Source organism: Shewanella ulleungensis, from assembly GCF_014648315.1.
GTDB classification, from domain to species: domain Bacteria; phylum Pseudomonadota; class Gammaproteobacteria; order Enterobacterales; family Shewanellaceae; genus Shewanella; species Shewanella ulleungensis.
Genome location: NZ_BMQW01000011.1, coordinates 1 through 57,671, shown reverse-complemented (window position 1 = coordinate 57,671; position 57,671 = coordinate 1). Strand labels below are relative to the sequence as shown.

Genomic DNA, 57,671 nt, shown 5'->3' with positions numbered 1-57,671 from the left:
GCTTCCACCAAATTTTGACCTTTAGCATGTTGTTTGCCGAACCACTCTAAACCATCAAATTGATGCAATAATTCAACTGATTCAACTGCGCCACTGAACCGCAACACGTCATCTGCTTGCAACACCATTTGTGGTGGCACAGGGCAAATACGAATGCCGCTTCGCTCTAATTCAACTAAGTAGAGTTTTTTTAGTGCACGTAAACGGTTATGAATAACACTATTACCCACCAAAGTTGAGGTCTTAGCAACATGAGCCTCAAGTAAATAGGGCAATGCTTCATCTTCAGTTTCTTCACGTCGGTCAGGTAAAAAGTTAGCGAGAATGGTCAGTAAGGTTAAGCCGCCGACAACAACCAACACACCCACTTGCGAAAACTCAAAAAATCCCAGTGGTTTAAGACCTGCATTTTCCACAAAAGAGTTAACGATCAAATTAGTTGAGGTACCTATTAACGTTAAAGTGCCCCCGAGGATCGCGGCATAATTTAACGGCAGTAATAGCTTAGAAGGTGCATGAGTGGGATTACGACGCACAACACTAATCATAGATGCCACAACAGCGGTATTATTAGTGAATGAAGAGAGTAAAGCTGTTGATAAACCTAATTTAACCAAGGTTGGGAATAGAGAGCTTCTTCCGATAACATAACTTAACTTACCTAATAAAGAAGTCTTTTCTAATGCCGTTGCAGCAAGAACTAGCAAAACTAAAGTAATTAAACCATTGTTTATAAAACTACTTAAAATAACGTTTAAATCGGCTAACCCAAATAAATAACATGCTAAAGATGCAAAAAAAAATAATGCAACAGGAGAACTAACCCCTGCAATTAGCCCAATAACTAACCCTAACAATATGACCGATAACAACCAAATTTCGCCCATGTTTACACCCAATCAAGCTGATATTAAATGTATAAATACACCCTATTCTAACGCGCCAGATAATACATGTATTTACATCAGCCAGTATAAAAATATTGCAATTTATTTGGATAAAAAACAATCAAATGGCCTGCCTCTATCGTTCTCCATTACCTAATATGCTGTCTACACAGCGGGGTTAAATTTGTGACTATAGCGCTTTGGCTGCAGCCTCTAAATCGATTGTGTGTTTATCTGTGTTTGGCTCAAACCAGTGTAAGCTGTCTGCCAGTTCAACCACTTCACCAATAATCATTAATGCTGGCATCTGCAACGCTGGGTCTGCCGCTAACTGTGCTAACTCACCCAATGTCCCAAAAAAACGTTGTTGCGATGATGTAGTGGCTTTTGACACGATAGCCACTGGGGTGTCAGCGTTTCGGCCAGCACCAATAAGCCCCTCGCTAATAATGTTGGCATTTAAAATCCCCATATAAACCACTAAAGTGTTATTAGGATTGGCGTAACCTTGCCAATCCATTGGGCGACTGGCTAGCTGGCAATGTCCGGTAATAAACGTGACACCTTGCGCATAATCACGATGTGTTAACGGGATCCCTGCGTAAGCAGACGTGCCACTGGCAGCTGTAATCCCCGGAACCACCTCAAAGGCAATGCCTGATGCCACTAATGTTTGTAACTCTTCACCACCACGACCAAAAATAAAGGGGTCGCCACCTTTTAGACGTACTACGTTTTTACGGGTGTACGCTTTAGTCACTAATAGCTGATTAATTTCATCTTGAGCGGCACTGTGTTTGCCAGCGCGTTTGCCTACGGCAATTTTTTCAGCGCTATTTGGAATAAGATCTAAAATATCCTGGCTCACTAATGCATCATATAATACTGCATCTGCGTTTTTCAGAATGCGATAGGCTTTTAGGGTTAGCAGTTCAACGTCACCAGGACCTGCGCCAACTAACCATACTTTGCCTTTGGCCTTATGACCCGGCATCGATACTAATTCCATCACATCTACCTCAAGATAATTTACTATGTTCAAATATAGCGGTTTCTATATTCCATATACAATAGTAAAAAGTTAGTTTTTATAACCAAAAGGAATATGCAGTAAATTAATCAATTTACGACACCAAAACGTATAAGCTAACCCGATAAGTACACAATAACGAACTTTGTTCGACAAAAGCTGCACAATTGATAACAATGTGTATCAAGAGTTCATACTGACAATTTTGCTAATGGATAATGCAATGATAAAAAGCACTCAATACCTTGGAATATCACTGTTGCTTCTAGGCAGTATTAACACCGCATTTGCTGAAGACTCACTAGTAGAAGAACGCGTTAAAAGAGAGCTAGCCACCTCAGAAAAGCCTTTTGTACTGACGCCGCACAAAGCAAACTACCTATTACCGGCAACGTATCAAACCAGAACTAACCCTGGGCCATTCGAAGCGAAATATCCCGACGACGACATTAACATTGATAAGTTAGAGGCTAAGTTTCAAATCAGTTTTAAGTTTCCGGTTTGGTATAACGTGTTTGGCGATAACGGTCATTTGTTCTTTGCTTATACCAATCAATCCTATTGGCAAGTTTATAACCAAGATGCTTCGTCGCCGTTTCGTGAAACTAACCATGAACCTGAAGTGTTTATGTTGTTTAACAACGACTGGAAAATTGGCGGTTTTACTAATTCATTTTTAGGATTTGGTGCGGTCCATCAATCTAATGGGCAAACGACTGAATTATCACGCAGCTGGAACCGTATTTACGGCAGCGCCGTATTTGATAAAGGTCCATTCGCACTAGGATTAAAAGTATGGTGGCGTATTCCTGAAGATGAGAAAGAAATGCCTAATTCTGCGGATGGCGATGATAACCCCGATATTAACGATTATATGGGTAACTTTGAACTCACGGGTGTCTATGGTCTAGATGAGCATCGATTTACAATGTTATTGCGCAATAACTTTGAATCCCCAAATCGTGGTGCAGTAGAGTTAACCTGGAGTTACCCGATTATCGGTAATCTGCGCGTATATACTCAATACTTTAATGGTTACGGTGAAAGCCTTATCGACTACAACCACCATAATCAGCGTTTTGGTATTGGTATTGCGTTAAACGATATTTTGTAACTCGTACTCATTACATACTCAGGACTCTAGATAAATATAAAAAAGGTGACCAATTTGGTCACCTTTTTATTTACTTATTAAAACGAGTTTTGAACTACTTAGCGCTGGCTTTGCTGTTCACTTTAGAACCAATCACAATGCCTTTATCAGTAAAGTCGACAGACATGTTTAAACGCATGTCGTAATCTTTTAATACCGATAACTCTTCTGGCATTGGCTCGCCGCTCATTTCAATCATGTCCACTAACGGCATAAACATTTTTTGATAATCGACGGCAAAGTCAAAAAATCCATTCGCGTTTAATGTTTGTTTGTAAAGGCCATCAGCCAATTCGGTGCCTCTGTCGCCAGTGTAAACTACTAGATGATTACCTTTAATTGCCACTTTTGCACTGACACCATACTCAGGAGGTAGCATTAACATTGGCGTGATATCAACTGGGTCGCCATTGTCTTTCAGATCAATACTTGCCAACGGTGGGAAGAATGGCTTAGCCATATCAATTAACATCATTGGATTATCAGCCGAAATACTGATTAAGGCATCAAGCTTCTCAAAGCTTGGCTCACCATTGGTTTCCGCTAATTTGTAATCAGCTAGCGTAACACTCATACCTTTAACGCCGTTGGCCATACCGGTCATCATACCGACCATTGCAGGATTTAATTCATCTAGCTCACCCTGCATTTGTGCAAGAGCTTCACACTGATAACTTGGCGTTTGTAAGTCTTTCCATATTTCGTTCAATGCTGGCGCTAATTGATTAACATCAATGCCTAATCCAAGTGATAAAATATTCTCGTGGTCGCTATTATTAAACGATGGAATAAAGCCGCGCATTTTGTTCAATGCAGACAAAATGACTTGGTTATTACTTTCAACCACAACCGCAGCATCAATGGTGCTTTCTGCACGGCTAATAGAGTAACTGTTAAGCCCCATTACTGTGCGTGGCCAGTTAGCGGCAATAGCGGCAAACTCCGCTTGGCAAGTCGGTGTTTTCAGCTCGGCAAGTGGATCTTCACCTTGTGTTTCAGCCATTTTGCTAATTTGTTTAGCAAGCATGTTGCCGTCAGTGGTTGTTAAGCCTTTAACCAGTTCAACATGGTTAATAAAGCTGATACTGTCTTGCATAAAACCATGTGTTTTAGCAATGTCTTGCAACATCGTGGTGCCACTTAGTGGGTTATCTACTTTTTTCTCACTCAATGCAGTTTCAAGTAGTGCCACATCATTTACCGAGGTGTTTAACGTGACGGTTAACCAACCTTGCTTTTCAGAAAAGATAACACTGATTTGCTCTTTGTCATCTGCATCGGTTAACGCATAAGCGCGGTATTCACTTTCGCCAGCCTTACCCGTGGTATGCACTAAACCGCTGTCTTGCTCAGCACGGTCAAGCTCGGCCCAAAATGCAGCAGGATTACTTAACTGAGTTTTCATCACAGGCAAAGCACCCAGTGTATAAAAATAACTTTTTATCGAATCAGCTAAACCATAAGTGCTAAGCAATGCATCTGGTGTAGGTAGCAATGTCATGTATTGCTTATATAGGCTTACAAAAAAGCGCTCTTGTGGGCTTGAGCTATCATCAATTTGAAGTAACTCATCAATACCCTGAGCTTGGTAATTGCCCGCAATGCTATACAAATAGTCTTTTAGTGGAAATGGCGCTAACTGTCCTGAAAACGCTAATGTGTCTGCTGGGATATAATCAAGCATTGGATCACTTGTACCCACTGATGATCCTTGTTGTGTCAGTAAATATCCACCAGCACCGACGGCTAATACCACAGCAGCAATTGCCATTTTATTCATCTATAAACTCCAATTTATATGACTGTTAACTCTTCCATGAAATGAGTTAGCGTTAAATTTTATTTGAACTAAGTACGAATTATCAATTACATCGATAAACAGCGCATTAATTTAACATTAATTGAACCATTTGGCATCAGCTGAGGCTTAACAACAAAAAATAAACAAAAAAATAACAAAGAAGTTAGACGATAGCTGAGCAAAATAAATGATGACGTAGAGAGAGGAGATGTGATTTAACGATTAAGAGGCTACCCGATAACCCATGTACATCAGGGTTATCGGGGCTAACTCAAATGATTGCTTATACGCTAACAAGTCAATCAAAGTGCTCGAGGATGCGAGCGAAGCTTTTGAAGGTACGTGGATTGCAAAAACAATCCCAAAACGTCCACAAAAACCGTCTACGGGAACTTCTAAATCTAGACTATTATCGGCACTGATGCATGAAAATTTAAATAAAATTTACCCATTTTCATTTACCGCGGCAATTTCATCTAAACCATCATGAGGTATGTGGCGACTGTTACACCTGTTTACGCTTATTCACACTCGGTTTTATCCTATTAATTGAGCAAAAAATCGAACTAAAGCTCAGCAAAGCTGAGCTAATAATTCAAACTTTTGTATGACAAAATATAAATCGAAGAAAAAGAGGAAATTACTAAGCAGTCGAAATACGCACAAACATTTGATTATCATTCATCTGCGAGCTGCAGATGAATGATATAGCACGATAATTGTCTATCATGCATATGAAAGAAGATAAGCTAAATATCGAAGTGCAGACCACATTCGCGTTGCAAACCATTAAAACGAGTTTCTTCTTCGCTCATGCCAAGTTCAAGTGGCTTACTTGAATGCGTATCCCCTACCGACACATAACCTTGATCCCACAATGGGTGGTATGGCAAGTCATGTTCAGTCAAATACATGTGCACGTCTTTATTACTCCACTCAATGATGGGCAATAACTTAAACCGTTTGCCACTAATGGCTAAAATAGGTAACGCCTCACGCGTACTCGACTGGCTGCGACGCAAACCTGCAAACCAAGTATTTACGTTCAATTCAGCTAATGCACGCTGCATAGGTTCAACTTTATTGATGCGGTTATACTTTTCTAGGCCGTCAATCCCCTGCTCCCATAGCTTACCAAAGCGTGCTTCTTGCCACGCCTGGGTTTGACCCGCTTGGTACACTTTAAGGTTGAGGTTTAAACGTTCAGTTAACTTATCAATAAATTGGTAAGTCTCAGGAAACAAATAACCAGTGTCAGTTAAAATCACCGGGATATCACTTTGCGCTTGTGTGACCATATGCAACATCACCGCGCCTTGAATCCCAAAGCTTGACGATAACGCATGCTCACCTGGTAGGTAAGCTAAACCCCAAGCAACACGCTCTTGAGCCGTTAACCCCGCTAAAAACTGGTTAATGCTTTCGAGCGCGACCACTTGCTCAACTTTAGGCGCTGATAACAACGCCTGCAGTTGAGCGGGAGTGACACTATGATCGACGTCTGCATCTTTCGATGCAGTCGTTACCACTTCATTAGGCATGAAAATCCTTAGCGGCGTCATTAACCGCCTTCACAACGCCAATGCGCACTGTGAAGTTACCAAAGGTTTCGCCCGCATCGCGCTCTGTAGCGTAGCGGCCAAACAAGGCATCCAACTCAGCTAAAATTTCAGCTTCTTGAATGTTTTCTTTATGCATTTTGTTTAAACGCGTGCCTTCAAAGCTGGCGCCTAAATACAAGTTATAACGGCCAGGCGCTTTACCTACTAAACCAATTTCGGCGGCAAATGGACGGGCACAACCGTTTGGACAACCTGTCATACGCACCACAATTGATTGCTCGCTGATACCATGTTTAGCCTGTAGTGCATCAATGTGGTCGATAAATTCAGGGAAGTAACGCTCAGCTTCTGCCATGGCTAATGGGCATGTAGGTAACGCTACACAAGCAATTGAGTGCCCGCGAGTACCGCTTAATACTTGGCCTAATAATCCATGTTTACGTGCTAAACCTTCAATTTCAGCTTTGTCTTCTGCTGCGACACCGGCGATAATCATGTTCTGATTCGATGTCATGCGGAAATCACCTTTATGAATTTTGGCAATTTCACGTAAGCCTGTTTGCAAGGTTTGACCTGGCATATCTTTAATACGGCCACTTTCGATAAATAGCGTTAAGTGAAACTTATTGTCGATGCCTTCAACCCAACCATAACGATCGCCACGATCGCCTATGATGACGTCACGCTTTGGTTCAAATTTAACCCCTGCACGCTTTTCAACTTCTGCTTTAAATGCCTCATATCCATGGTCAACAATGGTGTACTTCAAACGCGCACGTTTACGAACAACACGGTTACCCCAATCACGCTGAACTGTCATGACTGCTTCTGCAAATTTAGTCACATCGTCAGTTTTAATAAAACCAAAGTCATCAGCTAAACGTGGGAAAGTTTCAACTTCACCGTGGGTAGAGCCCATGCCGCCGCCAGCAACTAAGTTAAAACCGACTAATTCACCGTCTTCTGCAACGGCAATAAAACCAAGGTCATTGGTATAAACATCGACATCGTTATCAGGCGGAACGGCAACAGCCATTTTAAATTTACGTGGTAAATAGGTTTTGCCGTACACAGGTTCAACGGTTTCGGTACCTAAGAGCTTTTCTTCATCTAACCAAATTTCAGCATAAGCGCGAGTATGTGGTAATAAATGATCAGATAAATGCTTAGCAACTGCGTAAGCCTGCGCATGTAACTTAGATTCGACCGGGTTTGGATTACACATCACGTTACGGTTTACGTCACCACAAGCAGCAATAGAATCTAGTGCTGCGCGATCAAGACCTTGGATCAAGGTTTTTAGATTACGCTTAGGAATGCCGTGGTATTGAAACGTTTGGCGCGTAGTTAAACGAATACTGTTTGAAGTGGTTAATGTTGATGAAATTTTATCAACTTCTAACCATTGAGCTGGAGTGCAGATACCGCCAGGTACACGAGCTCGCAGCATAAAGCTATGCAAAGGCTCTAGCTTTTGCTCTTTACGCTCATTACGTAAATCGCGATCGTCTTGCTGATAAAAACCGTGGAATTTAATTAACTGCTGATCGCCATCGCTAAACGAGCCGGTCACCTGGGTATCTAACCCACCTTGGATATCGCCGCGTAAGTAATCACTGTCGATTTTTAAATATTCGTTTACTGCTAACTTTTGCTCACTCATGGCCTGGGCCTCTCTTAATTCTGTTCAATTCATTAGTGCGATTGGGTATTGAAAACTAACCTAGACCGAATTTAATACACGTCTTTTTGGTAACGTTTTTCACTACGCAGTGTTTCAAGGTACGCTTCGGCGTCATCAGCGCTTAAGCCACCTTGTTCAACTGCTATATTCACTAATGCTTGATGTACGTCTTTGGCCATGCGTTCTGCATCACCACAAATATACACATGGGCGCCATCTTGTAGCCACTGCCATAAGGTTTCAGCTTGTTCAGCAATACGATGCTGCACATACACTTTATGGGCCTGATCGCGCGAGAACGCCACATCTAAACGTGATAAATCGCCGTTTTTAAGATACTGCTGCCACTCAACCTGATATAAAAAGTCTTGTTCAAAATGCGGGTTACCAAAGAATAGCCAACTGTTACCCGTTACACCGTCTGCCGCGCGTTGCTGCATAAAGGCGCGGAATGGCGCAACACCTGTACCAGGGCCAACCATAATGACTGGGGTCTCTGGATTTTCTGGTAAACGGAAATGGTTGTTAGGCTCAACATAAACGTTAACTTGTTGGCCCTCTTCTGCTGATGCTAAAAAGTGCGACGCTCCGCCAAAACGAGCGTGTCCTTGACGTTCATCTTCAACTAATGCAACCGTTAAATGCACTTCAGATTCTACTTCAGCCTGACTTGAGGCAATTGAATACAAGCGTGGTGTTAATGGACGCAACATATCAACTAGCTGTGTTGCACCGATCTTAGCAGGATAGGCTGCAATTAAGTCGGCTAACTGGTTTGATAATATAAATTGTCTAGTTTGCTCTTTGTCTTCACAAATTGCTGCAAGCTCTGCATTACCGCTCAACTCAGCCCAAGACTTAACAAGACCTGGGTATAACTGGGTTAATTCTTTCTTATCGGTTAACGCCGCTTTCAATGAATATGACTCTTTAGATACTGTGACGTTTTCGTCAGCCGCTAGGCCAAGGCCGTTAATCACTTCATCCACTAAGGCTTCGTTGTTACTAAACCATACGCCTAATGCGTCACCCACTTGGTACGTTAACCCTGACTCGCCCAAATCAATCTCAACATGGCGTACGTCACGGTCTGAATCACGACCAGTAATTTTTTGGCTTACTAGCACTTCAGCGCTGTATGGGTTTTGCTTAGTATATTGGCTTTCACCAATAGCAGCAGTTGCACCGATAGCGGTTACGCTGGCACCTGAGGTTTGAATGTGAGGCTTAGCAGCTTCGACTACACTGTCTTGCCATTGCGCAGCTGCATCTTCGTAATCAACATCACATTCAACGAGAGGCAGTAATGCTTTAGCACCAAGAGCACTTAGGCGAGCGTCAAAGTCTTTACCGGTTTGACAGAAGAACTCATAGCTTGAGTCGCCTAACGCCAAAACAGAGTAATGTAAGTTATCTAATTTAGGCGCACGTTTTGAGGCTAAAAACTTATGCAGCTCAATGGCATCATCCGGTGCTTCACCTTCACCGTGGGTACTCACAACAAGCAATAACACCGTTTCTTGCTTCAATTGGCGAACGTTATATTCGCCCATTGAAGTTAGATTAACAGCATAACCTTGTGCCTGTGCTTTAGCAGCTAATGCCTGCGCGACACCTCGGCCATTACCCGTTTGGCTACCATATAAAATGGTCACGGTTTGTGCTGCAGAAGTCTCTGCAACAGGCGTGCCTGCTGTTTGGCCCTGACTTGCACTTGCTGCCAAATAACCACTAACCCATGCAAGTTGCACAGACGATAATTCTGATGTGAATTGTTTTAGCTTGTCGACTTGCCCTTGAGACAATGGCGATGCTAGCGCTGAAAGTTCTTTTAACAACATAAGACGGCCTTATAACAGTGTAATGTGAGTTAGCTTACTACTAGGTTCGGAAACCAAAAAAGAATAAAAGATAATTTTTTATTCCATTTAGGAATATGCAAAGGTGTTTTTTTTAGGCTACAAAAGTGTGGCGGAGTTAAAAGTTTTTAAATTACCTCGATTTAAAACCAAGGAATTAGCCCTTAGGCACTTGTACCGAACACGCCTCATGTCGCAAGCTAGGAGGTCCAATTAACTAATGAAAAACTATCAGGTTGATTGTTCTCTGAGTAAAACGACATATGAATATGATATCGCGATGTCATAGCAATGCCATTGGTTAAATAGTTTACCCGACTTCAATGGTCATATGCTGCACTTTTTCTATCCTATAAGTGCCCATGTGAAGCAAGTAATACTCAAACACAATGGTCTATTGATGGGGACAGCAATAGACGGTCTTTTTATTAACCATCAGGAAACAGTCATGCAGATTGGAATACCGAGAGAAAGTATCGAAGGTGAAACTCGAGTCGCGGCGACTCCAGCCACTGTGGTACAGCTAAAAAAACTCGGCTTTAGTGTGGCAGTCGAAGCACAGGCAGGTGTAAAGTCGAGCTTTGATAATGCTGCATTTGAAGCCGCTGGGGCGGATGTAGTTGACGATGTGTATCAAGCAGACTTTATTTTTAAAGTGAATGCACCAACCGATAGCGAAATTGCAAAAATAAAACCGGGCACGACATTGGTCAGCTTTATTTGGCCAGCACAGAACCCTGAGTTAGTTGAAAAACTTTCAAGTCAAAATATTACCGTAATGGCAATGGACATGGTGCCGCGCATTTCACGCGCCCAATCACTAGACGCATTATCGTCAATGGCTAATATTGGTGGTTATCGTGCAGTCGTTGAGGCCGCACACGAGTTTGGCCGTTTCTTTACAGGACAAATTACCGCTGCAGGTAAAGTGCCACCAGCCAAGGTATTGGTTATTGGTGCAGGTGTAGCCGGTCTTGCCGCTATTGGCACAGCGGGCTCACTAGGGGCTATCGTTCGCGCATTTGATACTCGCTTAGAAGTAGCAGAGCAAATTGAGTCAATGGGCGGCAGTTTCTTAAAGCTTGAGTTCGAAAACAAAGAAGGCGGATCATCTGACGGCTACGCAAAAGTCATGAGCGATGAGTTTATTGCTGCTGAAATGGCATTATTTGCTGAGCAAGCCAAAGACGTCGACATTATTATTACCACCGCATTAATTCCCGGTCGCCCTGCGCCAAAACTGATCACCAAAGACATGGTAGACACCATGAAACCGGGTTCAGTGATTGTCGATTTAGCAGCAGCTACTGGCGGTAACTGTGAATATACCGTCACTGGTGAGCGCTTTATCACAGACAATGGCGTTAAAGTGCTAGGTTATACCGATCTACCAGGCCGTTTACCGGCGCAATCGTCACAACTTTATGGCACTAACTTAGTCAACTTGATGAAATTAATGTGTAAAGCAAAAGACGGTAACGCAATACTGGATTTTGATGATGTTGTAATGCGTAACATGACGGTAACCCGTGGCGGAGAAATAACTTTCCCACCTCCGGCTATTTCAGTGTCTGCAGCACCAGCAAAACCAGCAGCGAGTTCAGAGCCTAAAGCGGCTAAAGTTGAAAAAGCTCCGTCTAAACTCAAGTACATTTTAGGCGCCCTGGGGATTGCCGGTTTTGCTGCCGTAGCCTCTGTGGCACCAGCTGAGTTTTTATCACACTTTACCGTGTTTATTTTGTCGTGCGTAGTGGGTTATTACGTTGTATGGAACGTGTCTCATGCGTTACATACACCATTAATGTCAGTCACTAACGCCATTTCAGGCATTATTGTGGTCGGTGCGCTGTTGCAAATAGGTCAAGGCTCAGCACTTGTCACTGCACTTGCGTTTGTCGCGGTGCTTATCGCCAGTATTAACATCTTTGGCGGCTTTACCGTCACTCAGCGTATGCTGAAGATGTTCCGTAAAGATTAAGGGGTAATATCGTGTCTCAAGGACTGGTTACAGCATCTTATATCGTTGCCGCGGTATTTTTTATTCTCAGCTTAGCTGGGTTATCAAAACAAGAAACGGCTAAAAATGGTAATTTATTTGGCATTATTGGTATGGCGATTGCGCTTGCAGCTACCATACTCAATCCTGCTACGAGCGGCGTAGAATGGATCATTCTTGCCATGGTTATTGGTGGTTCAATTGGTATCCGCTTAGCATTGAAAGTCGAAATGACTGAAATGCCAGAGCTGGTCGCCATTTTGCACAGCTTTGTTGGTTTAGCTGCGGTATTGGTAGGCTTTAACAGCTTTATTGATATTCAGCCCCATGAAGTGTCTGAAGTCGTGTTGGTATTAGGGCAAGACCTCAATACCACGCTTGCAACGGCAAAAGCGGCATTTATCGAAGCCAATACAGTACAACAAGCCGAACACCTAACCGGTGCAATGTTAAACATTCACTTAGTTGAAGTGTTTTTAGGCGTGTTTATCGGTGCAGTGACCTTTACGGGTTCTATTGTGGCGTTTGCTAAATTACGCGGACTGATTTCATCAAAAGCATTAATGTTACCGCATCGCCACAAGCTTAATCTGCTTGCCGTAGTGGTTTCATTCATTTTGATGGTGATGTTTGTTCAAGCGGGCGGCGCAGTAACACCACTCATTTTGATGACCTTAATTGCCTTTGCATTTGGTTGGCATTTAGTCGCATCAATTGGTGGCGCAGATATGCCAGTTGTCGTGTCAATGCTCAACTCATATTCAGGTTGGGCAGCAGCGGCGGCAGGTTTCATGTTATCTAATGATTTACTGATTGTTGTCGGTGCCTTAGTGGGTTCGTCAGGTGCGATTCTGTCTTACATTATGTGTAAAGCCATGAACCGCTCGTTCATTTCAGTGATTGCCGGCGGCTTTGGTAACGACAGCGTGGCATCAACTGGTGATGACACTGTGGGCGAATACCGTGAAACAACCGCTGAAGATGTCGCTGATATGCTTAAAGCATCAGACTCAGTCATCATCACTCCAGGTTATGGTATGGCGGTTGCTCAAGCACAATATCCTGTGGCTGAAATCACCAAGAAATTGCGTGCTTTAGGCATTAAAGTTCGCTTTGGTATTCACCCTGTTGCAGGGCGCTTACCCGGTCACATGAACGTACTATTGGCTGAAGCTAAAGTCCCTTACGATATCGTGCTAGAAATGGACGAAATCAACGAAGACTTTAGCAGCACTGACACAGTATTGGTTATTGGCGCAAACGATACGGTTAACCCTGCTGCGATGGAAGATCCAAGTAGTCCAATCGCAGGTATGCCAGTACTCGAAGTGTGGAAAGCGCAAAATGTCATTGGATTTAAGCGTTCAATGAACACGGGCTATGCTGGCGTGCAAAATCCATTGTTCTTTAAAGACAATACCCAAATGTTATTTGGCGATGCCAAAGACAGCGTAGAAGCAATTCTAAAAGCGCTTTAACATCTAAGTTATTGATAAAATACCAGCTCATTAGCTGGTATTTTTTTATCTAAAAGTTAGCTAAACTATATTGCTATGACTTTAAAGGATTACCGGTTATCAATGGCATTGCAGGACAACATGACTCAGCTGCAGCTTGAACTTGAGCAATGTAAGCTCAAAATAAAGCAACTAGAGCGTGAGAATAGCCATCTTACCCTGGTGAACAAAAGGGTAAATGAGCAATTGAATGCTGCCCTTGATGGCACAGGGTTATGCCTGTGGGAACAACACATCCCTAGCGGAAACCTGACCATTTTCAACCAACAATGGGGGCACCTACTCGGTTTTACTCGTCAAGAACTTCCTGCCCATATCGACAGTTGGAAAAACAACTTACATCCAGAAGACAAAGACTGGGTAATAGCAGCATTTGAAAGTCATGTCGCAGGCAAAGCTGAAACCTATGAAGCAGTGCACCGCATGATCCACAAAGATGGCACAGTGGCATGGGTGTCGGACCGTGGAAGAATTATTGAACACGATATTAACGGCAACCCATTGCGCATTATGGGAACGCACATTGATGTCACCAAAGAAAAGCGCTACGAAGAAGATTTAGCCAAACTCGCTCACCGCGATCCGCTCACAAACTTACTCAATCGTACCGCGCTAGTGACCGCCTTTGAACAAGAAAAACAGCAAAAAGATAAACATCATCTCGGCGCATTATGCTTTATCGATCTTGACGGTTTTAAAATCATTAACGACCATTTAGGCCATCGTTATGGCGACAGTTTACTTATTCATATTGCCAAAGACCTCACCCACATATGCCAACAGATTTTTTCCCCACCCGATACAGCAAGTAAACAATATAGTTTTCATATTGCCCGCTTTGGTGGTGATGAATTTGTTATTTTAACTCAATGTTACGATATTGATTTATTAACTCTGCTGGCCAAAAAGCTACTGGACTTATATCGACAGCCACTCAAACTCGACGGAGAAACAGTAAGCATAGGGCTGAGTATAGGCATTAGTTTATTTGACGAACTCGATGAATTTGCTAACGTGTGTGAGCAAGCAGACAAAGCCATGTATAGCGTCAAAAAACACGGGAAACACAACTTTTTATTTTGGTGAAATTTGCCTTGCCCCCTCACATAAGACGATATTAATCGTCGACAAATCATTCCCGCCGACAGAATTTAGCATAATCAAATTGATGTTAATTTACTGTTCGACCTTACTGTTGTCAGCTTGAATTTTAATTAACATTATCAAAGTCAAAATCCAACTCGACAGTTTATATTCACGATAAATTCAATAACACACCCTGAATGTTCAAAACATATCCTTCGTTTTCAATACAAAATTAAGCAATTATTTTTGTTTCAACTACTTAATCATCGTAATTTTTTTGTTAAAAACACGTTAGGTTATAGTTAACGAAAATCAGAAAGCGATAATAATATTACAGGGGAAAGGTATGAGCAGATGTAAGCTTTTTTTTCAGACGACACTCGCACTCGCCATTGCAAATTCATTGGTTGTCACAAACCATGCTTATGCGCAGGAGGCAGAGAATGCCGAAATGGAAAAGATCGTTGTGACTTCTCGCGGGCGAGTGGAAACACTGCAACAAATCCCAGACTCAGTCACTGTCATAAATGCTTCTGAAGTTGCCCAAGCAAGAATAGAGACAATCAAAGATTTTGCCGCCCTGACACCTAATCTTGATGTATCTAAAAACTTTCGCTCTGGTTTAAATTTCATCACCGTTCGTGGCCTAATAACTCCTCAAGTAGGTGAAGCTCCAATTGCCTATGTGGTTGATGGAGTAACCGTACCCAATTTAGAATTTATAAACCAGGGATTGCATAACATTGAACGCATTGAAGTCCTAAGAGGCCCTCAAGGGGCACTCTATGGAAAAAATGCTATCGGTGGAGCGGTTAATATCATCACTAAAGCCCCAACCGATGAAACTGAAGGTTCAGTACAGGCATCATATGCCGAAGGGAATGAAGTTAAGCTAAATTCAGCCTTGAGTGGCGCTGTCATTGAAGACAAACTTTATTACCGTATATCTGCAAACTATCGCGACAGTGATGGGCAAATAGATAATGCTCACTTCAACGAAGATGTCGACTTTGTTGACAGCGCATATGGCTTCCAGGGAATGCTTCACTATTTGATGACTGACGATACAGATATCACTTTTCAAGGTAACTACTCCAACAGTAGACAGGGTAGTAATTATATGGCGAGGATTTCCGCTGACGAGTTAGAAGATTTTAGTATTGAAAACGATAGCAATGCAATCGGTGAAGATATTTCAGAAATGTGGTTTTTATCCTCTAAACTGGAAAGTCAATTTGACCTAGGTAAATTGGTGGTAGTGCTTTCTGCAAATGATTCAGATATTGAGTTTTTTGCTGATGGTGATTTTACTCACTCCGACGCAAGCGAGGAAAACTTTTATTTCCCAATAACACAAATCAACCCGATAAAAGAAAGTTCAGAGAATCTCGAAGTGAGATTTGTTTCAGAGAGCAACGATGGATTTAGTTGGGCCTTAGGCAGTTTTGCAGAAACAAAAGACAGGTATGTTTCATATAACCAGGTTATTGATGTCACACCAACAGAACTTGTGACCTACAATGATGTAAAAGCACTAATGGCTTCAGATCCTTCTCTGGTATTAGAAGGTGAAAAAACAGTCCTAGACAGTTACGCCTATGCCTTTTTTGGACAAGGTAATTATGATATTACCGATGATTTAGAGTTAACATTTGCATTAAGGTATGACTCAGAAACACGCGAAGCATATGATGAACGCGATAAAGCGGCATCAAAAGCCGAACAAACCTATAGCCAACTCCAACCTAAAGCCTCACTTGCTTGGCAATATACACCCGATGTTTTACTTTACACCACCTATTCAAAAGGCTTCAGAAGTGGTGGTTTTAATGAATACTCACCTACCGTCAATCGTCAATATGATAAAGAAGTGTCCGACACAATTGAAATTGGCTCTAAAACAACTTGGCTTGATGACACCATTTGGTTAAATCTAGCGGCCTTTAGAATTGTTCAGCAAGATGCTCAGTTTACGCGTTTAAACCCGTCTACTTTCACCCTAGAAAACTTAAATATCGATGAAGTGATCATTAATGGATTAGAACTAGAGTTATCAGCCAATGTGACTGAAGACATTAAAGTGTCTTTTGGGGCTGGCTATATTGATAACGAAATAACTGAAAATAAAGGAACTGACATCTTATCAGGACGTGATTTACAAGAAACTGAAGGTGGTACAATGCCTTACGTATCTAAGTTTAACTTTAATGGCTCTATTACTCATTACACTGAATTACATAAAGACTGGTTACTAAGCTCACGCTTAGCATTTAACACTGTCGGGCCAAGAAGCTTTGATATCTACAATGATGATACCGGAGAAACAGACTCTCACACCTACCTCAACGCTAATTTCACCGTCAATAATGAGTCGTGGTCAGTTTCATTGTTTGCCAACAATATCTTAGATGAGCAATCTCCAGAAACAGTATTCCTATACAACCCATTAATTCGTATGCAAAACAGCCCTCGACAAGTTGGGGTTCAAGCTAAGTATTCATTCTAGGTTTTAGGGTCGCCCATGTATATGGCGACCCTTTCTGATTTATTTAAAGAGATTATTATGACGATTAGAGTTGCGACTGATGTCGGTGGTACGTTTACTGATCTTGTTTACATTGAACAAGGCACAGTAAAAGCGGTTAAAAGTGATACTACCCCACCTAATTTTGAGCAAGGGGTGATCAATACTGTTGATAAAGCAAATATATCGTTAGCCGATGTCGACTTTTTTGCACACGGTTCAACCGTGGTTATCAACGCGATTACCGAGCGTAAAGGTGTGAAAACAGCGTTAATTACCACTCAAGGATTTCGCGATGTGTTAGAAATAGCCCGGGGTAACACCCCTGATATTTTTAACAATTGCTATCAAAAACCAACGCCTTTTGTTGAGCGCCATTTACGCAGAGAACTCCCCGGACGCTTAGACCATTTAGGCCGAGAAATAACGCCGCTTGATCTCTCATTATTACCAGAGATCTTAACGTACTTTAAATCCCTAGATATTCAGGCTATTGCGGTGTGTTTTTTACATTCTTATTTGAATAAAGAGCATGAAAAAGCAGCCGTAATAGCGATCCAACAATACTGGCCTGAAGTGGATGTTATTGCCTCTTATGAAATTTCATCGGAGTGGAGAGAATATGAGCGAACGAACACCACAGTATTATCAGCATATGTGCTCCCACCCGCTCAGCAATACTTAAATAAACTGAATGAAAAGCTCGCCGAAAAGGGATTAAAAAATGCACCTTACATCATGCAGTCAAATGGCGGTATTGCAACCTTAAAGGCCGCCTGTAAAAACCCTATTACACTTGTAGAGTCAGGCCCTGTAGGCGGGATTTTAGGCGCTGTAGCATACGGTAAAGTTATCGGTGACGAAAACCTGCTAGCTTTAGATATTGGAGGTACAACAGCAAAATGCTCACTCATTAACCAAGGTGAAACGCGGATCACCACCGAATACATGCTCGAGAAAACACAGAGCACAGCAGGTTATCCCATAAAAACCCCCGTAATTGATATCGTTGAAATAGGTAATGGTGGGGGCAGTATTGCCTGGATAGATGCTGCAGGTAGTTTACATGTAGGGCCAAAAAGTGCCGGTTCAACGCCAGGACCTGTGGCTTATGGTCGTAATGGTACAGAACCGACGACAACAGATGCCAATCTTTATACAGGACGAATTAATCCCGACAACTTTGCGGGTGGAGAAATCAAACCGGCTCAACAAGCTGTGCATAACGCCTTCAAAAAGCTCGGTGATACGCTTGGTGTCACCGCCATGGAAATTGCACATGGTGTATTGAAAATTGCAAATTCAAACATGGTTAATGCCCTTAAGCTTATTTCGGTAAACAGAGGTTTTGATCCACGCGACTTTTCACTGATGGCATTCGGCGGCGGCGGGGCTTTACACGCCACTGCGCTAGCAAAAGAACTTAATGTTCGAAAGGTCATTATTCCGCCCTTTGCTGGCGTGTTTTCAGCATGGGGAATGCTGATGCTTGATTTACGTCGAGATTATATTCACACCCATAAAATCAGTATTACCCATGATAGCAAAACAGACATTGGTAAAGCTTTTGATGGCGTGATAACCAATGCATTAGCAGACTACAAAGAAGATGGTTTTAGTGAAGATAAAGTGATGTTAGAGCTTTATGTTGATGCTCGTTATCATGGCCAAGAACATACCGTAAAAATACCTGTTCCTGGATTAACGCTCGAAAATAAAGAATTTATTGATACTTTATCCCAACGTTTTCATCAAGCTCATGAGCAAGAATATACCTTCAATCTTGAAGATTCAGCGATAGAAATTGTCAACATTCATTTGGTTGCATTTGGTCTATTAGATAAAGCTGAAATTACCCCAGTAGCAAAAAGCGAAAGTGCAGATGCCTCTACTGCGATTATTGGCCAACGCGATGTCGATTTCGATGAATTGGGAACCCACAACACCCCTCTTTATAATCGTGAATTATTGACTCACGGTATGAAATTCTCAGGGCCAGCCATTATTGAAGAACCAACGACTACGACAGTCATTCTGCCCGACAACAAAGTAGAAATAGATGCTTTTGGTGGCATACATATCCACTTAACGTATTAAGTTAAAGGACTTTAAACATGACAATAATTCAAGCCAACAAGGAACCTCAGCAGCCTAAATCTGTTGATATTTTTACTATAGAAATCATTAAAAATGCCTTAATCGCGATTGGCGAAGAAATGTTTTTAGCGTTGAAGCGCAGCAGTAAAAGCCCCATTATTTATGAATCATTAGATTATGGTATTGGGGTGACAGATGCCCATGGGCGATTAATATCACAAGGTAACGGTATTCCGGGTTTTATAGGAACACTCGACGCTGCAGTGCAGCGCATCATTGAAAAGTTTGATGCCAATAATATTTATGCCGATGATGTATTCATCTTAAATGACCCATACTCAGGCGGAGGCACTCATCTATCCGATGTGTGTATGATCCGTCCTATATTTTATCAGCATACATTGGTTGCATGGACAGCAAATAAAGCGCATTGGACTGAAGTTGGCGGCAAAGACCCTGGAAGCTACAGTGCTGATGCAACCTCTATTTACCAAGAAGGCCTTCAGTTTCCTGGTATCAAAGTGTATGAAAAAGGCATTGCAAATCAATCGCTGTTAGATTTGATTGAAGCAAATGTGCGCTTACCGGAAATGACCTTGGGTGATTTAAAAGCCTGTGCGGCATCATTAAAAGTCGGTGAGCAGCGCTTTTTATCTTTGATAGAAAAATATGGACAAGAAACAACATTAACAGCAATTGATAAACTATTAGATCACGGCGATACCATGGTGTTTGAAAAGTTTAAAACGTTACCCAAAGGCGACTTTTATGCTGAAGACATTATCGACGAAGATGGTATGGGACACGGCCCCTTTGTCATTAAAGTCAAAGTCACTATCACTGATGAAGAGTTTATTTGTGATTTTACAGGTTCGTCAAAACAAGCACTTGGGCCAATTAATTGCACTATGGGTGTGCTTATTTCGGCAGCGAGAGAAGTATTTATGGGCGTTGTAAAGCCCAATGCAGCGGCTACTGACGGTTGCTTTAGACGTCTTAGAGTAGAGTGTCCAGAGGGCACAATATTAACAGCCCAGCGCCCTGCTCCTGTTTCATCCTATTTTGAGTCGATGGTTTGTGCAGCGGATGTGATCCGTAAAGCACTCTCCTCTGCCATTCCAGATGTATTAACTGCAGGTCAATTTGGCTCTGTGTGCACAATAAGCTTATCGGGAATTAATCCTCTGACAAAAGAACCATTTTTGTTGGTTGAACCATTAGTCGGTGGTTGGGGAGCAAATATCATCAAAGATGGTGAGTCTGGTCAGTTCTGTGTTGGCAATGGCGAAACGAGCAATATACCCATAGAGATCACTGAAGAGCGTTATGGTGTTCGCGTTGAGCGCTATGAATTCAATCCAGATAGTGCTGGTTGTGGTGAATTTCGCGGTGGTAAAGGGGTTATTCTCGAGTATCGCGTATTAGGTGATGGAGCTGATATTTCGAGCTTTTTTGGTCGAGGGATCACACCAACATGGGGAACCAATGGTGGCCAGAACGGTTCTTGTAACTATATCGCGATTATTGATAGTGATGGCAATGAAAAAGCTAGATTCAGTCGAAAAAGCCGATATCCTTTAGAGAAAGGTGACTTAATACGCTTAGTCACTGGCAATGGTGGCGGTTGGGGAGACCCATTAAAACGTTCAGCACAATCTATCACTAAAGATATTGTTAATGGATTTATTTCCGAACAGGAAGCTATAGAAATATACCAATATAATCAGTAATTTTATTGAATGTTAAGACTTCTAAAAACAAAAGGATTATATGTCTACATTACCAATTCATAAAACCAAAGATTTTGCATTTGGTTTAGCAGGCTTATTAACCGCTCCAATTGGTTACTTAGTATTATTATTTTTGCCTGTATATTTAGAAGTTATTGCATTAACAATGAAGCTGACAAATGTGCAAGTGGGGTATTTAGCCGCTACCGATGCGATGGGTATCGTGGTGGCTACCCTCGTATTTTCAACATTTGTTGCAAAGCTTAATTTCAGGAATATCGTCATTGCCGGAGTATTACTGAGTTGCTGTGCAAATTTGGCATCAGCCTATACCGGTGATTTTTTGGTGTTGTGCCTCATTCGAGTTATAGCAGGCATTGGTGAAGGTTTACTCGTGGCCGTTGGCATCACTTCAATCGGGATGACGACTAACCCGAATCGTTGGTTTGGGTTTTATACCGCGGTGGTCGTTGCCGTTCAAGCACTCGGGCTGGTAGCTGTTACACCTATTTATCAATTTGCTGAGCTACAGGGAGTATTTGTCGCCATGGCAATATTTTATTTAACACCATTATTTGTCATCAACAACTTACCCAAAAACAGCCAAAGCTACAAAGATAAGCTTACAAATGATGACGTTATAAACACAATTCCCACGCGATACTTTCTTATTGCACTTGCTGGTTTATTTTGTTTTTACATCGGTATTGGCGGTACGTGGAGCTACATATCCTTTGTGGGTACGGATGCGGGATTGTCGTTAGATTATGTTTCTCAAGCTCTCGCCCTTGCTATGATAGCGGGCTTATTGGGGGCGCTATTTTTTGCTTGGTTAAATATTAAAGGCAAGAGCACTTTGCTGTTACTACTCTCTATTGTGTTGATGAGTGCTTGTTTGATTGTTGTGTCTTTTGACGTCAGTGAATTTAAATATTTAGCTTTGTTAAGTATATTCAGCTTCTTTTGGAGTATTGTTGGCGCAAGAACTTTTGCGATTATTTCTGATGCCGACCACTCAGGAAAATATATTACTGCAGCCCAAACTTGGGTTGGTGTTGGTTACATTGTTGGTCCGATTGTGGCAAGTGAAATTATGTTAGACTTTAGCTACTTAGGGGTAAATGTAATGGGATCTATCTGTTTTGTTGCGTGTTTTATATTAATGCTCCCTTTAGCTTACCAATCAAAATAAGGCTATCCCATAAACGAAATAGCCTTGAAATCAAATCAAGGCTATTGATTTTATAGTGATTTCGTTCTTAAGATATTCTTGTGGCTCTGCCTGTTCAAAAATACTTGTTAACGCGTCTATCCCGTCAGTAATTCGGCCAAAAGCAGCGAAACCAAGGCCGTCACTATAACGTTTACCACCATAATCAAGTTCTAATTGATCCCCAACACTGAAAAAGAAGCTACCATCTGCACTACCCGGTTCAAATCTCGCCATCGAGATGGTGCCATGAGTATGTGAAAGCCCAGAATCTTTTGTTGACTCATGGATTATCGGCGGTAAAAGTAATGGATGTTCGGGCGGTAATCCTGCTTGGATCACTTGAATTTTTGTATTGGCATCTTCAGGCTGCTCAGCATTACTTTCAGTGACAATTCGAAATATCGTCGAGTTATTGAATCGCTTTTGTTGGACATAATTTAAGAAGTTACTGACTGTTACGGGGGCTTTATCCGCGTATAGAGTAACGATGAGGTCGCCAATGTCAGTGTGTATTTTTACTTTTGGGTTATGTATCACCTATACTCTCCAGAGAATCATAATTTAATAATTATCATATATTTATTAAAAATTTTAATCGGAAACATGTTAACTATTTTGAGTTATTTGGTGAATAATGCCTACAAATCAGGTTATTCTTTTGCAAGGCATAAAAGGACAAGATGAATGATAAAAAAACCTGTCAAACTGGATAAAATAAATCGAAATATTCTTATTGAACTACAGAATAACTCTCGAATTAGTAATAACGAATTATCTGAACGGGTAGGTTTGTCACCCAGTGCATGCCTACAACGAGTAAAAGCGATGGAAGATTGCGGCTATATATTACAGTATGTTATGGCGTTAGATATCAATAAACTCTGCGTTAATGTAAAAGCCTATATCAATATCAAGCTAAAGAGTAACACCTATCAAAACTGCTCTATTTTCGAGCGTTCTGCAAAAAAATACCCTCAAATTGTCGACTGCTTAAGAGTGAATGGTGGAATTGATTATATCGCTTTTGTCATTTGCACTTCTATTGAAGAATTTAATGACTTTTGTGATGAGCTTTTACAAGCAGATTTAGGCATCGAAAATATCGCCTCTCATTTCGTACTCGATGAGCCAAAATGGTTTGGTGGATACCCGTTGAATAATTTGCAATGGAAAGATATGTAATTAGAGTCTAGGTCTGTTGTGCTTTGCTGATTAATTTTGCTCCAATCAAACACGCTTAAATTGAAGCGAAAGGTGTACAGCCTAGTCATCGGGTGAGTTTATTTGATGTTTTAAAGTACACTCTGGCTCAATTAACTATTTTATTAATATATTGTTGCCCATAAGCATGTTTATTGCTGCATAATCAGTAACAAACCGCTGCGGTGCGATAGCAGACAACTGACCAATAAGAATTATTCTTTATGTTTTTATCACCTTATTTTACTAAGCAAGATCAAAGTGTGTTTATCTCTGCACAGCAAGCAAGTGACTTTGCCAAAAAAGTGGCTGAAGACTTTAACCCTATTCATGACGTTGGTGCCAAACGTTTTTGTGTACCTGGTGACTTACTGTTTGCATTAGTATTAACAGAATACGGTTTAAGCGCGAACATGAAGTTTAAGTTTGCAGGTATGGTGGGTGATAATGTCGAACTTCATCTTGATAAAAGCGTCACTGAAAAATTCAGTATTTGTGATACCAAAGGCAAAGAGTATCTGCATATTGAACGCCAGGGTGAGGTATGTAAATGCGATGTGCAAACCGCGGCATTCATTAAAAGTTATGTCGCGTTTTCAGGGCTTAACTTCATCCATGTGTTAATGCCAATGATGAAGCAACATCAAGTGATGATTAACCCAGACCGCCCATTGGTTATTTACGAGAGCATGTCGTTCCATCTTGATCATTTTGATTTTACAACAATGAGTTTGCACTTAGTTGATCAGGCCCTAGTCATTAATGGCAAACGTGGCGATGTCACCTTAACATTTGAACTGCAAAGCGAAGGTAAAGTGATTGGTAGCGGGATGAAAACCTTGGTGTTAAGTGGTTTACGTGAATATGACGATGAAAAAGCACAACTGCTGTGTGACGCCTATGAAAGTAGAAAACAGCGTTAACTGTTTTTTATTCATACGCAAAATAAAAACGCGAGCGACACGTTGTGTTTAGCTCGCGTTTTTGACCATTTAGCTATCCTGTTTTACGCTCAATTTAACTTTTAAATTGCCGCACTTCAGGTAATGGTATCGTTGTTTTATTGATCATAACGTCAATTTAAACACCGATGTGTTACTTACAGGTAAAATGACTACTTAGCCAAATTTTTTACTACACTCAATAGCTTTATTGCGCAGTTTGTCCATCATTTAATAGTGCTAATGCACTGTGTCCAACTAGTTGCTCAACACATTGGCTACCTGCCTCAGCAAAATGACTGATTGCAGTCTCTTTTGCCATGTTAAGCGATTTAAGCGTTTTTACATTGTCATCAACACTGCCGCACAAACTAAAAAATAGTTGTAATACGGCTTTGCGCTCGGATTGTTGCATCAATGCATACCAAGATTGCTGTAATGACTCAATTGAAGAAAAATCTAATCCCTCAATGAAAAACTGCCCTATGCGTTCATCTAAACGCACTAAAAATTCCGTTTTACGTGGAAAATGATGGCTAATACCAGTTCGACTTACCCCAGTGGCTGCAGATAAAGTGGTATATGACATTGCTTCAAAACCAATCGTGAGGATTTGTTTAAAGGCTTCGTCTAAAATTTGGTTAACGGTTAACTCAGTTTCAACGCGTGAACGCTTGGCCATAAACGTGGTCTCTCTAATTATTTTGGTGCAAGAGCTTACCAGACCATACTAGAAAATTCTGCTAAGAATTAGCAAGTTTACAACATATTTAACCGTACAATATCCAGAAAGAACGTGCAAAACAGAACATTATCGCGATAACTAATGGTTTACCCCTTTAAAATCAAAGGTTATAGAAATTGTCTGACAAATGATTTGCGTACGGTAAAATATGATGTGTTTTTTTTGAGTCACAAAGAGTTACAAATTATTGAATTGTACTGAATTGATTTTGTAGCCATCGCTGCGCCGAGTCTTTGCCCATCAGCTGTTCAAGTGTTGGCGATAGGACTTCAACTAACTTAGGTTGACGCCAAAACATATATCCAGGTAAAGGTTGAACAACGCCAGCACCAAATGTTCGTTGCACTAAACTCGAAAACTCCCCCATGTCGCGTGACGACCATATAGGCATCAATGGATACACCTCAGCAATAAAATCATCGTACCGAATAAAATGCTGTAATTGCTCAATAGTGTAGTGAGTTAGTACTATTTGAAGTTGTGGCGCACTCCAGTGAGATAAATTACCGCTATCGTTAATTAACGCCAGATTGCGACGGTGAAATTGTTGCCACGCAAGATCAAGCTGAGAATAGTGCTGGGCAATACGCCACAGTAAATATAAGTCGGCTAGCCATTCATGTTGATATTCGGTTAATGAGTTCGGTAATATTTTGTTTTGTAGGCGTATATTGTGTAGATGCCCAATCTCATGCCACAGCGTTAATTGCGCTTGTTGAGGTAAAGGCAATTGATAAGTCGTTAGCCCTATCGAACCACTTTGCTCGGCAATATCTTTGGTCGGATTAACGACAATGATACCGGCAATGTGCTCATCAATAGCCGATAACACCATGGCACTTTTATACCCCATGGCAGCACGGATCGCTTTCGACGAAAATACTTGCTGCTTTTGAAGGGGTATCGGCAATCGCTTTAGGCAAGCTGTTAATTGAGATAAATGACAAATTAATGCACGCTTGTTACCTATATCTGTAAATTCCCCCTGAGAATGAGGGGATCCTTTGACTGCATCGATTTGCCATGACGCCGTTACAGGGTATTTAAGTTCAATAGAAGCTGCTGTTTGAGTCGATAAGGTTTCACTGGCAACGCTAGTGCAGTTACCGATAAGGCCGATGAATAACCATTGCCAGTGTTTAACCATCAATTATTTTTTCGACATAATATTTTGGATAATTGCGGTCGTTGATACACCTTCTTCAAAACCAAGCACCTCGACTTTGCCGCCGGCAGCAATTACTTCAGCGCCACCAGCAATATCTTCTACTTTATAGTCGCCACCTTTGACGAGTGCATCAGGTAATAAGCGGGCAATCACGCGTTGCGGGGTATCTTCAGCAAACGGCACAACCCAATCCACAGAAGCTAATCCTGCTAATACAGCCATACGGCGATCGACAGGGTTAACAGGACGACCAGGGCCTTTTAAACGCGTTACGGAATCATCGCTATTTACAGCCACAATTAAGCGATCGCCCAAGGCTTTAGCTTGTTGTAAATAGCTCACATGACCGGCATGTAAAATATCAAAACAGCCATTAGTCATCACAATACGTTCCCCACGTAAACGGGCCTGCTCCATTGCGTACGCTAATTGATCTTCCGTCATCACACCAAAACCAGATTCGCCATGATTCAGCGCTAATGCTTGAATAAGCTCAATGCGACTCACTGTCGAGGTGCCAAGTTTGCCCACAACCACACCTGCTGCGGTATTAGCGATGGCACATGCTTGCGCTAAAGTCGCACCAGCAGCAATCGATGTGGCTAATGCAGAAATCACAGTATCACCTGCCCCTGTCACGTCATACACTTCACGGGCAACGGTTGGGATATGCAGTTCAGGTTGGTCTTTAGACACCAAGGTCATGCCCTTTTCTGAACGTGTCACTAAAATGGCTTTAAAATCATGTAACTTTATAAGCGCTTGAGCTTTTTCAATCAGATCATTTTCACCCGTTACGGTACCGACCACAGCTTCAAACTCACTCATATTAGGTGTAATGAGTGACGCACCGTGATAGCGCGCAAAATCATGACCTTTAGGATCGACCAATACGGTCACGCCTTTCGCGCGAGCTTTGGCAATAAAATCTTTCGGCTCGTGAATCGCGCCTTTGGCGTAATCAGATAGCACTAATACATCAACGTTATCTAAAATCGTTTCACTTTGGTCAAACAGCGCTTGGCTGCTGGCCTTATCAAACGACTCTTCAAAATCCAAACGTATTAATTGCTGGTTACGAGACAAAACACGTAATTTTGTAATCGTTGGCTTATCGGCAACACTTAACCATTGCGGCTCAACCCCAAATACTTTGACTCCTTGAGTTAGAGCTTCGGCGGTTTCGTCTTGACCAACAAGGCCGGCTAAATGAACATGCCCGCCCAGAGCGGCAATATTTAATGCCACGTTAGCAGCTCCGCCGGGCCTATCTTCAATCTGATTAATTTTAACAACAGGCACAGGCGCTTCGGGTGAAATGCGTCCAGTTGGACCTACCCAATAGCGATCCAACATTACATCCCCAATCACTAAAATACGCGCATTTTCAAACGCTGGGAGAGAAACCTTCATTGTGTATTCACTGTGTTGCAAAAATTTAACCGTAATTGTACCTAATTTTCATCAGAATAATGAGTTAGAATAACAAATAATTTTTGTGAACAAGACGAGTCATCTGTGGTAGAAAAAGCCGAATTTTCTTCTGATTTATATCATCCTAAACATTGGCCTATGTGGTTTGGCGTTTTATTAATGCGCACCACCTTATTACTGCCCTTGCGTTGGCAAATGAAAATGGGCAGCGCCATTGGTCGCCTAGTTAAAAAATTCGCTAAAAGTCGTGCTCATACCGCTCGTCGAAATATTGATTTGTGTTTTCCTGACATGAGCGAAACAGACAAGCAGCAGCTCCTCGATAGTACCTTTGAAGAAACTGGCAAAGCATTATTCGACACTATTAATGCTTGGTGGTGGTCAAATGAGCGTATTCAACAGCACATGACGATAAAAGGCACAGAGCATGTCAGCAATAGCTTAGACAATGGTAAAGGGGTGATTTTATTTGCAGTGCATTGTTTACCACTTGAAATGGGCGCGCGTATCTTTGGTCAATTTGCTCCCGGAATTGGAGTATATCGTCCGCATAACAACCCGGTGATGGAGTATTTACAAGTTAAAGGTCGTTTGCGCTCAAATAAAGGTTTAGTCCCTAAGCGTGATGTACGCCAAATGATCCGCAGTTTGCGCGCTCCAGATGTCATCTGGTACACCGCTGATCAAGATTTTGGCCGCTCAAGTGCGGTTTTTATCCCATTTTTTGCCGTACCAAATGCCGCGACAATTACCGGTGCAACCTCGCTTGCTCGATTAGGTAAAGCCAACGTATTACCTTTTTTTGTTGAACGTAACGCTGATGACACCGGCTATAATCTCGAGATCATGCCGGCACTCGACAACTTTCCTGGCGACAACGAAACCGATGATGCCATTCGCGGTAATCAAATTGTTGAGCAATTAATTAATCGCAACAGAAGCCAATACATGTGGCTCCATCGACGATTTAAAACCAGACCAGTTAAAGGCTCACCTTCATTGTATAAATAATGCCAATCACCATAAAGATAAAGCGCCTCTGAGCGCTTTTTCTTTATGCTTAATAAGCTAAGCTGCATTGATGACTTAAGTTTTTTTAGTTGTAAACTCAAAATCTTGCGAGATATTTACCGCTTTAAATCCAGCCGGATTTTGCATCAAATTGGTGGCAATAAAATCTGCGGCCATACCAAATGGTTTGGTATTAATTTGACGCAGAAACATCACTCCTTCGGCAGATTTAGCACTGAGATAGGCATAAGCCAAGCGATTGCATTCAACAACCCAATCTGCACTCACACCTGCTGCCTCTGTTTTCGGCAAACAGCTTAATCCAATTGAGTCATCATTAAGTTTAATCGACAGCTCAACCAAATTGCCTTGTGTTGATTGGGGAGCTTGATTGTCAGCTTCTGCCAACATAGACATCATGCCACCTAAAGCAAATGTCAGTACCGCGCTTGATAATTTCATATTAACTCCATTTAATACACTTCAAATTTGCATACCGTGAAACCGTTCACGATTGCAATAGTACCTCAAGCTAAAGCAGAGCGTTATCCCCTCAGCCCATATACAATCATAAACAACTTATTAACCATCAAAAGTATGAATGATGATGCTTAGTGATAATACCGCTATATAAAATCACAAATCTCATTCAATGACTTTTTATCTATGGCGTGTTGTGGAACCGTAGCATTATCTGCAGGATAACCGGCAATAATTAACATATAAGGTCGTTCGTTATCATTGTCTCGGCCACACACTTTGCTCAAAAAGCTCATTGGTTTAGGGGTATGTGTTAATGTACCTAGCCCAGCATGATGCAATGCTTGAATTAAAAAACCGGTCGCGATGCCTACAGACTCATGCACATAATAATTTGTTTTTTGCTCGCCCTCATCTTCACTGCGTTTTTTGCTAAAGACCGCAATAAGCCAGGGCGCATGTTCTAAATAAGGTTTATTCGCGTCGGTGCCCAATGGCTTTAACGCATCTAACCATTCTTCTCCTGCTCGTCCAGCATAAAAAGCCTGCTCTAACGCTTCAGCTTGTTGCCGAATTTGTGCTTTTATCTCAGGGCTATTAATCGCCACAAAATGCCAAGGTTGATGATTCGCGCCATTTGGTGCTGTGCCTGCGGCTAATATGCATTGCTCAATAATGGCTTGCGGTACAACCCTGTCGGAAAAAGCCCTAATAGAGTGACGACGCTTAACTTGCTGGTAGTTATCTTGGGCACGTTTGAGCATTTCATCTTGCGGGTATTCTATAAAATCGGTAAGCGGCATATGAGCTGTCATAACATGTCCTTAAAGTAAGCCGATTGAGATAATGCTATAAGCTAACAAACATAACTTAAAATGCTATACAAATATTCTTATTGAATCCCTATCGCCGACAGATTACAGTCAATAGCAACAGTTCAACGTTTTAGCTTATGCTTAATAAAGGATTATATGATTGCTGCGATAATGGGCGCGACTGGCCTAGTAGGTAATGCATTACTGAGCCAATTAATTGAAAGTGAACAGTACAGCAAAGTTATCGTAATTGGCCGCTCAACCCCGGCCTTAGTTGAGCATCAGTTTGGTGCAGAAAAAGTGCAATTTATTGCCTGCCAAATAGATGAGTTACGTGAGTTAACTTTACCTGAAAAAATCGACCATGCGTTTTGTTGTCTTGGCACAACCATTAAGGAAGCCGGCAGCGAGGAAGCTTTTATTCAGGTTGATAAACTTGCCGTATTAGCCTTTGCCAAATTATGCCAAGCCCAAAATAGTCCCACACTCAAATTTATGGTAGTCACCGCTCAAGGGGCCAGCGCCAAATCAACTGTGTTTTATAATCGGATTAAAGGCGAACTAGAACAAGGGCTAAGTGCAATGGAATTGCCCGTGCTAAATATTTTCCAACCCAGCTTATTGCTAGGTGAGCGCGCTCAAGGGCGTTTTTTAGAAGGCATAGGACAAATATTATTTAGTGTCCTTGGCTGGCTATTTATTGGGCCACTGCGTAAATACCAACCGATTGATGCAAACACTGTTGCAGAGGCTATGTACCACGTTGCGCTCAAACCCCAAACGGCACCAACTACCAGAATAATCACCAATGTGATGATGCATAACAGTCAGCATTAAGCCTATACTTATCTCAAATAACCTGATCTCAGGACAAGCTATACGAAGTCAATAGATTAACGATGTAATGACGATTTTAGACTATAAGCAACCGATAAGGATGGAGAAGAATATGAGTGACAATGATTATTTAACTTTAGAAGAAGTCTGCAAAATACTCGATAAAAGTCCTACAACGATTAAACGCTACGCTCGAGAGAATCTTTTATCGAGTGAGCAAAATGGCCAGGAGCTGAGTTTTAATAAAGAGGAAGTCATGCGTTATTTAACTTTTTCAGAACGCTTAGGTTAGTGTTATTAGCACCGTCAAACAAAAAATCCCCAAGCGCTTAACTCGCTTAGGGATTTTTGTTATCTCACCGCATCATTGAATCTATTACCCCCACGAAAACCGTGGCACTAATCACCAAAGTCATCGAGTAAGATATTCTCAGATTCAACCCCCAGACTTTCCAGCATAGCGATAACTGATGCATTCATGATTGGCGGGCCACACATATAAAACTCACAATCTTCTGGCGCTTTATGCTGCTTTAAGTAGTTCTCAAACAACACATTATGAATAAAGCCAGTGTATCCCGTCCAGTTATCTTCTGGCAGCGGATCAGACAGTGCTACATGCCAAACAAAGTTATCGTTTTCGGCAGCCAGCTGATCAAAATCTTGTTGATAAAACACTTCACGGGTTGAGCGAGCGCCATACCAAAAGCTCATTTTACGCTTGGTTTTAACACTTTTTAATTGATTAAAAATGTGCGAACGCATAGGCGCCATACCAGCACCACCGCCAACAAACACCATTTCAGCATCGGTCTCCTTCACAAAGAACTCACCAAATGGCCCAGAAATTGTTACCTTGTCACCGGCTTTTAAATTAAAGATGTACGACGACATTTTGCCTGGTGGTAACCCTTCTTTTGGTGGGGTCGCAATACGCACGTTAAGCATAATACGGCCCTTTTCATCAGGGTAATTTGCCATTGAGTAAGCACGTAATACGTCTTCATCAACCTTAGACACTAAGTCGAATAAACCGTATTTAACCCAGTCACCACGATACTCTTCAGGGATATCAAAATCGGCATAACGCACTTCATGCGCAGGGGCTTCAATTTGAATATAACCACCGGCTTTAAATAGTACTTCTTCGCCATCTGGAATTTTTAACAGCAACTCTTTAATAAAAGTCGCCTGGTTATCATTTGAAATAACCTCACATTGCCATTTTTTAACCCCAAAGATCTCTTCGTCTACTTCAAGTTCCATGTCAGTTCGCACTGCAACCTGACACGCTAAACGACAACCTTCTTTGGCTTCTTTCTTGGTAATATGGTCAAGCTCTGTTGCTAAAATATCACCACCGCCCGACTTCACTTTAACTCGACATTGGCCACAGGTTCCGCCACCGCCACAAGCCGATGGAATAAAAATTTGTTGCCCTGCTAATGCGCCAAGTAACTTGTCGCCAGCAGGCGTACGTACCGTTTTATCAGCATCACCGTTAATACTAATAGTGACATCTTCGGTACTAACTAACTTACGTTTGGCGAGTAAAATCACCATTACTAGGATGCATACCACAATGGTAAACATGCCTATACCAATTGCCATTTCCATTACATAGCCCTTCTTATCAATGCGTTATAACGTGATGCCAGCAAAAGACATAAACCCAAGCGCCATCAACCCTGTGGTAATAAAGGTAATCCCGATACCCTGTAAACCATCAGGTATGGCATGAAACTTCATCCGCTCACGTAAGCCTGCAAGTAATACAATCGCCACAGCCCAACCCACTGCCGAACCCGATGCAAATACCACAGATTCAGTTAAGTCGTAGTCACGGTTAGCCATAAAAATAACCCCAGCAAAAATGGCGCAGTTTACAGTTAGTAATGGTAAAAAGATCCCCAATGACTGATACAAAGTAGGAATGTAACGATCTAAAAACATTTCTAAAATTTGCACTAATGCAGCGATCACCCCAATAAAGGTAATCAGCTGCAAGTAGCTTAAATTGAGTTCAGCAAAACCTGCCCAAGCTAATGCACCTGGCGCAAGAATATTAACGTAAATGATTTGATTTAATGGCACAGCAAGTACCATTACCACAATCACTGCAATCCCTAAACCAAACGCAGTAGAGACCTTTTTAGACACGGCAAGAAACGTACACATACCCAAGAAAAATGACAGGGCCATGTTGTCGATAAATGCAGCTTGGATAAATAAATTAATATAGTGTTCCATGATGCTTCCTTATCTGCGCTTACGCTGAACGACTTTAATGGCCCAAATCATCACGCCAATTAAAAAGAATGCACTCGGCGGTAACGTGAACATTTCGTTAGCGAGGTACCAGCCACCGTTTTCAATGGTGGTGAGTATGTCGTGACCAAACAAACTGCCACGGCCTAACAATTCACGAACAAAAGCAACGCCCAGTAAAATTAAGCCATACCCCATTGCATTACCTAATGCATCAACCACAGCTAAATGTGGCGGGTGCTTCATGGCAAAGGCTTCTGCACGGCCCATGATGATACAGTTAGTAATAATCAAACTGACAAATACAGATAACTGCTTCGACAATTCATACGCCACATCTTGCAGCACCATATCGACAATAATCACCAATGAGGCTATCACTGTCATTTGCGCAATAATGCGTACGCTATTAGGAATAAAGTGGCGAATACTGGAAATGATTAAGTTCGAAAACACCAGTACAAAGGTCACGGCTAAGGTCATCACTAATGCTGTTTGCATTGAGTTACTCACCGCCAACGCTGAACATACACCCAGCACCTGCATGGCAACGGGGTTATTTTCAAATATTGGCGATGTTAAAATCTCGCGAGTAGAAGTGTTATTACTCATTTACTTACCCTCCGCAGCAATAGCGTGTAGATAGGTTTGATATCCCTCAACGCCAAACCAAAACTCAACTAAACGTTGGATCCCAACACCTGTTCGGGTTGCACCGCTGACACCATCGATACCGTGAATATCACCGTCTTTGGCGCCGCCTTTAATGACTTTAATTGCCATTTTGCCTTTTTCATCAAACAGTTTTTTACCCTGCCACAAGGCTAACCATTGTGGATCAGTCACAAAATCAGCAATACCTGGGGTTTCACCGTGTTCGTAAAATACAATATTCTCAATAGTGTTAAGGTCTGGTTTAATCGCCATATAGCCATAAATAATTGACCACAGGCCTTTACCGTAAATCGGCATAACAATGCTAGACAGTTGATTATTGGTATCGTAAACCTCAAAAATACGCACATCATTTGCCATGCTTTTGATCTTGGCGATGTCTTTTTTAGGCTTAGTCGATGTCTCAGGATTAATGGCCGCCATACGTTCATCAAAGTCGAGTAAATTAGCTTTTTCGGTTACTTGTCCACTGGCTAAATTAACCATTTTAGGCTTAACACGCTGCTCAAACAGATCGCTAAAATCACCTTGGCTGATATCAATACCCGCGGCTTTTAATACAAACTGCTTCACTTCATCACGCTTTTTGGCTAGCTTTCGCTCTTTTAAAATCTCGGCGGTACCGGTGATCATAAATGAACAAATTAAGCTTAAAACGATGATAAAAATCATTGTTCCAGTAACGGTATCTTTTTTAAAGGCCATGACGTTTTAGTCTCCGTTTGATATTGGCTTGAGCGACTAAGTAGTCGAATAACGGTGCCCATAAATTGGTAAACAAAATGGCTAACATAATGCCTTCAGGCATTTTTGCATTGAGTAAACGGATAACTATGGTCATCAAACCAATCATAAAACCATAAGCAAACTTGGCTTTGCGGGTGTATGAGGCGGTAACCGGATCAGTTGCCATAAACATCATCCCTAAAGCAAAACCGCCAGTCACCAAATGCCATGTCCACGGCATTGCTGTCATTGGGTTTCTACTTGAGCCAAAGTAGTTAAACAACAATACGGTTAATATCATCCCAAACATCACACCAGCCACAACGCGCCAATCAGCTACGCGGGTCAGCAACAAAATACCACCGCCGATTAAAATGGCTAACGTACTGGTTTCGCCTACAGCGCCCGGCGTAAAGCCTAAAAAGGCATTCCACCAAGTGCTGTCGCTAAACACACTAAACCAACTTACATCAACAAAGCTGAGTTTTTTCGCCACTGTCAACGTTAGCGTAGTTGCGCCAGAATACCCATCAACAGCAACAAACTGGCCTAATGCGACAACTTCCGTTGGATAAGCAAAATAAATAAATGCATAACCCGCAAGCGCAGGGTTTAAAAAGTTATACCCCATGCCACCAAACATCTCTTTTGCCACCACAACACCAAAACTTAGGCCTAGTGCCACAATCCATAATGGTGTCGAAATGGGTAAAATAAGCGAGAACAACAACGCAGTAACAAAGAAGCCTTCGTGTAATTCTTGACGGCGAACTTTGGCAAATACCACCTCCCATACTAGGCTTACGACCAAGGCGGTGAGGTAAAATGGCACATAAAAACTGGCACCATACGCAAACAAACTAATTAAACCTGAGCTTTCCGTTAACGGGCCAAACATTAAATTATAAATGGCCAGTTGCCATGCTTCAGGTTGCGTAGCTCCGGCCATAATGGCGACCTGAGCTTGCAGGCCCAAGTTGTACATGCCAAATAACATCGCCGGAAATAAACACATGCCCACAATGTGCATAGTGCGTTTAACATCAATCGCATCACGAATATGCACATGGCCTTTAGTGCTGCGGCCATTGGCTATCCATAACGAACGTAAGAAGCTACGCATCGAGTCGCCATGAGCGTAATAGCTATCTTGGCTGGGCTTTTTCTGTTGCTGACTCATTAACCTTCCCTCTCGATAATATCTAGGCAAGCACGAAGTTCTTTACCAAAGTCATACTTTCCTGGGCATACAAATGTACATAAGGCTAAATCTTCTTCATCTAGCTCTAATGCGCCCAGAAGTTGTGCCTCATCGGTATCTCGTACCACTAAATCGCGCACCAATAAAATGGGGAGAATATCCAATGGCATCACGTGGTCTAGTTGACCAAATGCCATCATGGCGCGAGGAGAACCGCCAGCATGAGTTGTAAAATCGAATAATTTTTTACTGCGACTAAAACCAGACATCATGATGCCCGTTAACGAAAACTTATTACTATCATGACGCACCCAAGGTAAAACCTCTTGGCGATCATTTTCAGTTAGCACACTGACTTGATTATGGAAACGACCAAGGTAATCATAAACCCCTGCCGCTGTATGACCTGACAGTAAAGACCCAGATACAATACGCGACTGACGTTGATCAATTTCGCCATTAACCCATTCGCTTAACTTGGCGCCTAGCTGAGTACGCACTAAACGAGGTTTTAATACCGTTGGCCCACCCAGTGCAACGATACGGTCGGTATACAACTCGCCAGTTAAAAACAGTTTGCCAAAAGCAATCACGTCTTGATAACCCAGGTGCCATACTTGGCGTTCGATACTGGCAGGCAATAAATAATGGATATGCGTACCGACTAAACCCGCTGGGTGCACACCATTAAAATGTTGAACGCTAATCTCTGATAAGTCATATTCATTTGCTTGCTTAATCAGTGACTCACCCTCGTCCTGACACAAGTACACTTTGCCAGAGGTTAATATGCTCAACACATATAACCCGGCCTCAAATGCTGCCACTTGAGTGGCGATAACAACTCGGGGATCTGCTGCCAAAGGATTAGTATCAATGGCGGTGACAAATATACCTGCTGGAGTGGCGTCTAGTTGTGGTACACGCGAAAAAGGACGGGTTCTAAATGCAGTCCATAAACCACTGTCGACCAAGCCTTGCTTAACGCTTTCAAGGCTTAAACTGCTAAGCACCTGTGGTTGCAAAACCTTTGTGGTCGTTTGCTCAGTATCGCAATCAATCACCACAGACTGTAAAACTCGACGATCACCACGGTTAATAGCAGAGACAACACCACTCGCTGGCGCGGTAAATCGCACGCCAGGCGTTTTTTTGTCTTCAAATAAAGTTTGGCCTTTATTTACATGGTCGCCAACCTTAACCATCATGGTTGGTTTTAGGCCTACATATTCTTCGCCAATCAACGCCACTTGCGTAGTTTTAGGCATGCCATCTATTTGCTGTAGTGGTTCACCAGCAATCGGGATATCAAGCCCCCGTTTAATGGTTATCACTGGATTTGCAACACCAGCCATGTCATTCACCATCTATAAAAAATTTCGATAGCTTATGGTATATGTTTGCAACTGCTAATATATGAACAAAGATCACACTCCCAGCGCAGGCTGTAATTTTGGAACATAACCTAATTGCAAATTTGTGAGGCAGATCAATTTATCGCAATAAGCGAAATCGCTTTATGTAATTTTTGTATCAGAAAGGTTGTTACATTTCTGTGCATTTATGCCTACTTGCTAATAAAGCAAGCAGGCATAAATGTCAGTATTGACGGGGACTTTAACAGGTTATATCGCAGAATTTGTGAGATGTAACATGCCTTTCTCAATGGTATAAACCGCATCCATTTTATCTAAGGCTGTTGTGCGATGGCTAATCATTAATAAGGTTTTATCTTCTGCAAAATTCAATAATAACGATAATATTTCGCGCTCAGTGCGTTTGTCGAGCCCTTCGGTAGGTTCATCTAATAACAACAGTGGAGCGTCACGCAGTAACGCTCTAGCAACACCAATTCGGCGTTGTTCACCACCAGATAATTGTCGACCACCTTCGCCGATCCATATGTCTAAAGGTTTATCGTCCTGTAACAATGCCCCCAAACCCACTTGTTGTAATACATTTATAAAGCGCTCATCGTGAGCCTTTTTCGGCTGGCCTTGAATAAAAGGTAATGCCAGCGCTAAATTGTCACGCAACGTGCCCGCAAATAAATAAATACGTTGGCTAACCACCGTCATTGCTGCGCGCAGTTCAGCCTCATTGTAATCGGCAATGGGGTGACCATCGAGGGTAATACTGCCTTGTTGCGATAACCATTCTCGGGTAATCAGCCCAAATAAACTCGACTTACCGCAGCCTGTTGGACCTAAAATAGCCACCTTTTCACCAACATTAAGAGTTAAATTAACACCCTGTAAAATCGGCGAATTTGGCTGATAAGCAAAATGCACCTGATGCAATTGCAGTGCACCTGAATGTGCTTTAAGCATGCTTTGGGCATTAAAGCTCACCGCTGGGGTTTGTTCGGTCACATCAGTGACACGTTGTGCGGCCAATAGAGTGCTAGATAAATGTTGGAATGCGCCAGCAATAGGCATCATCATTTCGAGGCTGGCCATGGTAGCAAACACCATCAATGCCATTAAAGGGCCTGGCGGCACTTTATCTCCCACACCTTGACTGGCCAAATATAACATCACCAGCACAGCACTGCCGTTAACCAAAATCAGCATGGTTTGGCTTAAGCCAGTAATATTGGCCATAGCCGTTTGTTGGCTAAAAAATCGTGTTTGCGCTTGCTCAAGTTTGGCCAAATAGCGCCGGTTAGCAGCAAATAGACTTAACTCCGCCTGCCCCTGAATCACATCCAGTAACATCACTCGGTATTGTTGTTTCGCATCAATTAATGCCCGACCAGGCGCTTTACCGAGAGCATAAAACACCATGGGTAGTAAGCACCAGGCTAACAATAAAATACTGCATAAACTCAAAGCTAAGCTGAGATCAAACCAAGCTAAAAAAGCAAAAAGTCCTGCAATCATCAGTAACGACGCAACTAAAGGCGTAAGCAAGCGTAAATATAAATGATCTAAGGTATCGATATCTGCAACTAGGCGATTTAATAAATCACCTTTACGCAGGCCTTGCAGATTGGCAGCACTAAGTGGTAAAAGTTTTTGCCATGCCCAAATACGTAATTGAGTAAGTAGCTTAAATGTCGCTTCGTGGGTTGCTAAACGCTCACCATACCGGCTGGCAGTGCGGGCAATAGAGAAAAAACGAACCCCACCGGCAGGGGTAAAAAAGTTAAACATTTGCGCTGTGACAATCGATAATCCCGCGATTGCCGTAGCCGATAAAAACCAGCCTGATAACGACAACAAACCAATACCGGTTAATAAAGTGATAAAGGTGAGTATTAAGCCGGTCAACATCATTAACCATTGGCGACGAAACAATTTTAAAAACGGCACTAATACTCGCAAGGGTGTACTTTGCGATAATGTACTTTGCGATAATGTGCTTTGCGTTGATGTACTTTGCGCAGATATCGTTTGAGGTGATGTTTGCTCAGTAGGTTGAGTCATTAGTACACCTCCTGCTGCTGATTAATCATTTGCGCTAGCAATCCATCATTGTGTTGTAATTGACTCACATGACCTTGTTGCACAATAACGCCTTTATCTATCACCAAAACCTTGTCCATCGCGCTTAAATCATCTAACCGATGAGTAACCGTTAACCCACTCGCACCTTGCATCGCTTGTTGCAATGACGCTAACACAAACTTCTCGCTTTGAGCGTCTAAACTTGCGGTGGGCTCATCGAGTAAAAACAACTTGGCGGGTTGGGCGAGCGCCCGCGCTAAAGCAAATCGCTGCGCTTGCCCTACAGAAATTCCCGCACTTTGATCGCTTATCATCAAATCTAACCCTTGGGTGTGCTGTGTGACAAAATCGCTAATATTGGCTTGATCAAGTAGCGTCATAATTTGCGGGTCGGTTAATTGTGGATTTGCCAGTGCCACGTTGTCACGCACAGTGCCATGAAATAATTGTGGGTCTTGGCCAAGCCAAGCTAAATGCCGTCGCCAGTCCGCTAATTGAATACTCGACAGTGGTTGCTGATTGATTTTCAAGCTGCCTTTGTAAGGTAAAAAACCAAGTAAAGCATTGAGTAAACTGGTTTTGCCTGCGCCACTTGGGCCAACAACAGCCCATTGTTCTCCCGCGGGCAGCGTAAATGAAATGGGCCCTAATAAACGCTGACCATCAACACTAAACACCTCAAGATCAACCGCTTCAATACTGATAGCGTCGGCTGAAAATGGCGCTTTAGGTTGGCTATTATCAGTTATTTCAGTGCCTTGGACCTGATAATTGAGTAGTTCTACTAACGTCTCTGCGGCACCAATCGCTTGTGCTTTGGCATGGTAATGTGTGCCTAAATCGCGCAGTGGTTGAAAAAACTCTGGCGCTAAAATGAGGACAAACATACCGGTAAATAAACTTATACTTGCACCGTAATGGCCAAAGTCTAAATGGTCGAGATAACTAAAGCCAAAATACACCGCCAACACAGCAATCGACACTGCAGCAAAAAACTCTAATACCGCAGAGCTTAAAAAGGCTAAACGTAAAACCGACATAGTGCGACTACGAAAATCTTCTGAAGCAGTTTCGATATTGACTAACTCAGCATCACCACGATGGAATAACTTAACAGTTTGTAAGCCTTTTAAACGGTCCATAAAATGGCCACTTAAACGTGATAGCGCCTTAACATTTTTACGGTTAGCATCGGCAGCCCCCATGCCCACTAAAATCATAAACATAGGTATCAAGGGCGCTGTGGCTAGCAAGATAATCCCAGCAGCCCAGTTCAGTGGAAACACACACACCAAAATAAGCAAAGGAATAAAACCGGCTAACATCATTTGTGGTACATATTTGGCGTAATAATCATGGAGATCTTCAACCTGCTCAAACACGAGGCTAGCCCATGAACCAGATGGCTTACCTTTAATAAAAACAGGCCCTAACTCAACAAGCTTAGCTAATACAGCTTGACGAATATCACTGCGCAAGCGCTTACCAGCCTCAAAACTCACTCGCTCACGCACTTGCGCTAATCCTGCACGCACAAGCAATAAAATCATTAAGCTAATAAATTCAATATTCGATACTTGCACAGGCATATTTTGCATAATCACTTGCTGCAAAATACGTGCGACACAATAAGCCTGCCCAACAATAGCAACGCCGTTGAGCCAACCACATAAAATAGACAACTTAAGGAAAATACCACAGGCAGACTGTTGGCTTTTAAGCCACTGAGTTAATGACTTTTCTAACGACTTATCCATAACGCTCCAGCTGTGTTGGTTCTCGTCCCAAATTCGCATGCAGTATCGCAGCACTGGGTCAGAGATAACACCTTAAACGGTGTAAATGTTAACTGATTCACATTTTGCTAATAGACTCTTAGTTAAAGCTTAAATCAAGCTGAAACTACAACAGAAAAGGTTCACTAGAGGGGGTGTGGCCGTATTTAACCAATACATGCCATAACAATTTTAAATCTTGTAGCTTTTTTGTATGCGCTCCGCGTTCACTCCAAGATGTGGGTTGTTTTTGCAGTTGATATGCCGCTCGGCCAATAATGTCGGCATTAATGATTTCATCTTCTGCAATGCTTTTTGCCAGTGTTGGCATACCAGCCCCCCGAAAATCATCAGGCACATCGGCAATGTGCATTTGCCTGCCATTGTGCCAATGCAGTTCGATGTCGTATTCGTCACACAATGCCACTAATGAATCGCCAATTTTGCTGCCATTAAACGACGGGTCAGCCACCAGCATAGCAATGTCTCTATCTAACAACACATCTCCGTGAATTTGTGCTTCGATATAATGATCTAAATTACCACTTGTAATAGCGTCAAAACGCGACGTCACAGGATCGGTTAAATGCTGGCTAAAGTGAGAAATTAACTTACTCGGTTTAAGGCCAGCGCAGCCCAAGGCATATTGACGTTCAAAACTTTCACTCATTAGTGCAGCTAAGATGGCATCAAAACATTTTATAGTTCCCTTTTCTTTGGGTAACCGATAAGAGTCCATATAGCTGAAAGTACAACGAGATAATATTTGCGAGTGAGTGATTAAATAACAACTACCAAAGCGCGGTGCAGGTCCCAAAGGGCATAACCCAAAATCGAGGGCGCCGTATTTGGGTCGATGCTTAATCCCAGCATAGCTATTGCCAAACAATTGATTTTCCCAATGATCGCGAGAGCCCCCTAGCTCTGGAGATAAATGGCCATTAGACACATGGGTCTCAAATTGGCTTTTATAGACGCCGTCACGCAATAGGCCGTCAATAACACTCAGGCCACGGTTATCAATTCTGTCGGGATGAAAATGCAATGCAACACGGCTATGGCTGGATAATTGGCGCATGGCCAACTGCAACTCCAAGGTGGAAATATTAGACATTAACAGCACATTCTTGAGCACGGCATGAGCATGATCTCGCAGCTCGTATGCCGTTTTCTCAATATGTGATAACGCCGTTAATTTCATCAGTCAGTAATACCTTAACGTTCAATCACTTCAGCTAGGCTGCTGGAGTAAGGTTGTCATTTTATTGTATGTAATAAGTTGAGTTTTAGCACTGATCGATGCCTCAAGATTAACACTATTTCATTCTAAATCATTATATTCTGTGTATCTGTCGGCTATTACAGTCCTTAGTAGGCACAGTAAGCGCAAAAGGCTTCGCACTAGCAGCTATAATAAGAGTTTAATAGCACTTATAGCCGTTTTCAGGTAAGCTTCACGGCCGCCGTTTCTGGCTACCTTTTATTCAAAGCAACAATATGTTGCCCAAAGAGATTTTTCTATGAGTTTTGCCTCACTTGGTCTGAATGCTGCTATTTTAAAAGCAGTTGAAAAACAAGGTTATGACACCCCCTCTCCTATTCAAGCACAAGCCATTCCAGCAGTACTAGCCGGACAAGACGTCATGGCAGCAGCCCAAACTGGGACAGGAAAAACCGCAGGCTTTACCCTGCCAATCCTAGAAATATTATCAAAAGGCAACCGCGCACAGCGTGGCCAAGTGCGTGCATTAGTATTGACTCCAACGCGTGAATTAGCCGCACAGGTACAAGAAAGTGTAGCCACTTACGGTATCAACCTACCGTTAAAATCAGCTGTTGTGTTTGGTGGTGTTTCTATTATTCCGCAACTAGCGGCTCTTAGAAATGGCGTTGATATTTTAGTGGCTACTCCAGGTAGATTACTCGATTTATGCCAACAAAAAGCCATTAGCTTCAGCAAATTAGAAATTCTAGTGTTAGACGAAGCTGACCGCATGTTAGACATGGGCTTTATTCGCGACATTAAAAAAGTATTAGCGTTATTGCCACCTAAACGTCAAAACTTGATGTTTTCGGCAACCTTCTCCGATGAAATCCGCGAATTAGCCAAAGGGTTAGTAAATAACCCGGTTGAGATTTCAGTGACACCGCGTAACGCCACCGCTAACACCGTTACCCAGTGCGTGTACCCACTGGATAAAACGCGTAAGTCGACGGCATTAATCGAATTGATTAAAACCAATGATTGGAAACAAGTGTTGGTGTTCTCGCGTACTAAACATGGTGCTAACCGTTTAGCTAAAAGTTTAGAAGCAGCCAACATTAAAGCCGCCGCTATTCATGGTAATAAGAGCCAAACAGCCCGAACTAAAGCATTGGCAGACTTTAAAGCCGGTACAGTACAAGTAATGGTAGCAACAGATATCGCCGCACGTGGTATCGACATCGATCAACTGCCATTTGTGGTTAACTTTGACTTGCCAAACGTACCTGAAGATTATGTTCATCGTATTGGCCGTACAGGCCGTGCGGGCTCAACGGGTCAAGCAGTATCATTAGTCGGTCTTGAAGAAGTTAAGCTACTGCATGATATCGAGCGATTAATTAAGCGTACTATTGAGCGTAAGCAACTTGCAGGTTTTGAAGCCCCCTTCACTATCCCAGAAGCAGGCAGTCGCTCTGGTGGTCATAAAGCCAATAGCGTTAAAAAGCCAAACCCAAACCGCAGTAAGCATGCACAGCAAAATACCAATAATGCTGATAAGCCTGAGCGTAAATATGATTCACGCCAGCAAGCACGCAGCAATGATGGTCAATCACAAGGCGCTAGCAAACCCAAAGCGCCTGGAAACAGACAAGAAGCGATCGCTAATGGTAACAAACCTCCACAGCGTAATCGTCCACCACGTCGCAGTGGCGCAGGAAATAGCAGTGCAACTAGTGGCACTGCAACAAGCAGCAATACAGGCAGTGCTCCGGCTTCAAAAGCCAGTGTTAATCCATATGCTAATGCCAAAATAAGAAGCTAACATTGCTATAAAGCGATAAGGTTGATGCCTTATCGCTTATCATAATAATGACTTACTCAATAAGTCATTAGGCAACAAAAAAAACGCTGAACATTGTTCAGCGTTTTTTTGTTTAAACATCACTTACCATTACATAAACCAGGCTCGATAATTACGACCTTTCAACTTACCTTTATTCAATTTATTCAGTGCTTGCTTCGACACTTTGCTGGTTACCGCAACATAAGCACGGAACTCAGTCACTTTGATTTTGCCAATATCATTAAAGTCTAAGCCGTTATCACCGGTTAAAGCGCCAACAACGTCACCAGGGCGGATCTTTTGCTTTTTACCGGCATCAATCTGAATGGTAATCATCTCAGCCGCTTGTGGCTGTTTGTTTAACGCACTCATTGGTGGCAGTGTTTCGCTGACAACATCTTTACCCATGGCTTCTTCAATCATAGCCATTTTGTAGCCGTCATCTTCACCAAAGAAGGTGTAAGCAGCACCCGAACTACCAGCACGGCCAGTACGACCAATACGGTGAATGTGTACTTCAGTATCGTAAGCAATATGGTAGTTAAATACTGCATCAAGCTCATCAATATCTAGACCGCGCGCGGCAACATCGGTCGCCACTAAAATACGCGCACTACGGTTAGCAAATTGTAATAACATTTGATCGCGATCGCGTTGTTCTAAATCACCGTGTAGTGCTAACACACTAAAACCAAACTCGGCTAATGAGTCAGCCACTTGTTGAGTTTCGCGCTTAGTATTACAAAATACTACCGAGCTACGTGGTTGCTTATCAAGCAATAATAAGCGCAGGGCCTCTAGACGGCCATGATTGTCATCAACACGGTAAAAATGTTGTTCAATGGTTAAGTTGTCATGTTTTTGTTCAACTTTAACCATCACAGGGTTGTACATTATTTGGTCAGCGATCGATTTGATTTGCTCAGGGAATGTCGCGCTAAATAATAGGGTTTGGCGCTCACGCGGCGCGGCAGAAATAATTTGGTCAATGTGCTGCTGAAAACCCATCTCTAACATGCGGTCGGCTTCATCTAAAATCAACATATTCATGTTGCTTAAATCTAGGCGGTTACGATCTAAATGATCGACAATACGACCCGGCGTACCAACAATAATATGCGCGCCATGTTCAAGCGATCCAACCTGTGGCCCCATTGGCACACCACCACATAAGGTTAATACCTTAATATTGTGAATACCGCGGGCAAGCGTGCGGATTTCTTCTGCTACTTGGTCAGCTAATTCACGTGTTGGGCATAACACCATGGTTTGAATACGAAAACGTTTTACATCAAGCTTATTTAGCAAGCCTAAACCAAACGCAGCAGTTTTACCTGAACCTGTTTTTGCCTGGCCAATCACGTCTTCACCGGCCAAAATTGGCGGCAAGCTTTCTGCTTGGATTTGAGTCATAGATTCAAAACCCATGGTTTGTAGGTTTTCAAGCAATTCAGTTTTTAAATTAAGTGATGCGAAAGCCGTATTAACGGCTTGTTCAGTAGACTGACTCAAGGCGAATATCCTCTGATATCGAAAGCTAAAAAGCACGCAAGTGCTGCACAAACAAATTAGCCAAGGTGATTATTGTCAGTATAGCGAATGCTACACATCAAATTGTCCTTGGCCATATATACCCAATCAACCTGAAGATGCTCGATTTCAGCAAGAATTTACACGCGTTTAGGCAAGGCATTGATTGCGGGTAATGGTTGTTCCCTTTCCAAAATCAATAACACAGCATAAACGCGTGTAAAACTTGCCCTTTGGGAGTTTCATCGTGTTACCACTACGTTGTTGCGCTAATTTATAAGGTACCTACATTACTGCATTAACGCGCCTAGTATTAAAAACACGGTGAAGCTCTGAAACACGTCTCTTCAAGTTGATTGGGTATACGCGCTATTGTAGCAATTTTCTTCAGCTTTCGCTGACAAATCTTTCTCTCAAACAGGGATATTTTATGATTCGTTAACTATATAATTTGACCAAAAAGCCCTTGTTGATAATTTCGCACAGCCTGATCAATTTCTGCTTGAGTATTCATCACAAACGGCCCCATTTGCACTATTGACTCGTTAATGGGGTTACCGGCCAAAATCAATAAACCCGCACCTTTGTCTTCTGCCTGAAAATGGCACACATCAAGGGCATCTAATACCGCAAACTGCCCTGCACCTGCGGTTTCGCGTAAACCTTGTTTATCAATATAATGCAGCTCACCCTGGTAAATATAGACACAGACAGTCTTAAATCGCTCGAGGTTCAGCGTGCCGTGACCATATGGCTTTAAGGTTAAATCGGCAATAGCGCCATTACCCGCCAGCCCATCAATAGCAGCATGAATGTCTACTGGATTATGGTTGAAACCCCACGCACCCGCCAACGCAAAAAGTGTGGCACCGTGCTCATTACTCACTTGGGGCTTATGTTGGTTGAGACTATCTTGATATATCGGCGCACGCATTTTGTCTTTAGCTGGCATATTGAGCCAAATTTGAAAACCATGCAGCCCTTCTTTTGCATCTGCTAATGGCATTTCAGAGTGCACCACACCGCGACCGGTACTCATCCACTGTACATCGCCAGCACGTATAGGTTTAACATTTCCGAGTTGATCGCGATGCTCGAACCCGCCTTTACGGATATAGGTAAAAGTTTCAACACCTCGGTGAGGATGAGGTGGAAAACCACCAATAAAATCTTGCTCATCGTCAGATTTAATTTCATCTATCATTAAATAAGGATCAAAACGAAGTTGCTCAAAATCACTAATGCGATTGATATTGACCCCATCACCGTCCATTGCTGGTAACGCACTAAAACGCTGTAACACTTTCATTATAAAACCCAATGCGCAGTCAAATCATATTTACAGCATAACAGCCAGCTAACCGAATAAATATTGCATAATAGTGTTATTTTTTTTCGATTAAATCGATAATAAGTTTAGTTAAACTGCAATACTAACTCCGTTTGTCTATTGCCTTGAGCGCTAATATCTTGACTATGTATCGCGGCATTGTGACAATTTTTCTCAAATTGATTAATACCATGCTGGAGTGTCATCGCATTGGTATAAATTTTATTAACAACAGCAGCTTGCTCTTCTGCCGCCACCGATATTTGTTCACCATTGCTCTCAATTGTTGCCATCACTTGGCTTACCGTTGTTAGGCTTTGCTCAAGCATATTACCCGAGTCGATGCTTTTATCTGTCAGTAAATGACTTTGCTCCATTTGCTCAACTGCCTCAGCCGTTGTGCGACTAAGTGTATTGATAATCTTATGGATTTCATTTGCAGATGTTGCCGACCTGCTTGCAAGGTTACGTACTTCATCAGCAACAACAGCAAAGCCCCGACCCGTTTCGCCAGCTCGTGCAGCTTCAATGGCTGCATTTAACGCCAGTAGATTTGTTTGCTGCGCAATACTCTCAATAACGTCGACGACCTGGTTAACGTTCTGACATTGTTGATTTAATGATGAAATCGCAGTCCGAGACTCAGAAAGTAACTGATTAATCTCTGTCGTTGCTGCTTGGCTATTAGTTAACGCAACTCTAGTGGCCTGTATTTGGGCAACCAATTTATGAATTTCAGCTGTTGAGTTGGTCGTGCTCTGCGCAATATCGGTAACAGATGAACTCATTTGCCCAATCGCGGTAACAACTTGTTCAAGGTTTTGAGACTGCTCAACAAGTTGGCTTTGATTCGCTTCATTCTGTTGCTGGTGTTCGTCTAAACCTTGCTGAAGATGCTCTCCGCTGTCTTTAATTCGTCCAATAACGGCCAATGTTTCAGCTTTTTGCATACGCAAACTTAATTCTAAATGAGATAACTCATCGGTATAACCGGTATAAACAAATTGGTTAAGCGGGTTATTGTGTATTGTCTTACTGACAGCGAGAACCGATTCAAAACGATGTTTCAGAAAATAGAGTGGCACACAAAAACACATTACAGCGGCAACAAGCACAAAAACAGCAAATGTTGAGCTTAAATAAGGCAGACTAATGAACAGAATGACTGAGCACAACCAAGTTAAAAATAGCTTGGTAATAATACTGGCACCAAACTTCGGCTTTGCCGCTTTACCCGCTTTACCCGCATTAACTGCATCGTAACAAGCCTGAGCACGTTGGGTTAACTCAGGGTCGGGTTGTGTTCTTACTGACTGATACTCGCAAATAATGCCATTACGCTTTATTGGGGTAACATAGGCATTTACCCAATAATACTTACCATTTTTACAGCGGTTTTTAACCAAGCCCATCCAGCTTTGCCCCTGCTTAATGGTATCCCACAAATTAGCAAATGCAGCCTTAGGCATATCAGGATGGCGAACAATATTATGCGGCTGATTGATTAACTCTTCTTTGGAGTAGCCACAAGCCGCAATAAAATCATCATTAACATGAGTAATAATGCTATCTAGATTGGTGGTAGAGAGAATTTTAAAATCCGACGGATAGACGAGTTCTTCATCGATAATATCTTTTACAGTCATGTTGATTTATGTAGTCTTGTTATGTAGGCCATGTTGTTGATTATTATTCAAGCAATCTCATTTTTATGTGATGCCTCGCGGCTTTAACAAGTAAAAATACAATGTAATCAAAATACCTAGAATAGATCACATATAACGTTTATTGAAAACGATTCAGATCACGCCATAAAAGTCATGATAATAAAAACACCCGGCAAGCAATCTCGTTTGTCGCACTCATGATGTGTAGTAGATAACGGTAAACAATGCAAAACACCGTATAATCAAAGCTAACTTACAATTTTAGGACGATAACGTGTTAACAAAAATCCTCATTACCATGTTAGTTATTATTGGCGCTGTAGTGTATTTACGACGAGGGCGAAGCAACAAAGTGACTCACAGTAACACTACAGTTCATATCGAAAAGCCCCCGTTGCTAAGCAGGGTGATAATTTACACCATGATTGCACTTTCAATGCTAGCAACAGCGGGTTATTGGGGCTGGGGTTGGTACGACGATAACACGGTTGTTCAAGTCACCATTTCATCACCGATTGAAGCGATGACAGCGAGTTATAAAGTGCGCAAAAAAGACATTCAAGAACAACGAATTACCACCATCGATGGCATACAAATTCGTTTATCTAATCAAGAGCGATTAACAGTAACATCACTCAAAAACGAGTAGCTCACACAAGAAAAGGAGCGTTAAAATTGATTACACTACCGCTCTTAGCTCATTAATCACTCAGCATTTAACATACCAACACACTTGAACTTTACGTTCCATTAACAATCAAAGGTAACAATGACAAAGTAAAATGACACAGACGCTAAATGACTCGCATTAAAACCAGTAAAGAAGGCACCAACAGACACGTTAACGTACTTGATCAACAGCACTTATATAAGCCATTGATCTACGCGTTAGTAATGCATAGCGTACTGATTATATTCATCGGGTGGTTTTGGCAAAAAGACACCAAACAAAGAGTGGCGGCTCTCACAACGCCGGTAAAATACACGGCAATAAAAAGTTACCTAATAACCGCGCAACAATACCAATTAATGCAACGTAATAATGAGCATTCAACGCCTAAAGAAGTCTTAATACCACCTAAAGCTGTAATACCCCTTCCACCAGCAACAGCACCAGCTAAAATAGAACCTATAATAGCAACCGCAACATTACCAGTTGCAACCAAACAAAACCCTAAAGAGCCTGCACTCAAAACAGAAGTAAAGCAAAACGTATCAACCCATACCACCAATGTGACAACCTCATTGCAACAAGCTACAAGCCGCTATATTCAACAACATAATAATCAACAATTTGAACAGCTAATTGACTTGCAGGCTGCATCAAAAAATAAGCCGGTGGGGACAATGAGTGAGATGGATGCAACATTAGACTTTATCGAACTTACACCCAAAATAGATACTAGCCAACCTCAAACGTTGAATCACAAATTAGACCCTAATCGAATCGTTAAACAAGGGGATTACTGTTACAAAGTAGTCAATCTAGCGACCCAAGTTAATCCCCATGGATGGGGATTAGGGTTTGCTGAGTTTTGTGGTGAAGATAAACAAAAACAACAGCTCACTGAAGCCATTAATAACAGAGTGAATAAGCTCAAAAAGCCGCATTAACCAATATCGTAAAATCAGCTAACTATTTGCTGAAATGGTAGCATCAGTACTCGCCATAGGTTGCTCGCCGGTAACCACTTTATTTCGGCCTGTCATTTTGGCTTGGTATAAACGCGCATCTGCCGTTTTGTAAATGTGTGAAAAATGATCGCCATCTTCAGGCCAACGAGACACTCCAATACTGATACTCAAGTTAATATCGCAACCATCGATAACAGTAACTTGATCAATCATTTTTCGTAAACGCTCAGCAATGTGTCCAGCCTGTTGCAAACTCGTATTAGGAACTAACATACAAAACTCCTCACCACCTAAACGAAAGGCCCAATCATTTTGACGACGAGCCTGATTAAGTACACGAGACACCTCAACGAGCACTTTATCACCCACATCATGACCATATTGATCGTTTACACGTTTAAAATGGTCAAGATCAAGCAACAATACCGACACAGACTGATGTTGTTCAGGCAAGCTTTCACATAACATACCGAAGATCGAATCTAATAGTAAGCGATTATTTAGGCCGGTTAATGGGTCTAAAGATGCCATTTTTTGTAAACGCTCTACTGCTTCGGCTCGCTTATACTCATAACTAAAAGATAACGCCCAAATAGCCGCTAAACACAAAACAATATTAGCGATAGTAATCGGATAAATTTCGGCGATATCAAATATCAATGCATAAACCAAAATGCCTATCCCACTTACTACATATACGCTCGTGTATAAAGTACCGAGCTTTATACCCAACAAAAGATAAGACAATACAGGGATAATAAACAGCCAAGTAAATAACCCAGAATTAAAAGAGGAACCATAAATACCAATCAAAATAACGCTATATAGCGCAAATAAAAATACTAAGCACCACAAGGTAAGGTTTGGTGTCGTTTTATGAATCACAAGAATACCGACACAAAGACACACCATGGCTAATTCGACCATTGCGTACACTTTAAAACCGCCAATCCAGTTATTTACGACAAAAATACTGCCCGCGACAATAATAACAATCAACACAGCCTTTAAAACTGTTCGTCGATACTCAAGTTCGCTTGCCCATAAATTAGAAATGACCATTAATATTGTGTTCCTGTATAGCAATTACAACGACCAACACTAAATGGCCATATGATTGGTTAAAGCATAATAACGTGATTAAAAGATTAGACCAAATAGTAACAATTTGCTAAATATTAAAAGGTTACGCCTTTAAATACTTCCTACTCCAACATCAACTAACCACATCTTAGCCAACAAATAGTGTGGTACTGTAAAATCAGTAAACGGAGTCTGTATTAAAACAACCTCGTGAACCTTGATCCATTATCGGTTAAGGTAACCGCGTTTTTATGACACTAAAAATACGTTTTAACATGTGGATGTAAGACTAAAAATGGCAAAACCGAATAAAAAAGGCCCTTCTCGCACAGTCGATATATTCTGCTCCAAATGCAAAACCCAGCTGTTTAAATATCGCAAAGGTGGCAAAGGAGCCTTAATCAAATGTTTCAAAGAACGCATAGTAGAAGACTGTACAAAAGTCAGTTGTACATGTCCTGGATGCGGTCAAATATTTGCTCGTGAAACCTTAATCCGCGGCGCACCAGCATTAAAAATGGTTGGCGGTAAAGTGACTTTTAAATAGTGTTAACCGCTAATTGAAATACAGCTTCAATAGCCAACGTCGCCAATACCTATCACCTTAAACTCATCCCCATAAACGGCCAAATCAGCTTGCTAACGTCCCTGGCAATAGTCCCTGGCAATAATAACGAGCAGCAGCTTGAAATCATTATAAAATAACCGCTCGTTAATGGATGTAGCGTTTATTAGCTATCGCGATTATTTGCGAACTGGATCGCTTTTTATAAAACAAAACTGCATATACGCCCCTTATTGTGCTAAATTTAGAACTCAGAGTTCTACTTTTAAATATTGAGAGGCGGCCATGGCGCATCGTTGGCAAATTGCAATTTCAGCAGGATTATTAGCATCACTTTGGGCCGGTCTTGCTGATGTATTTCACCTCGTAACCTGGGTCGGTTTTCTCGGTTGTAGTACCTTTTTCGCTCAAACAGAAACTGGCGTAAAAGGGATGCTTATGGCCATGATGACAAACCTTTCTGGTGTATTCTGGGGGTGGTTAATTATTGCAGGCAGCAGTGCACTGGGGTCACCAATCATTAGTTATGCATTAACCGGCATTGTTACCGCTTTTATGTGCTTACAAGCTAGTAACAAAAACTTTGCGTTTATTCCTGGAACATTTATTGGTTGCTGTATCACTTTTGCACTCAATGCTGATATCGCCGTCATTGTACCGCCGCTTATATTAGGTGCAGTACTGGGCTATAGCATGAGCCGATTAACAGGCTTATTTATTTCATTAACAGATCCAGCATTAACAAATAAAACAGCTAAATCTTTAAAAGAAAATGCGGTAAAAGAAATGTAGGCATCATTGGGAAATAAACCTAACCTGCGTTTCAATGTATAACAAATTTACAGTGTCAAAATTGCCATTCAACACTAGCCGATGCACACATCGGCTTTTGTTCATTTATAGTTCATCTTGTACGGGACACGAATAGAATAACGCCAAGCTTGAAATAATATGACGCCATTAAACACTACTAAGCGCCCTGATGATTTCTGTCGCTCATAAGGTGGGTTTAATCAGTAATAACTCTGTTTGTCTGCCATCGATATACCACACTCCAGAACGGTCAAAAATGGCATCTTCTTCTAGCATAATTCTAATTTCTTTTTTCCAAGGCTCAATATAAATAGCGTTATTTAACTCAATGGCATAAGCAGTATTGAAATGTAGTGGGTAATCACCATCACCGACTACCCCTGCTTGCGAGTCCCACATCCCCAGCGTGGTACCAGCGCCATGGCCATGATATCCCAACGGATGAGTATAAATAGTTGGAGTTAAGCCCTGCTCAATTGCACGCTTGCGAGCGCGCGCTAGCACTTGGTTTCCGCTAAGCCCTTGAGCAAATTCGCCAGTAAATATATCTTGCAGAGCATTTCCTGATAACAACGCTTTTTGCAAATAATCTGGGGCGTCGGTCTCGCCAGGTTTTAATACATAAGCATGTTGTTGTGTATCAGTATTTAGCCGTAAATAGGTAATGCCAAAATCAACATGTAACAGATCGCCGGGCAAAATAATCTGCTGTGCATTATCATGAACCAAACTCGAGACGGACTCAAAGGCCGCGTCATCACTGCGTTGAATTGACACACTGGGATGAAACCAAGTTTGTAGTTTTAGCTCAACAATTCGCTCTCTTAGCCACCAAACCACGTCATCTGTAGTTGTTTTTCCAGGCGTGATGACTTGATTCGAAAACGCCTGTGCAATAATTTCATGAGCCAATTTTACGGTATCTTTATAAACGGTAATTTCTTCGGGAATTCTTTGCTCCAACCACCCAACGGCGACAGGTTCTGCTGACACAATTCTTGTTTTATATTTTTCAGGCAAATGCGTGAGTAAATTGTCTTTATCTGTTGCGGCTAAACCATCTGCATGTGCCCAATGCTCTGATTGATTAATACCAATCGTTTTAGGTTGATAGCGTTCAATTAACTCATTTAAGGCCACCCACTGATCTGGCTGTTTTGATTTATCCCATGCTTTTTCAAAAACATCCCCAACGTTATAAGGTGCAATGGCATATGCTCCAATACTACCATCAGCTTTACGAGCAAAAACCAATATGGTTGTGCGACGAGCAGACAACCACGTGGCAGGCAATAATGTTTTAATGACAGGATCTTCATTATACTCACGGCTAATAACTAGCCACATATCTAACTGATGTTCATCCATCAATTTAGGTAATAATTGTGCTACACGTTTAACCAATATATTGTCTATCAACGAAGCTCTGTCTCGCATCGATAAGACTTCAACAGAACTTGTTGCCCATGAGTTAGATGAGAAAATTAATATCGTAAAAAACGCAAAGTAGACCCACTTGAAAATGCTCAAAATTAATTCCTTTTATTAGCAACAAAGCAGACACGGTAAGGCTGCATCTAAAAATAAATTTTTATAGCTCTATTTAGAGCCAAACTATCCTACTCATTTGAAGAAAATAAAACGACTCATATTCTTAATAATCTAACTGGGTAACCTCGATATTTATATTATTCAAATCAGTCAATTCAATCGAATAAAATCACAAACTGGCAACTATCGTGTTTGGCAATATAAGGTTAACTAGAACAGGGATATTAAAGATGATTACAATCCGGTACTTTGGGTACAGGTATCAAAATTATCTGCAGTGCAAACCATGATAGGTGTGTGAATTGTTTTCTCGTATTTTTGTTTTGTGACAATCTTATACAGTGTCAAAATGGCTTGTCTTCCCATCTCATATGGATCTTGGCCAATATTGATATGAGCAAGTTGATCTTCCAGCATGGTTAATTGTTCAGAGGATGTATCCGTAATAACAATAATAACCTTGTTACTACTAATTTTTGCTTGAAACGGGGTAATCATTTTACGGTAAAGTGCTTGGTCATTTTGCGCCCAACCCCCCACAGCAATAAAAGAGTCTGCTTTTACAGGCTTACCTTTCATGACTGACTCCATTTGTTTAACAGATTGATCAAGCTGATCAAAATTAAAAAAAGGCTCTCTAACTTCAGTCCAACCCGAATCGTGATTAAGCAATCTCCCAGGAGGCGCATCGTATTTGATCCCCGATAATGCAGAGCGGACTCCCATCAGTCTTAAATTCAAATTGGGAGAATCTGGTCGCCCAGATTGCATTATTAGTGTTCCCCCATTAGGCCTTAGTTTCTTTAACTCTTCACCTAATGTTTTACCCAATTCATAATTATCAGTGCCTATGTAGGCAAGACGAAAATTATTAGGATCTTCGTTAATTGAAGCATCAAAGTCAGAATCATAGGTAATAATCGGAATGCCTGCTTCTTTAGCTCTCTTCAGGCTATTTTTAACGAGATATTTAGACTGTGTAACGGCTACAGCTATACCATCTATACCGTCATCAATTAGTTGATTTATAACTTGGTCTTGCATCCTAACATTGCTTATATCAGGTCCACGATATATGCACTCAACGCCTTTTATTTGAGCAGCCGCATCAATACACCCCACTTTACTTTGCTCAAAAAAAACACTATTAAATTTAGGTACCACAGCAAGTTTCAATTCTTTTCCATATACAGAAAAAATGGGGATAAGACAAAAGGCAACAAACAACACAAGTAATTTAGCCACACACCCTCCCAAAAGACATCAGAGCGCGACTCTGCTTTACAATAAATATAGCAAAGGAGTTCATTTAAAGATATGAGCTGATACGGTATGACTGTACATATCAGTATGGGCTAACCAATATTGGAATTTTGCCCGATGCAGCCGTTTGTTATAAATTTATTACCTCTGAGCTACTTCATACTCGAAATAACTCTATTGGCTTCCTCTTTCATTGACTGGTACTTTTTTGAGTACTCATCACACTTTTCTTTAGACTTAGAATTACTGCACTTGGCTCTGCCTGCCTTTTTACCAGTAAACTCGAACCAATCCTCTTTAGGGTCGTTAATAAGCCTCTCCCCTTTATAGGATATTGAAACTTCCGGATGGTTTGATTTGATCATGTCTTCAGGTAAATGAGCGCGAACATCATCTAGTGGCAAAGGAATTGAAGAATAGGCAAATCGAGTGAGTGGGCCCAATCCGCTCCCTCTGCATTAGGTAATACAACTTCCATAAGAGCATACTCTTCTGCTACAAGCATATTCCTGCTTCTGCAAATGCTGCTTCTGCAAATGCCACCCAAGATTAGGCCGATAAACATAAAAGCCTTTATGTTTAACCATCTGAGCGGAAATCTACTTATTTTTTATTATTCAAATCGACAAATTCAATCTAAAAATATTACCACTTAAGATTATACGAAGGCTGCAGGAGAAAAACACTAAACGCTGCTCACCTCTAAGGACCTGATATCAATCAAGCAGTAGATAAACAATATTTTCTAGTCTGTTTTATTTAAGCTTGCAGCCAACGTTGACAATTTGATGCGCCTTGTCGTCGTTTTCGGTCTAGGTGCTCACAATATTCGGTTAATGCGGGTAATGCTCCGACAGCACCTTTAAATAATGCACCAAACTCTGTAGTGATTTTAAGCCAATTCTCTGCTGGGATGTTTAATCTATTCAGTATGTCCTGACTGCTTGAGCTAATAGCGCCACGCTTATCTTCTCGAATTATCCGACCAGTATCTTCAACCAGTACAATGTAGTCTTTGACACTGAACATGAGCCCGTTAGGCAAATTGAGTCGCTCATTACCCACAAACGGTAATAGCTCTGGTGGTTGCTCGCCTTTGATTGCTGAATTTATTCGGCGCTGAATACTGGTGTAATCTGAGCTTTCAGGGGTTGCGGCCATTTGAGCACGAATTGGGTTTAAATCAACATAAGCCATACAGGCTAAAACTGCGGCTTCATCAAGCAGTGCTTGAGACTTAAAGCGCCCTTCCCAGAAGCGGCCTGTGCACTTATCTTCTTTATTGGCCATTCTGGCGATGGGCTCACTGAGTGAGCGCATAAACCAACTGATATCAATTAACCGCTTACGGTATTCAGTAATGCATTCATTAACCGTTTGAAGCTCAATTGAGTTAAGGTCTTCTTCTTTCATGTATTTGTGTGTGAGTAACGTGCCCTTAAAGCCTTTGTGCCATTGAATGAGCACTTCTTTATCTGACCATTGTTTTGCTTTATCAGCATCGACTTTTATAACCACATGTAAGTGATTACTCATCACGGCATAAGCACAGATATCAATGGCAAAGATAGTCGCTAATTCTAGAATCCGAGAGTCGACCCACTCCCGCCGATGCTCAAAGTTCTCACCTGTTGAGTTATCTATTCCACATAGAAATGCCTTACGCACCACTCGAGAACAGCAGTGGTAGTAAGGTGTATCTTCCAGGCTAACGATTGTCTGTCTTGGTCTGGCCATCTTTAATTACCGTTTGGAAAGGGTAAATAAAGCGTAGTTTATTGTTTGTTATTTAGCCAATATCGTGGGTGGCCATGTTATTACCCCTTCTAAAAATGTACCAGAAAACAACTTTTCTTCTTCATGATAAAAGACATTCGTAAGCCACATATATAGAAATTGATCAGTACCAAGTTCTTCCGACAAATCAGGATCTCTAAACCTCAACTTAGCCATGTATGTTACGTTACGCTGTTCTTTTACATATTGTTCGAATTGATTAATTGTCTCTGCCGCTAATGAGTGCGCCTTTTGTATTTCAGAGTCTTCACGATTTATGTTTTTGAATAATGGTTCATCAACCGCATTAGATTGCACTGAAACGCCTCCAAGCCCTAATAAGCCAGCTATGGCTAGTAAATATTTCTTCAAATTAACACTAATGCCCACGACACACCTAACGCTTTGCCAATGGGTAAATGCGAACGTTGTTGGGCGAAGCCCAGTGAGTATTTGTCCCAGCCGCGCTGTTTGCGGCGAAATTAGGCAACTTGTTATACATCACATTTTAACCAATACAGATTGAACAACTTCTTCGTTAGAG

The 57,671-nt window shown here is 41.8% G+C and carries 48 protein-coding genes (1 of these 48 running past the window's edge); 18 read left to right on the top strand and 30 right to left on the bottom strand.

Features of this window, described 5'->3' with window-relative positions:
* Both IEY40_RS17140 and cobA read right to left on the bottom strand, forming a co-directional pair.
* Positions 1-887 carry the 5' portion of an SLC13 family permease gene (locus IEY40_RS17140; RefSeq protein ID WP_188958341.1) on the bottom strand. Its footprint begins 838 nt before the window's first position, so only the first 887 of its 1,725 coding nucleotides appear in the window; its start codon is at positions 885-887; its stop codon lies beyond the left edge, outside the window.
* Between the two features lie 190 nt (positions 888-1,077).
* Complete coding sequence (gene cobA, locus IEY40_RS17135; RefSeq protein WP_188958339.1) at positions 1,078-1,896, bottom strand: uroporphyrinogen-III C-methyltransferase; 819 nt, start codon at positions 1,894-1,896, stop codon at positions 1,078-1,080.
* 244 nt (positions 1,897-2,140) lie between these two features.
* Between cobA and IEY40_RS17130 the strand changes: the two genes are divergently transcribed.
* Positions 2,141-3,031: a phospholipase A gene (locus IEY40_RS17130; protein ID WP_188958337.1), complete on the top strand. Its 891-nt coding sequence runs from the start codon at positions 2,141-2,143 to the stop codon at positions 3,029-3,031.
* A gap of 94 nt (positions 3,032-3,125) precedes the next feature.
* Here IEY40_RS17130 and IEY40_RS17125 read toward each other — a convergent pair whose 3' ends face one another.
* From IEY40_RS17125 to IEY40_RS17110, 4 genes are all read right to left on the bottom strand, one after another.
* Positions 3,126-4,850 carry a hypothetical protein gene (locus IEY40_RS17125; RefSeq protein WP_188958335.1) on the bottom strand — a complete coding sequence of 575 codons (1,725 nt, stop codon included), beginning with the start codon at positions 4,848-4,850 and terminating at the stop codon, positions 3,126-3,128.
* A gap of 770 nt (positions 4,851-5,620) precedes the next feature.
* Positions 5,621-6,412, bottom strand: a complete 792-nt coding sequence (locus IEY40_RS17120) for a phosphoadenylyl-sulfate reductase (RefSeq protein WP_188958334.1) — start codon at positions 6,410-6,412, stop codon at positions 5,621-5,623.
* On the bottom strand, positions 6,405-8,096 hold the full coding sequence (gene cysI, locus IEY40_RS17115; RefSeq protein ID WP_188958333.1) for an assimilatory sulfite reductase (NADPH) hemoprotein subunit: 1,692 nt from the start codon (positions 8,094-8,096) through the stop codon (positions 6,405-6,407). The genes IEY40_RS17120 and cysI overlap by 8 nt, the downstream gene beginning before the upstream one ends.
* A 71-nt stretch (positions 8,097-8,167) precedes the next feature.
* On the bottom strand, positions 8,168-9,958 hold the full coding sequence (locus IEY40_RS17110) for an assimilatory sulfite reductase (NADPH) flavoprotein subunit (RefSeq protein WP_188958332.1): 1,791 nt from the start codon (positions 9,956-9,958) through the stop codon (positions 8,168-8,170).
* Positions 9,959-10,424: 466 nt separating this feature from the next.
* Between IEY40_RS17110 and IEY40_RS17105 the strand changes: the two genes are divergently transcribed.
* The 7 genes from IEY40_RS17105 to IEY40_RS17075 all read left to right on the top strand — a co-directional run bounded on the left by IEY40_RS17105 (position 10,425) and on the right by IEY40_RS17075 (position 22,118).
* Positions 10,425-11,954, top strand: coding sequence for a Re/Si-specific NAD(P)(+) transhydrogenase subunit alpha (locus tag IEY40_RS17105; RefSeq protein ID WP_188958331.1), 1,530 nt, complete (start codon positions 10,425-10,427; stop codon positions 11,952-11,954).
* An 11-nt stretch (positions 11,955-11,965) separates the two neighbouring features.
* The gene (pntB, locus tag IEY40_RS17100) at positions 11,966-13,450 is read left to right on the top strand and encodes a Re/Si-specific NAD(P)(+) transhydrogenase subunit beta (RefSeq protein ID WP_188958330.1); all 1,485 of its coding nucleotides are present in this window, start codon (positions 11,966-11,968) and stop codon (positions 13,448-13,450) included.
* 120 nt (positions 13,451-13,570) lie between these two features.
* Complete coding sequence (locus IEY40_RS17095) at positions 13,571-14,575, top strand: sensor domain-containing diguanylate cyclase (RefSeq protein WP_229777147.1); 1,005 nt, start codon at positions 13,571-13,573, stop codon at positions 14,573-14,575.
* Between the two features lie 346 nt (positions 14,576-14,921).
* Complete coding sequence (locus IEY40_RS17090; protein WP_188958326.1) at positions 14,922-17,081, top strand: TonB-dependent receptor; 2,160 nt, start codon at positions 14,922-14,924, stop codon at positions 17,079-17,081.
* Positions 17,082-17,138: 57 nt separating this feature from the next.
* On the top strand, positions 17,139-19,196 hold the full coding sequence (locus tag IEY40_RS17085; RefSeq protein WP_188958324.1) for a hydantoinase/oxoprolinase family protein: 2,058 nt from the start codon (positions 17,139-17,141) through the stop codon (positions 19,194-19,196).
* A gap of 17 nt (positions 19,197-19,213) precedes the next feature.
* Positions 19,214-20,926: a hydantoinase B/oxoprolinase family protein gene (locus tag IEY40_RS17080; RefSeq protein ID WP_188958322.1), complete on the top strand. Its 1,713-nt coding sequence runs from the start codon at positions 19,214-19,216 to the stop codon at positions 20,924-20,926.
* Positions 20,927-20,966: 40 nt separating this feature from the next.
* The gene (locus IEY40_RS17075) at positions 20,967-22,118 is read left to right on the top strand and encodes an MFS transporter (RefSeq protein WP_188958320.1); all 1,152 of its coding nucleotides are present in this window, start codon (positions 20,967-20,969) and stop codon (positions 22,116-22,118) included.
* A gap of 30 nt (positions 22,119-22,148) precedes the next feature.
* Here IEY40_RS17075 and IEY40_RS17070 read toward each other — a convergent pair whose 3' ends face one another.
* Positions 22,149-22,676 carry a peptidylprolyl isomerase gene (locus IEY40_RS17070; protein ID WP_101086083.1) on the bottom strand — a complete coding sequence of 176 codons (528 nt, stop codon included), beginning with the start codon at positions 22,674-22,676 and terminating at the stop codon, positions 22,149-22,151.
* Positions 22,677-22,823: 147 nt separating this feature from the next.
* Here IEY40_RS17070 and IEY40_RS17065 point away from each other — a divergent pair, with 147 nt between their 5' ends.
* Together IEY40_RS17065 and IEY40_RS17060 are read left to right on the top strand one after the other, a co-directional pair.
* The gene (locus IEY40_RS17065) at positions 22,824-23,321 is read left to right on the top strand and encodes an Lrp/AsnC family transcriptional regulator (protein ID WP_188958318.1); all 498 of its coding nucleotides are present in this window, start codon (positions 22,824-22,826) and stop codon (positions 23,319-23,321) included.
* 242 nt (positions 23,322-23,563) lie between these two features.
* Positions 23,564-24,262 carry a DUF3581 domain-containing protein gene (locus IEY40_RS17060; protein WP_188958316.1) on the top strand — a complete coding sequence of 233 codons (699 nt, stop codon included), beginning with the start codon at positions 23,564-23,566 and terminating at the stop codon, positions 24,260-24,262.
* A gap of 226 nt (positions 24,263-24,488) precedes the next feature.
* Here the strand turns inward: IEY40_RS17060 and IEY40_RS17055 are convergent, their stop codons facing one another.
* From IEY40_RS17055 to hldE, 3 genes are all read right to left on the bottom strand, one after another.
* Positions 24,489-24,962, bottom strand: a complete 474-nt coding sequence (locus IEY40_RS17055) for a TetR family transcriptional regulator (RefSeq protein ID WP_188958313.1) — start codon at positions 24,960-24,962, stop codon at positions 24,489-24,491.
* Between the two features lie 247 nt (positions 24,963-25,209).
* A complete protein-coding gene (locus tag IEY40_RS17050; RefSeq protein ID WP_229777146.1) occupies positions 25,210-26,172 on the bottom strand; it encodes a hypothetical protein in 963 nt (320 codons plus the stop codon).
* A 3-nt stretch (positions 26,173-26,175) separates the two neighbouring features.
* Complete coding sequence (gene hldE / locus IEY40_RS17045) at positions 26,176-27,606, bottom strand: bifunctional D-glycero-beta-D-manno-heptose-7-phosphate kinase/D-glycero-beta-D-manno-heptose 1-phosphate adenylyltransferase HldE (protein ID WP_188958311.1); 1,431 nt, start codon at positions 27,604-27,606, stop codon at positions 26,176-26,178.
* A 105-nt stretch (positions 27,607-27,711) separates the two neighbouring features.
* On the opposite strand from hldE, the gene IEY40_RS17040 reads away from it, so the two are divergent.
* Positions 27,712-28,638: an LpxL/LpxP family Kdo(2)-lipid IV(A) lauroyl/palmitoleoyl acyltransferase gene (locus tag IEY40_RS17040; protein WP_188958309.1), complete on the top strand. Its 927-nt coding sequence runs from the start codon at positions 27,712-27,714 to the stop codon at positions 28,636-28,638.
* A 75-nt stretch (positions 28,639-28,713) separates the two neighbouring features.
* On the opposite strand, the gene IEY40_RS17035 is transcribed toward IEY40_RS17040, so the two are convergent.
* Both IEY40_RS17035 and IEY40_RS17030 read right to left on the bottom strand, forming a co-directional pair.
* Positions 28,714-29,100: a hypothetical protein gene (locus tag IEY40_RS17035; protein WP_188958307.1), complete on the bottom strand. Its 387-nt coding sequence runs from the start codon at positions 29,098-29,100 to the stop codon at positions 28,714-28,716.
* Positions 29,101-29,264: 164 nt separating this feature from the next.
* Positions 29,265-29,933 carry a nitroreductase family protein gene (locus IEY40_RS17030; protein WP_188958305.1) on the bottom strand — a complete coding sequence of 223 codons (669 nt, stop codon included), beginning with the start codon at positions 29,931-29,933 and terminating at the stop codon, positions 29,265-29,267.
* Positions 29,934-30,089: 156 nt separating this feature from the next.
* Between IEY40_RS17030 and IEY40_RS17025 the strand changes: the two genes are divergently transcribed.
* Together IEY40_RS17025 and IEY40_RS17020 are read left to right on the top strand one after the other, a co-directional pair.
* Positions 30,090-30,770 carry a Rossmann-fold NAD(P)-binding domain-containing protein gene (locus IEY40_RS17025; protein WP_188958303.1) on the top strand — a complete coding sequence of 227 codons (681 nt, stop codon included), beginning with the start codon at positions 30,090-30,092 and terminating at the stop codon, positions 30,768-30,770.
* 112 nt (positions 30,771-30,882) lie between these two features.
* A complete protein-coding gene (locus IEY40_RS17020) occupies positions 30,883-31,062 on the top strand; it encodes a helix-turn-helix domain-containing protein (protein WP_188958301.1) in 180 nt (59 codons plus the stop codon).
* A gap of 107 nt (positions 31,063-31,169) precedes the next feature.
* Here the strand turns inward: IEY40_RS17020 and nqrF are convergent, their stop codons facing one another.
* The 9 genes from nqrF to IEY40_RS16975 all read right to left on the bottom strand — a co-directional run bounded on the left by nqrF (position 31,170) and on the right by IEY40_RS16975 (position 42,065).
* Positions 31,170-32,387: an NADH:ubiquinone reductase (Na(+)-transporting) subunit F gene (gene nqrF / locus IEY40_RS17015; protein WP_188958299.1), complete on the bottom strand. Its 1,218-nt coding sequence runs from the start codon at positions 32,385-32,387 to the stop codon at positions 31,170-31,172.
* 24 nt (positions 32,388-32,411) lie between these two features.
* Positions 32,412-33,020, bottom strand: coding sequence for an NADH:ubiquinone reductase (Na(+)-transporting) subunit E (gene nqrE, locus IEY40_RS17010; RefSeq protein WP_188958297.1), 609 nt, complete (start codon positions 33,018-33,020; stop codon positions 32,412-32,414).
* A gap of 9 nt (positions 33,021-33,029) precedes the next feature.
* Entirely contained in the window at positions 33,030-33,650 is a 621-nt protein-coding gene (locus IEY40_RS17005; RefSeq protein ID WP_160053459.1) for an NADH:ubiquinone reductase (Na(+)-transporting) subunit D, read from the bottom strand.
* Positions 33,651-34,418 carry a Na(+)-translocating NADH-quinone reductase subunit C gene (locus IEY40_RS17000; protein WP_188958295.1) on the bottom strand — a complete coding sequence of 256 codons (768 nt, stop codon included), beginning with the start codon at positions 34,416-34,418 and terminating at the stop codon, positions 33,651-33,653. It abuts the gene before it with no gap.
* Positions 34,408-35,619, bottom strand: a complete 1,212-nt coding sequence (locus tag IEY40_RS16995; protein ID WP_188958293.1) for an NADH:ubiquinone reductase (Na(+)-transporting) subunit B — start codon at positions 35,617-35,619, stop codon at positions 34,408-34,410. Before IEY40_RS16995 ends, IEY40_RS17000 begins: the two co-directional genes overlap by 11 nt.
* On the bottom strand, positions 35,619-36,995 hold the full coding sequence (locus IEY40_RS16990) for a Na(+)-translocating NADH-quinone reductase subunit A (RefSeq protein WP_188958291.1): 1,377 nt from the start codon (positions 36,993-36,995) through the stop codon (positions 35,619-35,621). Before IEY40_RS16990 ends, IEY40_RS16995 begins: the two co-directional genes overlap by 1 nt.
* A gap of 270 nt (positions 36,996-37,265) precedes the next feature.
* Positions 37,266-38,966, bottom strand: a complete 1,701-nt coding sequence (gene cydC, locus IEY40_RS16985; RefSeq protein WP_188958465.1) for a heme ABC transporter ATP-binding protein/permease CydC — start codon at positions 38,964-38,966, stop codon at positions 37,266-37,268.
* A gap of 101 nt (positions 38,967-39,067) precedes the next feature.
* The gene (cydD, locus tag IEY40_RS16980; RefSeq protein ID WP_188958289.1) at positions 39,068-40,846 is read right to left on the bottom strand and encodes a heme ABC transporter permease/ATP-binding protein CydD; all 1,779 of its coding nucleotides are present in this window, start codon (positions 40,844-40,846) and stop codon (positions 39,068-39,070) included.
* A gap of 145 nt (positions 40,847-40,991) precedes the next feature.
* On the bottom strand, positions 40,992-42,065 hold the full coding sequence (locus IEY40_RS16975; RefSeq protein WP_188958288.1) for a DUF3626 domain-containing protein: 1,074 nt from the start codon (positions 42,063-42,065) through the stop codon (positions 40,992-40,994).
* Between the two features lie 319 nt (positions 42,066-42,384).
* Between IEY40_RS16975 and IEY40_RS16970 the strand changes: the two genes are divergently transcribed.
* Entirely contained in the window at positions 42,385-43,893 is a 1,509-nt protein-coding gene (locus IEY40_RS16970) for a DEAD/DEAH box helicase (protein WP_229777145.1), read from the top strand.
* Between the two features lie 129 nt (positions 43,894-44,022).
* On the opposite strand, the gene dbpA is transcribed toward IEY40_RS16970, so the two are convergent.
* From dbpA to IEY40_RS16955, 3 genes are all read right to left on the bottom strand, one after another.
* Entirely contained in the window at positions 44,023-45,426 is a 1,404-nt protein-coding gene (dbpA, locus tag IEY40_RS16965; RefSeq protein WP_188958286.1) for an ATP-dependent RNA helicase DbpA, read from the bottom strand.
* A 460-nt stretch (positions 45,427-45,886) separates the two neighbouring features.
* On the bottom strand, positions 45,887-46,753 hold the full coding sequence (locus IEY40_RS16960; protein ID WP_188958285.1) for a pirin family protein: 867 nt from the start codon (positions 46,751-46,753) through the stop codon (positions 45,887-45,889).
* 107 nt (positions 46,754-46,860) lie between these two features.
* The gene (locus tag IEY40_RS16955) at positions 46,861-48,420 is read right to left on the bottom strand and encodes a methyl-accepting chemotaxis protein (protein WP_188958284.1); all 1,560 of its coding nucleotides are present in this window, start codon (positions 48,418-48,420) and stop codon (positions 46,861-46,863) included.
* A 295-nt stretch (positions 48,421-48,715) separates the two neighbouring features.
* Between IEY40_RS16955 and IEY40_RS16950 the strand changes: the two genes are divergently transcribed.
* Positions 48,716-49,090 (top strand): hypothetical protein, encoded by a 375-nt coding sequence (locus tag IEY40_RS16950; protein ID WP_188958282.1) that lies wholly within the window; start codon positions 48,716-48,718, stop codon positions 49,088-49,090.
* A 149-nt stretch (positions 49,091-49,239) separates the two neighbouring features.
* The gene (locus IEY40_RS16945; protein ID WP_188958280.1) at positions 49,240-50,055 is read left to right on the top strand and encodes a hypothetical protein; all 816 of its coding nucleotides are present in this window, start codon (positions 49,240-49,242) and stop codon (positions 50,053-50,055) included.
* Positions 50,056-50,073: 18 nt separating this feature from the next.
* On the opposite strand, the gene IEY40_RS16940 is transcribed toward IEY40_RS16945, so the two are convergent.
* The gene (locus IEY40_RS16940) at positions 50,074-51,138 is read right to left on the bottom strand and encodes a GGDEF domain-containing protein (RefSeq protein WP_188958278.1); all 1,065 of its coding nucleotides are present in this window, start codon (positions 51,136-51,138) and stop codon (positions 50,074-50,076) included.
* A 316-nt stretch (positions 51,139-51,454) separates the two neighbouring features.
* Here IEY40_RS16940 and IEY40_RS16935 point away from each other — a divergent pair, with 316 nt between their 5' ends.
* On the top strand, positions 51,455-51,706 hold the full coding sequence (locus IEY40_RS16935) for a hypothetical protein (protein WP_188958276.1): 252 nt from the start codon (positions 51,455-51,457) through the stop codon (positions 51,704-51,706).
* 303 nt (positions 51,707-52,009) lie between these two features.
* Positions 52,010-52,516, top strand: coding sequence for a DUF1097 domain-containing protein (locus IEY40_RS16930; RefSeq protein ID WP_188958274.1), 507 nt, complete (start codon positions 52,010-52,012; stop codon positions 52,514-52,516).
* A gap of 204 nt (positions 52,517-52,720) precedes the next feature.
* On the opposite strand, the gene IEY40_RS16925 is transcribed toward IEY40_RS16930, so the two are convergent.
* From IEY40_RS16925 to IEY40_RS16905, 5 genes are all read right to left on the bottom strand, one after another.
* Entirely contained in the window at positions 52,721-54,061 is a 1,341-nt protein-coding gene (locus tag IEY40_RS16925; RefSeq protein WP_428848161.1) for a M24 family metallopeptidase, read from the bottom strand.
* Positions 54,062-54,322: 261 nt separating this feature from the next.
* Positions 54,323-55,333: a substrate-binding domain-containing protein gene (locus IEY40_RS16920; RefSeq protein ID WP_188958272.1), complete on the bottom strand. Its 1,011-nt coding sequence runs from the start codon at positions 55,331-55,333 to the stop codon at positions 54,323-54,325.
* 170 nt (positions 55,334-55,503) lie between these two features.
* Positions 55,504-55,794 (bottom strand): hypothetical protein, encoded by a 291-nt coding sequence (locus IEY40_RS16915; RefSeq protein WP_188958270.1) that lies wholly within the window; start codon positions 55,792-55,794, stop codon positions 55,504-55,506.
* Between the two features lie 316 nt (positions 55,795-56,110).
* Entirely contained in the window at positions 56,111-57,088 is a 978-nt protein-coding gene (locus IEY40_RS16910; protein WP_188958267.1) for a transposase, read from the bottom strand.
* A gap of 48 nt (positions 57,089-57,136) precedes the next feature.
* Positions 57,137-57,517, bottom strand: coding sequence for a hypothetical protein (locus tag IEY40_RS16905; protein ID WP_188958265.1), 381 nt, complete (start codon positions 57,515-57,517; stop codon positions 57,137-57,139).
* Between the last annotated feature and the right edge of the window lie 154 nt (positions 57,518-57,671).

Excerpts from the sequence above, each read along its gene's own strand:
- cobA (WP_188958339.1), bottom strand. The coding sequence starts at position 1,896 with ATGGAATTAGTATCGATGCCGGGTCATAAGGCCAAAGGCAAAGTATGG.
- IEY40_RS17130 (WP_188958337.1), top strand. The coding sequence starts at position 2,141 with ATGATAAAAAGCACTCAATACCTTGGAATATCACTGTTGCTTCTAGGC.
- IEY40_RS17125 (WP_188958335.1), bottom strand. The coding sequence starts at position 4,850 with ATGAATAAAATGGCAATTGCTGCTGTGGTATTAGCCGTCGGTGCTGGT.
- IEY40_RS17120 (WP_188958334.1), bottom strand. The coding sequence starts at position 6,412 with ATGCCTAATGAAGTGGTAACGACTGCATCGAAAGATGCAGACGTCGAT.
- cysI (WP_188958333.1), bottom strand. The coding sequence starts at position 8,096 with ATGAGTGAGCAAAAGTTAGCAGTAAACGAATATTTAAAAATCGACAGT.
- IEY40_RS17110 (WP_188958332.1), bottom strand. The coding sequence starts at position 9,958 with ATGTTGTTAAAAGAACTTTCAGCGCTAGCATCGCCATTGTCTCAAGGG.
- IEY40_RS17105 (WP_188958331.1), top strand. The coding sequence starts at position 10,425 with ATGCAGATTGGAATACCGAGAGAAAGTATCGAAGGTGAAACTCGAGTC.
- IEY40_RS17095 (WP_229777147.1), top strand. The coding sequence starts at position 13,571 with ATGACTCAGCTGCAGCTTGAACTTGAGCAATGTAAGCTCAAAATAAAG.
- IEY40_RS17090 (WP_188958326.1), top strand. The coding sequence starts at position 14,922 with ATGAGCAGATGTAAGCTTTTTTTTCAGACGACACTCGCACTCGCCATT.
- IEY40_RS17085 (WP_188958324.1), top strand. The coding sequence starts at position 17,139 with ATGACGATTAGAGTTGCGACTGATGTCGGTGGTACGTTTACTGATCTT.
- IEY40_RS17080 (WP_188958322.1), top strand. The coding sequence starts at position 19,214 with ATGACAATAATTCAAGCCAACAAGGAACCTCAGCAGCCTAAATCTGTT.
- IEY40_RS17075 (WP_188958320.1), top strand. The coding sequence starts at position 20,967 with ATGTCTACATTACCAATTCATAAAACCAAAGATTTTGCATTTGGTTTA.
- IEY40_RS17065 (WP_188958318.1), top strand. The coding sequence starts at position 22,824 with ATGATAAAAAAACCTGTCAAACTGGATAAAATAAATCGAAATATTCTT.
- IEY40_RS17060 (WP_188958316.1), top strand. The coding sequence starts at position 23,564 with ATGTTTTTATCACCTTATTTTACTAAGCAAGATCAAAGTGTGTTTATC.
- IEY40_RS17055 (WP_188958313.1), bottom strand. The coding sequence starts at position 24,962 with ATGGCCAAGCGTTCACGCGTTGAAACTGAGTTAACCGTTAACCAAATT.
- IEY40_RS17050 (WP_229777146.1), bottom strand. The coding sequence starts at position 26,172 with ATGGTTAAACACTGGCAATGGTTATTCATCGGCCTTATCGGTAACTGC.
- hldE (WP_188958311.1), bottom strand. The coding sequence starts at position 27,606 with ATGAAGGTTTCTCTCCCAGCGTTTGAAAATGCGCGTATTTTAGTGATT.
- IEY40_RS17035 (WP_188958307.1), bottom strand. The coding sequence starts at position 29,100 with ATGAAATTATCAAGCGCGGTACTGACATTTGCTTTAGGTGGCATGATG.
- IEY40_RS17030 (WP_188958305.1), bottom strand. The coding sequence starts at position 29,933 with ATGACAGCTCATATGCCGCTTACCGATTTTATAGAATACCCGCAAGAT.
- IEY40_RS17025 (WP_188958303.1), top strand. The coding sequence starts at position 30,090 with ATGATTGCTGCGATAATGGGCGCGACTGGCCTAGTAGGTAATGCATTA.
- IEY40_RS17020 (WP_188958301.1), top strand. The coding sequence starts at position 30,883 with ATGAGTGACAATGATTATTTAACTTTAGAAGAAGTCTGCAAAATACTC.
- nqrF (WP_188958299.1), bottom strand. The coding sequence starts at position 32,387 with ATGGAAATGGCAATTGGTATAGGCATGTTTACCATTGTGGTATGCATC.
- nqrE (WP_188958297.1), bottom strand. The coding sequence starts at position 33,020 with ATGGAACACTATATTAATTTATTTATCCAAGCTGCATTTATCGACAAC.
- IEY40_RS17005 (WP_160053459.1), bottom strand. The coding sequence starts at position 33,650 with ATGAGTAATAACACTTCTACTCGCGAGATTTTAACATCGCCAATATTT.
- IEY40_RS17000 (WP_188958295.1), bottom strand. The coding sequence starts at position 34,418 with ATGGCCTTTAAAAAAGATACCGTTACTGGAACAATGATTTTTATCATC.
- IEY40_RS16995 (WP_188958293.1), bottom strand. The coding sequence starts at position 35,619 with ATGAGTCAGCAACAGAAAAAGCCCAGCCAAGATAGCTATTACGCTCAT.
- IEY40_RS16990 (WP_188958291.1), bottom strand. The coding sequence starts at position 36,995 with ATGGCTGGTGTTGCAAATCCAGTGATAACCATTAAACGGGGGCTTGAT.
- cydD (WP_188958289.1), bottom strand. The coding sequence starts at position 40,846 with ATGGATAAGTCGTTAGAAAAGTCATTAACTCAGTGGCTTAAAAGCCAA.
- IEY40_RS16975 (WP_188958288.1), bottom strand. The coding sequence starts at position 42,065 with ATGAAATTAACGGCGTTATCACATATTGAGAAAACGGCATACGAGCTG.
- IEY40_RS16970 (WP_229777145.1), top strand. The coding sequence starts at position 42,385 with ATGAGTTTTGCCTCACTTGGTCTGAATGCTGCTATTTTAAAAGCAGTT.
- IEY40_RS16960 (WP_188958285.1), bottom strand. The coding sequence starts at position 46,753 with ATGAAAGTGTTACAGCGTTTTAGTGCGTTACCAGCAATGGACGGTGAT.
- IEY40_RS16955 (WP_188958284.1), bottom strand. The coding sequence starts at position 48,420 with ATGACTGTAAAAGATATTATCGATGAAGAACTCGTCTATCCGTCGGAT.
- IEY40_RS16945 (WP_188958280.1), top strand. The coding sequence starts at position 49,240 with ATGACTCGCATTAAAACCAGTAAAGAAGGCACCAACAGACACGTTAAC.
- IEY40_RS16940 (WP_188958278.1), bottom strand. The coding sequence starts at position 51,138 with ATGGTCATTTCTAATTTATGGGCAAGCGAACTTGAGTATCGACGAACA.
- IEY40_RS16935 (WP_188958276.1), top strand. The coding sequence starts at position 51,455 with ATGGCAAAACCGAATAAAAAAGGCCCTTCTCGCACAGTCGATATATTC.
- IEY40_RS16930 (WP_188958274.1), top strand. The coding sequence starts at position 52,010 with ATGGCGCATCGTTGGCAAATTGCAATTTCAGCAGGATTATTAGCATCA.
- IEY40_RS16910 (WP_188958267.1), bottom strand. The coding sequence starts at position 57,088 with ATGGCCAGACCAAGACAGACAATCGTTAGCCTGGAAGATACACCTTAC.